Consider the following 52,730-nt stretch of genomic DNA (forward strand, 5'->3'; position numbering starts at 1 on the left):
ACCGGTGTCGCCGGTGGCCGCGAAAGCCCCCTGCGCCCCCACGCCGATGAGTGCTCCAGCCGCCACGATCGAGGCGGCGCCGATCACGACGCGACGAGCGCCGAACGCGGTGCGAGTGGTTCCGGAGGTGTTCTGGATGGTGTTCTTCACGTGGATCCTTTCCGTCGCCCACGACGAGGCCGGCAGGGTGCCGGCCTGACTCGATCGAGGGCATTCGGCGACGTTACGAGACCCGTCTGGACCTCCCGTCCGTACCCTCTGCGAGGTCGCGAAGAGCACTTGAAGCCGTCCGGGCATCGCGGTAGCGGGCGAGCATACCGACCGGTATGGACTGGCGTACGGGGCTACCGCGACCGGCCTCCGCGGGTGCACCATGAGGGCAGCGGCGGGCCAGGCCGTCCGGCCGAGCCGCGGACAAGAGCGGGAGCACCGGGTTTCAGGCGGCCCACCCCACGGGCAGCGCCAAGCAGACAGCGGCTGGTCCCACCCGCCGCCGGACGGCCGCGATCGCCGAGAGGGGAACGAAGATGGACGACCTGGAGGGGACGGCGGCCGAGCGCCTCGACCGGCTCGCCGCACTGGACGCCGCCGAGCTGACCCACGACTGGACGCGCCGCCAGCTCGAACGCGCCCTGCGGGACTGGTCGGAGGACCAGGACACGCTGTCCGTGCTCGGCGAGGGGCGCGAGGACTACTAGCGGTCAGGCGCATGACGTTTCATTTCACACCGACCGAAAGGCTCTAGACACGCGCGGTTCCGCAGCGCTACCGTCCGAGCATGTCCAGCACTCAACCATCCGGGTTCGCGTCGTTCTCGCTCAACGGGCAGGACCTGACCAAGTCGGCCATCAACAGCGTCCGCGTCGCGCTCGGCGTCAGCGGCGCCGTCGCGCTCATCATCGGCGTGATCATCGTGTTCTGGCCGAAGACCGCGGCGGTCGGCCTCACCGTCCTGATCGCCATCTCGCTGCTCGTCTCGGGCATCGCCTACCTCGGCATCGGCATTTTCGCGCGCGGGATCGGCGGAGGCGCGCGGGCGCTCGACATCGTCTTCGGCATCCTGCTGATCATCGGCGCCGTCATCGCGTTCGCGAACCTGTCCGGCACCACGGCCTTCCTCGCGGCGTTCATCGGCATCCTTGTCGGCATCGCGTGGATCGTCGAGGGGGCGGTCGCTCTGGCGCAGGTCGGCGACTCGCCGTCGCGCGGCTGGTCGATCTTCTTCGGCATCCTGAGCATCGTCGCGGGCATCGTGCTGCTGTTCAGCCCACTGTGGGGGATCGTGGTGCTCTTCATCCTCGCCGGGATCAGCCTCATCGTGCTCGGGATCGTGCAGATCGTGCGGGCGATCACGTTCGGGCGCGGGATCGCGACGCCGGCGGGCTGAGCCGGCGTCGGCGGCCGGTGGCACACTGGCCTTGTGCTCCTCGACACGATCGTCACCACGCTGGAGACCGTCGCGGGAACGCGCTCGCGACTGGCCAAGGTCGACGCGCTCGCGGGACTGCTCGGCGACCTGCAGCCTGACGAGATCGCCCCGGCGGTCGGCTTCCTGGTCGGCAAGCCGCGCCAGGGCCGGGTCGGCGTCGGGTGGCGCAGCGTCAGGGGGATGCTGGGCGGGCGCAGCGCAGACGTGCCCACGCTGACCGTTCTCGACCTGGACGCCCTGCTCGGAGAGCTCGCCGCGCTCGGCGGGGAGGGCTCCGCGCGCGAGCGCAGTGCCGCGCTGAGCGACTTCGCGGCCCGCGCGACCGCGGGCGAGCAGGACCTCCTGGCCCGCGTCCTGCTCGGCGAGATGCGCACCGGCGCGCTGGAGGGCGTCCTCCTCGACGCCATCGCCCGGACCGCCGACCGGCCGGGCCCGGACGTCCGGAGGGCCGCCATGCTGACGGGCGACCTCGGCGCGACGGCCGTGCTGGCGCTGACCAGCACGGCCGAGGAGCTCGCCGCGGTCGGCCTGGTGGTCGGCCGCCCGGTGCTGCCGATGCTCGCGGCCACCGCGCCCTCCGCCGCGGCCGCGCTGGAGACGACCGGCCGCGCGTCGGTCGAGTACAAGCTCGACGGCGCGCGCATCCAGGTGCACCGCTCGGGGGACAGCGTACGCGTCTTCACCCGGACGCTCGCCGACATCACCCACCGCGTCCCGGAGGTCGTGGAGATCGTGCGCCGGCTACCTGCGCGCGACCTCGTCCTCGACGGCGAGACGCTGGCCCTCGACGAGGACGGCGGCCCGCGGCCGTTCCAGGAGACGATGTCGCGCTTCGGCGCCGACGGGCGCGAGACCCTGCTGCACCCGTGGTTCTTCGACATCCTCCACGTGGACGGGCGCGACCTGCTGGACGAGCCGCTGTCGGTGCGGCTCGCGGAGCTGGAGCGCGTCGCCGGCGAGCACCGCATCCCGGGCGAGGTCACCGACGACCCGGACGCCGCCGAGCGTGTCTCCCGCGATGCTCTCGCCGCCGGGCAGGAGGGCGTCGTCGTCAAGGCGATCGACTCGCCGTACGCCGCGGGGCGCCGCGGGGCGAGCTGGATCAAGGTCAAGCCGGTGCTCACCTACGACCTGGTCGTGCTGGCGTGCGAGTGGGGCTCCGGGCGGCGCGTCGGGATGCTCTCCAACCTCCACCTCGGCGCGCGCGACCCGGACGGCGCGTTCGGGGAGCCGGGCGGCTTCGTGATGGTCGGCAAGACGTTCAAGGGCCTCACCGACGAGCTGCTGCGCTGGCAGACCGAGGAGTTCCAGCGGATCGAGGTGCGCCGCACGCCGGGGACGGTGTGGGTGGCGCCGACGACCGTGGTCGAGATCGCGATCGACGGCGTCCAGCGCTCGTCGCGCTACCCCGGCGGAATCGCCCTGCGTTTCGCCCGCGTCAAGCGCTACCGCGACGACAAGCCCGCCGCCGAGGCCGACACCATCACCACCCTCCGCACCCTCCTCCGTGAGTAACCGCCCTTCCATCCCTCCCGCATGCCGCCGAGGGGCACGTTGTTGTCACTTTTCGCGCCCGAAAGTGACAACAACGTGCCCCTCGCTGGTGGGCGAGCGAGCGTAGGATGCGGGCATCGCCCGAGGGACGGAGGATCGACGTGACGAACAAGACGCCTCGCGAAGAGGAGATCCAGAAGGAGCAGGAGGCGAAGGACGCCGAGAAGGAGCGCCTCGAACGCGAAGAGGAGGAGCGCCTGCGCTGACTCCGTCACCGAAGGGCACGTCGTTGTCACTTTCGGGCGCGAAAAGTGACAACAACGTGCCCCTCGGCGGGTGGGGAGGGGTGGCCGCGGGGAGCGTCAGCGGCGGGCGGTCGCCCGGGCTCCGGCGTCGTGCGGGAGCTGGAACGCTCCGGCAAGCGGCACCAGCAGCAGCGCCGCCGCGAGCGCGAACGCCCAGTGGTAGCCCGGCAGCGGTGAGCCGGTGACACCCTCCGCCACCGCAGTGGACGCGCGCACGAACACCGCCACCACCGCGAGGCCCAGAGCGGTCGCGACCTGCTGCAGCGCGGACGCGAGGGTGTTGGCGTTGTTGGTGTCCCCGGCCTCCACGTCGGCGAACTGGAGGGTGTTGTAGGCGCTGAACCCGATCGACCGGAACACGCCGCTCGCCACCAGCAGCAGGAGCAGCACCGGCAGCGGCGCGGCGGGGCCGATGCCGACGAACGCGGCGAGCACCAGCATCCCGAGCAGGTTCGACCAGATCAGCACGGTGCGGAAGCCGAAGCGGCGGATGAGCGGGGTCGTGAACGGCTTGATCGCCAGGTTCCCGACGAAGATCGCGATCACGGTCAGCCCGGCGAGGGTGGCGCTCCACCCGTAGGCGAGCTGGAACAGCAGCGTGAACAGGAACGGCGCGCCCGTGATGATCATGCGGTAGACGCCGCCGCTGATGTTCCCGGCGCGGAACGAGTGCAGCCGCAGCACGCTCCAGTCGAACAGCGCGTGCTCCCGGCCGCGCGACCGGGTGATGGCGGCCCAGCCGACCGCGATGGCCACGAGGACGGCCGCGCCGCCGGCGAGCTGCAGCCGGCCGTCCTCCGCGCTCAGCCCCTCCGCCCCGGCCGTCAGCAGCACCAGCGCGAGCGCGATCGCCGTGTAGCCGCGCCCGTCGAACGGGAGGTCGCGCTGCCGTTCCGTGTGCGGCACGAGCACCAGCCCGGCCACGATCGCGGCGACGCCGAACGGGAGGTTGATCAGGAAGATCCAGCGCCAGCCGATCGTGTCCGAGAGGATGCCGCCGAGCGCCGGCGCGATCACCGGCGCGATGAGCGCGGGCCAGGTGAGGTAGGCGATGGCGTCGAGGAGGTCGACGGGGTCGATGTCGCGCAGCACCGCCAGCCTCCCGACCGGCACCATGAGCGCGCCGCCGATGCCCTGCAGCACGCGCGCGATCGTCAGCAGGGTCAGCGACGGCGCGAACGCGCACAGCAGCGACGCGAGCGTGAACACGACGATCGCGGTCAGCAGCACCGGCCGGATCCCGAGCCGGCGGGACAGCCAGCCGGTCGCCGGGATACCCGCGGCCACGGCGAGCAGGTAGGCGACCATCGCGACACTCACGTCGGCCGGCGCGACGCCGAACTCGCGGGCCATCGTGGGGGCGGCGGTCTGGATGATCGTGCCGTCCAGGTTCTCCATGAAGAACGTGGCTGCGACGAGGAGTGCGAGGCCGCGGCTGAACGACACGGCCGTTCGCGTCACGGGCGCGGGTCCTCGCCCGGGTTCGGCGCGGCCGCCGGCTCCACCGCGCGCCCGCGGTTGCGGCGCCGGACGTCCCGCGGCGCCCGGCCGGCGAGGAACGAGCGGCCCGGGTCGACCACGAAGCCCTGGCGGAGGGCCTCCCGGCCCACGAGCATCCGGAAGCCCATCTGGTCGCGGTTGCTCAGCGTGGTCTCGGCGAGGACGGTCCGCCCGCCGAGCACGAGCTCCAGCAGCACGACGATCCGGTCCTCGGCGTGGCCCGACGAGCTGCGCACGACGCGGCGGTCGTGGATGGGCATCTCGACCACCGAGGCGTCGGTGTCGGCGTCCTGCCAGGGGTGCACCGTGAACCGCACCCGGTCACCGGGGAGCTCCTCCAGATCGAAGGCGTGCAGCGCGGAGCTGCGGGCGCCGGTGTCGATCTTGACTTTGGTCCACGGAATGCCGATAGTGGGCAGGCTCGCCCATTCACGCCACCCCACGACGAGGGTGTTTGAATGGAGCTCACCGGCCATCCCCCTATCTTTGCAGGATCCATCGATGAAGCTCGCCATCCTCTCCCGCGCTCCGCACGCGTACTCGACCCAGCGGCTGCGTGCGGCCGCGCGCGACCGCGGCCACACCGTGAAGGTGCTCAACACCCTCCGCTTCGCGATCGACCTCTCCGGCCCCGAGCCCGACCTGCAGTACCGCGGCCGGCTGCTGTCCGACTACGACGCCGTCCTGCCGCGCATCGGCAACTCGATCACCTACTACGGCACGGCCGTCGTGCGGCAGTTCGAGCAGATGGACGTCTACACGCCCAACACGGCGAACGGGATCACCAACTCGCGCGACAAGCTGCGGGCCAACCAGATCCTGTCGCGGCACAACATCGGGATGCCGGCGACCACCTTCGTGAACAGCCGCGCCGATGTGCGCATGGCCATCGAGCAGGTCGGCGGCGCGCCCGTCGTCATCAAGCTGCTGGAGGGCACCCAGGGCATCGGCGTCATCCTGGCCCCGGAGGCGAAGATCGCCGAGTCGATCGTGGAGACGCTGCACTCCACCAAGCAGAACGTGCTCATCCAGAGCTTCATCTCGGAGAGCCGCGGCCGCGACATCCGCGCGCTCGTCGTCGGCGACCGGGTGGTCGCGGCGATGCGGCGGGTGGCGAGCGGCGACGAGTTCCGCTCCAACGTGCACCGCGGCGGCACGGTCGAGAAGGTCGAGCTGACTCCGGAGTACGAGGAGGCCGCGGTGCGGTCGGCACAGATCATGGGCCTCCGCGTGGCCGGCGTCGACATGCTGGAGGGCCACGAGGGTCCGCTGGTCATGGAGGTCAACTCCTCGCCCGGCCTGGAGGGCATCGAGCGCGCGACCGGGCTCGACGTCGCCGGAGCGATCATCGACTTCATCTCCAACCAGGTGGCGTTCCCGGAGATCGACGTGCGCCAGCGGCTGACCGTCTCGCGCGGTTACGGCGTGGCCGAGCTGCTCGTGCACGGCGACGCGGACCTGATCGGCAAGACGATCAAGGAGTCCGGGCTGTGGGATCGCGACATCACGGTGCTCACGCTGCACCGCGGCGCCACCGTCGTCCCGAACCCGCGCAGCGGAGTGGAGCTGCAGGCGGGCGACCGGCTGCTGTGCTTCGGCAAGCTGGAGGAGATGCGGTCGATGATCCCGGACCGGCGGAAGCGCCGCACCAAGGTGCGCCGGCTGCCGAAGGACCACATGGCGGAGGCCGCGTCGGCGTAGCGCCTACGCCGGCGCCTCGGCGTCCCACCAGCGCAGCACCCGCAGCGCCCGCAGGGTGATCCAGCGGCTCGGCATCCCCTCGTTGTCGCCGAAGTCGAACCAGGCCGGGCCCTCGTGCCGGTTCTCCAGGTTCCAGAGGCCGTCGGCGTCCGCTTTGCCGCGCAGCAGCTCCACCGCGTCCGCGAGGCGCGGGTCGCGGCGGTCGACGGCGCGGAAATGCTCCAGGCCGCGCAGGATGTCGTGGAACCAGCGCACCGGGTTGCTGAGCAGCGTCATCCGCGGGTCGGCGACCTCCCCGGTGCTCAGCCGGCGGAACAGCCCGCGCGCCAGGAGGTACTCCTCGCCCGTGCTCTGCGCGTCGGCCGTCGCCGCGTCGCCGCGGCCGGTCGCGTTCCAGGCGGCGAGGCCCTCCACCGCGCAGATGGTGGAGTGGAACGACGAGACCCGCGCGCCGTACTCGGCCCAGCAGTTCCAGGCGCCGTCGTCGAGCCGGCCGCCGGCGAGCGTGGCGGCGGCGTTCGACCCGTCCTGGCCGAAGTAGGCGGCGAGCGAAAGCACGACGCCGTTGATGCACGGCTCGGTCTCGCCCTCGAAGTAGGGCTCGCCTGCGTGGTCCCACCGGACGTGGTCGCGCACGTGGGAGACGGCCTCCAGCGCGCGCGGGTGCGCCGGGTCGACGCCGAAGTCGGCGAGCTGCTGCAGCGTGAAGTGCGTGGCGGTCCAGGCGTCGAAGAACGGGCGGTCCTCCTGCGCCCACCCCGGCCGGTAGACGCCGCCGTCCCAGCGGCCGTCCGGCCCCTGGGCGTCGAGGAGCCGCGCGCCCCAGCCCTCAGTCGCGACGCGGTCGCGCTCGGCGGCGACGGTCTCGTCGGACGCGCCCGCGAGGTCGCGGAGCACCTGCCAGCGGATGCTCGGGTCGGAGTCGAGGAGCCACTCGATCGTGTCCATGCCCCGCATGCTACTCAGGCCCCCGGACAGCCGGCGTCACCGCCGCGAGCGCTCGGCCACCAGCACGAGGACGACGATCGCCAGCAGCGCCCCGATGAGCGCGATGCCGGGCAGCTCGCCCGCCCGCAGGGGCAGCATCCACGCCGCGAGGAGGCCGGCCACGAGGGCTCCGGCCGCTCCGATCAGCCGGTACGCCCACGGACCGAGCCGCAGCTCGCGACGGTACTCCGCGTCCCCGACGAGGTAGACGGCGACGCCGCCGGAGAGCAGCCAGGCCGCGGCCGGCGTGACGGGCGCGAAGGCGTCCTCCAGCGAGAGGTGCAGCCCGGCGGCGACGCCGACGAGACCGAGCAGCATCACGAAGTGCGCGACGTAGTAGGCGGTGAGGGCGAGCGTCGTGCCGCGCCGCCCGGAGACCCTCCCGAACGACCGCTCGGCCCGCTCGTCGTCGCCGGAGAAGTAGCACCACCACAGCGCCGCGACCATCGCGACCGTGGCCACCGCGCCGAGGACCACCTGCGGGCGGAGACCCGACGCCGTCAATCCGGCGCCGACCGACACGATCGACTCGCCGAACGCGATGATCATCAGCAGGCCGTGCCGCTCCACGAAGTGCGAGGCGCCGAGCGCGAACGGGCTCGACCGCGCCAGCAGCCCGCCCACCAGGAACAGCGCGAGCGGCGCGAGGAACAGCACCCACTCCAGCCAGCCGGTCGCGAACCCGGACGCGATCAGCAGCAGCGCCGCGAGGGCGTTCAGCGGCCCGACGCGCAGCATCACGCGCACCGAGCCGCGTCCTCCCCGGGCGATGAACAGCCCCGCGTGGATGATCACGACCGTCAGGTAGGCCAGCCCGAACAGCACGCCCGACCCGGTGAACACGTCCGGGATGGCGAGCGACAGCACCAGGAACGCGGCCATCGCCGCGATCAGCAGCAGCCGGACCGGGACGGTGTCGGGCACGGCCTGGTTGGTGAGCCAGGCGAACGCGTCGTACATCCACCACACCACGGCGAGGATGGCGGCGGCACGCAGCACCGACTCGACGCCGGGATGCTGCACGATGACCGCGGTGAGCTGGCCGATCGTGAACACGAACACGAGGTCGAAGAGCAGCTCGATCGTGGACACGCGCGACGCCACCCGCGCGATCCGGCCTCCGGTCACCCCGCTCACAGGGCAACGGTAGCGGTGGGTGCGCCCTCTAGGCTGGCCCCATGCCCACTCCTTTCGTCGCCGATCCCGCCCGCTACGACTCGATGCCCTACCGCCGCGCCGGACGCAGCGGCCTCCGGCTCCCGCCGCTCTCGCTCGGACTGTGGCAGAACTTCGGGACGGCCCGGTCGTTCGACACCCAGCGCGACATCGTGCTGCGGGCCTTCGACCTGGGCGTGACGCACTTCGACCTCGCCAACAACTACGGGCCGCCTCCCGGCGCCGCCGAGGAGTTCTTCGGCCGCATCCTCGCCACCGACCTGCGCGCCTACCGGGACGAGATCGTGGTGTCGACCAAGGCCGGCTACCTGATGTGGCCGGGGCCGTACGGCGACTTCGGCTCGCGCAAGTACCTGCTGTCGTCGCTCGACCAGAGCCTCGGCCGGCTCGGGCTGGAGTACGTGGACGTGTTCTATCACCACCGCCCCGACCCGGAGACCCCGCTCGAGGAGACGATGGGCGCGCTGACGACGGCCGTCGCCCAGGGCAAGGCGCTCTACACCGGCGTCTCGAACTACGACCCGGAGCAGACCACCGCGGCTGCGGCGCTGCTCGCCGACGCCGGGACGCCGCTGCTGCTGCACCAGCCGCGGTACTCGATGTTCGACCGGCACGTGGAGGACGGCGTCCTGAACGCGGTGGAGGCCGCGGGCGCCGCCGCGATCGTGTTCTCGCCGCTGGCGCAGGGGATGCTGACCGACCGCTACCTGAACGGCGTACCGGAGGGCTCGCGCGCCGTCACGAGCGTGTTCCTGCACGAGTCGGACCTGACCGAGGACGTGCTGACGAGGGTGCGCGCGCTCAACGACATCGCGGCCGGACGGGGGCAGAGCCTGGCGCAGCTCGCGCTGCAGTGGGTGCTGCGGAACCCGGTGGTGGTGTCCGCGATCATCGGGGCGAGCAGTGTGGCCCAGTTGGAGCAGAACCTCGGCGCGGTGCACGCGCCGGCGCTGGAAGGCCGGCGAGCTGGCCGCGATCGACGCCGTGCTCGCCTGAGGCCTGCAGCGGGGTCGCGACACGCCGCTATCCGCGACGCGTGGCGGCGTGTTGCGTCCCCTGTCGGCCGCTAGGCGAGCGTCGGGAGGGTCGCGAGGGCCTCGTCGACGTGGGAGGTCAGCGTCGCGTCGGCCGGGCCGGCGATCCACTGGGCGAAGCCCACGTGGAACGCGCCCACCGCGGCCTGCCCCGCGAGGCTGGCCGCGGGCTCTGGGACGCCGCGAGCGCGCAGAGCCTCCCCCGACGCGGTGGCGAGCGAGGCCAGTTTGAGCAGTTCGCGCTCCTGCAGGCTCGGGTTCGCCGCGATGACCGCCGAGCGGCGGCGCGGGAAGTCTGCGCCGCGGCTGTCGATCAGCGCGGCGGCCGCGCGCATCCCGGCGGCGGCCACCGCGAAGGGCGGCGCGTCGGAGGGCGCGGCGGCGATGGCGGCGAGCACGGCCTCCTGCATCACGGTCGATCCGGCGAAGAGCACCTCGCGCTTGTCGGCGTAGTGGCGGAAGAAGGTGCGCTCGGTGACGCCAGCACGCTCGGCGATGTCGGCGACGGTGGTCCCCTCGAAGCCGCGCTCGGCGTACAGCTCGATCGCCGCCCTCTCCAGGCGGCCGCGCGCGTCCGGTGTCCAGCGTCCCACGGGATGAGTGTAGCCGGTTTCCGGGACGTGATGACAGTTGCTGACATCGGTGCTATCGTGATGTCAGTCACTGACGACAGTCACTGACATCATCACGATCCCATGACTCGGGAGGTCATCCCCATGCGCGTCTTCGTCACTGGAGCATCCGGCTGGATCGGCTCCGCCGTCGTCCCCGAACTGCTCGCCGCCGGTCACGAGGTGACCGGCCTCGCCCGCTCCGAGGCGTCCGCCGAGCGCATCCGCGCCACCGGAGCGACCGCCATCCCCGGGTCGCTCGACGACCTGGAGAGCATCCGCTCCGGCGCCGCGGCGTCCGACGCGGTCATCCACCTCGGCTTCAAGCACGACTTCTCCGACTACGCCGGCGCCGGCCGCACCGAGCGCGCCGTCGTGGCCACGATCGGCGACGAGCTGGCCGGCTCCGACCGGCCCTTCCTGTTCGCCTCGGGCATTGTCGCGCGGCCCGGCGAGGTGCTGACGGAGGAGGTGCCGTCGCCCTACGTCGGGCCCGACGCCCCGCGCGGCGGCGGCGAGGCGTTCGCGTTCGAGTACGCCGACCGCGGCGTGCGGCCGGTCGCGCTGCGGTTCTCGCCGACCGTCCACGGCCGCGGCGACCACGGCTTCAGCGCCGAGCTGGTGCGCATCGCCCGCGAGAAGGGCGTCGCCGGCTACGTGGGCGACGGCTCCAACCGCTGGCCGGCCGTCCACCGGCTCGACGCCGGGCGGCTGGTCCGGCTCGCGCTGGAGCAGGCCACCCCGGCGGCGCGCGTGCACGCGGTCGGCGAGGAGGGCATCCCGGCCCGCGACATCGCGGCGGCGATCGGCGAAGGGCTCGGACTGCCCGTCGAGTCCATCGCACCGGAGGACGTGGACGCGCACTTCGGCTGGATCGGCCGGTTCTTCGGAATGGACATCCCGGCCTCCAGCGCGATCACCCGCGAGCGCTACGGCTGGACGCCGACGGGGCCGACCCTGCTGGACGACTTCGCGTCCGGCGCCTACTTCGAGGCCGTCGCCGCTCGCTGAATCCAGCTGACAGGACATGCCGCTTCGACACCGCGCGAGGCGGCGTGTCCTGTCACTTCGTTCGCAGGGCTATCGGGCGTGGGGCCGGCAGCAGACCGAGGAGCGCAGCGACGAGGAAGCAGACGGCGCCGCCGACCGTGCCGACGCCGGTCCAGAACGGGCTGAGGAGGGTGTCGGTCCCCGGCAGCTCGAAGGCGCCGACCGCCGCGAAGCCGAACAGCACGGAGCCGATCAGGTTGAGCACGGCGCCGGTGCCGTCCCGGCGCGACCCGTGCTGCCGGGCGACCGCGGCCACGGCGATCAGGCTGGACACGAGGAAGCAGATCGACCCGTAGGCGTCCGGCCGCCACCCCGTTCCCCCGGCCGCGCCCGCGGGGACCGCCGCGGCGAGCGCGATCGTCGTGCTCCCGTTGAAGAACAGCGTCCCGACGAACTGGATGATGGACGAGCTCCGGTTCGGGACGCCGAGCGCCAACCCCGCGCCGAGCGTGAAGAACACCGAGCCGACCACGAACACCACGTTGGTGACGATCGCGCCCAGCGCGGCCGCGACCGACGGCAGCGCCGCGACCGCGAAGCACACCGAGCCGACAGCGAAGGAGGCGTCGGAGAGCAGGAGCCTCCTCCGCTCCCCGGCGCCTCCTCCGTCGCTCACGCCGGCCCGCTAGTGCGCGAAGTGCGTCCGCGTGCGCGCGGACTCGGTGGCCTTCGCCGCGACCGGGGTCGCGCCGGCCTTCACGGCCTGCTCCCCCAGCTCGGCGCACACCGCGCGGACGTCGTTCACCAGGTCCTCCGCGAGGTCGGCGTTGAAGCCGTCGCGCACCACGATCCGCAGCACGGCGACGTCGGTCGCGTCGTCCGGCATCGTGTACGCGGGCACCTGCCAACCCCGGGCGCGCAGCTCGTGCGACACCTGGAAGACCGTGTACGGCGTGCCGTCCTTCAGCGCGAACGCGATGACCGGGATGGCGGAGCCGTCCGTGATGACGTCGATCGCCGGGTCCTCGGCGAGGCCCTTCGAGATGAGCAGCGCGGTGTCGCGCAGCGCCTCCATGATCGCGGTGAACCCGGCGCGGCCGAGCCGCACGAAGTTGTAGTACTGGCCGACGATCTGGTTGCCGGGGCGGGAGAAGTTCAGCGTGAACGTGGGCATGTCGCCGCCGAGGTAGTTCACCCGGAACACCAGGTCGTCCGGCAGGTACTCCGGCGAGCGCCACACCACGAACCCGATCCCCGGATAGGTGAGCCCGTACTTGTGCCCGCTGACGTTGATCGACACCACGCGCGGGAGGCGGAAGTCCCACTCCAGGTGCGGGTGCAGGAACGGGACGACGAAGCCTCCGCTCGCGGCGTCCACGTGCACGGGCACGTCCGGTCCGCCCGAGGCGGCGAGGGCGTCGAGCGCGTCGCAGATCGCGGCGATCGGCTCCAGCTCGCCGGTGTAGGTGGTGCCGAGGATGCCGACGACGCCGATGGTGTTCTCGTCGACCGCCGCGGTGACCTGCTCCGGGGTGATCACATACCGGCCCTTGGCGACCGGCAGGTAGCGCGGCTCCACCTCGAAGTAGCGGCAGAACTTCTCCCAGACGACCTGCACGTTCGAGCCGAGGACCAGGTTGGGCACGCCTCCCGGTTCCGAACCTCCCGAGACCCCGGCCCGCTTGGCCCGCCAGCGCCACTTGAGCGCCAGGCCCGCGAGCATGACGGCCTCGCTCGACCCGATCGTCGCGGCTCCGGTCGGCTCACCCGGATCGGCGTGGAACAGGTCGGCGACGATGGACACGCAGCGGCGCTCCATCGCCGCGGTCGCCGGGTACTCGTCCTTGTCGATCATGTTCTTGTCGAACGCCTCGGCCATCAGGATCTCGGCCTCCGGGTCCATCCACGTCGTGACGAAGGTGGCGAGGTTCAGGCGCGAGCTGCCGTCGAGGAGCAGCTCGTCGTGGAGCAGCCGGTACGTGCTGGCCGGGTCGGTGGCGTCGTCCGGCAGGATGGCCGGAGGGCTCTTCCGCGACAGGCGACCGGTGTAGGCGGGGGCGAGCCGGGTGTCTCCGCTCGCCGTCTGGATGTCTGACTCGAGCCGCGCCATGCGCCGCCCCTCTCTGCCTCGGCTCCGCCACGGGTCGGCGGCGCCTGCCTATCGGCAGCGGATCACTTCGACTTGTCGAGCTTTCCGATCTCGTTGCCGCTGATGTCATAGACGACGAGGGTGCTGCCCTTCGCCGTCCCGCTGGACGCCTTCGCCAGCCACTCGTCGACCCCCTGGCACGCCATCATGGTGCTGGCGATGGGGCCGAAGGTGATGGTGTCGCCGTCGACGGAGCCCTTGCCGGACAGGCGGTTGCAGCCGTCCGTGCCGGAGAAGGCGCCGTCGTTCTCGATCGTGAGGTTCGGCTGCGACGCGGCCGTCGAGCCCCAGGTGCCGACGAGCGCCGCGCCGCTCGGGGTGCCGGCGCAGCCGGCGAGGAGGGCGAGAGCCGCCGCGGCGGCGACCAGTCCGCCGGTGAGACGAGCCGGCGCCCGACCGATCGTTCGCGTCATGTCGTCCTCCCCCTGGGGTCCGCCGGGTGCTGCGGACCGCGTCACGAGGCCGAGGATAGCGGCGCGCGACGAACGCGCACCAGGGTCGTAATCCGGGATTTCATCCGCTCGTGAGCTCGTCCACGAGCGCCAGGACGGCCGGGCTGCCGAGGATGCGGAAGTGGCCGCCGACCGGCATCCGGAGGTTGCGCGCGCCCGGCAGCGCGCAGCCTCCCGGGATGTGCGGGTCGTACCAGCCCCAGATCGACACGACCCGGCCGACATCCGCGCCGTCGCCAGCCAGCCGCACGAGTTCGGGATGGCCGGGCCGCAGCGCGCGCACGGCGGGGAACGGCACCAGCACGGCGAGGGGCGACCCGGAGAACGGCGTGGCGATCGCGACGACGCGGCGGATGCGCGCCGACGCGTCGGGCCTCCCGAGCAGGAGGCGGGCGACGAGGCCGCCCTTGCTGTGCGCGACGATCGTCACCCCGCTCAGGTGCTGCTCGCGGAGGTAGTGCTCCACCTGGTCGGCCGCCTCCGCAAGCGACATGCCCAGATGCCCCAGGGACGTGACCACGTGCACGGGATGCCCTGCGGCGTGGAGGCGGCGCGCCAGCGGGTGCAGGAAGCGCCAGGTCTCGTAGATGCCGGGCAGCAGCACGATGGGCGCGCCCTCCCCGGCCTCGTCGGCGAGCGCCTCGGGAGGGTCGCGGTCGAAGTTCGCCCGGAGCTGATGCCGGAGGACGTACTCGTAGTCGGCGAGGAGCACGCCGGCCTTGCGGACGAAGCGCAGCGCAGCGCGGACCGGGCCGGGGCGCGCGTTCTCTTCCACGTCGCCAGCATCGCGCCGCAGGATCGGTCTTGCCAACCTCCTGCTCTTGTCGACCTCCCGCTCTTGCCAACGTTCCGGGCCGGGTGGATAGTTGCGGCATGGGCGATGTGATCGCATTCATCCTGTGCTTCGTGCTCTTCCTGGTGGGCCTCTTCCTGCTGGGCCTCGCGGACACGCTCCCCGCCTGGCAGGGGCTGGTGTTCTTCGCCGGGATCGTCTGCGTCGCGCTGTCGTTCGGCATCCCGGTGCATCTGCTGGGGCACTCGGAGCTGTAGCTCTCCCATCGAGGGGCACGTATTCAGCAAAATCTCTGTGCGCCTTCGAATACAGTCGGTCCATGTCAGCAGCTGGTGACCGACGGTGGAAACTTCTTGATCGTGCAGAGCCGTTGCTCACGGCTCAATTCGGATCGCGTGGTGTGATCGCTACAAGGTTCGTTGGAGCGTTCCCTGAGTTCCCTGGCGCGGGTGTATGGCTGTGCACGACCACCGATCAGGAACGAGATGATCTGCGCGCCGACACCGCACTCCTCAAGGCCACTCGTGACGTGCTGCGCGAAGCTGGCCTTTCCCCGCTCGACGTGGCCGAAAGTGGTGTCGTCGTGCAGTCCCAGCAGACGGTGGACCGCGACTATCGGGGCAGCTGGTTCTACGCCATGCGCTGAGGTCCGCCGGGTCGTATGAACGAGTTGTCCCCTGAGGGCGTTTACGTGCCCTTCGACTACATGTCGGGAGGCGTGTGGACCCCGGCGTCCGCGCGGAAGCCGGCGGTGGCCTCCTCGTAGGTGGTGTGCTTGCGTGCGGGGTGGGACTCGGCGGGCGGCGGGACGTCGGCGCGGCTGAGCGCGTGCAGCACGAGCTGCTCGACGAGGCCGGCGGCGGTCGTCTCTCTGTGGCGGGCGATGCGGACCAGGGCGGCGAACTCGCGCTCACCGAGGCGGATCGTCAGGGGGATTCCTGCAGGCGCACGACCGGGGCCGTGAGCGCTCGCGGGCTCAGCGACATCAATAGCGTGAGAATCCTTCATGAATCGATCGTCTCATGGGCACGCTCTCTTTTGAAGAACCCAAATCCACGAACGATACGCGCAATCCGGATCGTGTCCAGTGGGACAGGCGTTCTGCGGGAGGGCGTCGACGGGCCGACCACCCCCGTTCGGGGCCGTCGCCGTGACGGTCTGGTGAACAGCGGATGAAGCATCCCCGGGGACGCACAGGCGCCTCCTAGGCTCGCTCCTGTCCACTCCTCAGGAGGCTCATCGTCCATGTCCCAGCGCGCCCGGCTCACGGCGCTCGTCGGCGTACTGGCGGCCCTCGTCGTGGTGGCCGTGATCGTCGCCGTGGCGGCGCGGCCGGCCGCGGTGCGCGCTGCGCCGTCTTCCGAGGTCGAAGTCAGCGCGGGCACCGACGACTGCGGTCACGGCTGGGCCGACGACGGCCGCGCCCTCGGCGGCACGATCTCCTTCGACGTCTCCAACACCACCATCGCCGGTGTCGAGGTGTACCTCCAGGCGGTCGACACCACGAAGGTCTACCTCGACCTGGAGAGCATCGGCGCCGGAGCCCACGCCCACGCGCGCGTGGCGCTCGGCTCGGGACGGTACCGGTTCGTCTGCCTCCCCGCGGACGCCGACCCGGCGAACGGGCCGACGGTCAGGGTCGGCCCCGCTCCACCGGGCACGGCGCTCACGCCGGGCATGGTGCCGGTGACCCGTGCCGACCTCATCCCGCCGGCCAAGGCGTACGGCGCCTGGGTCGGCTCGCGCCTGCCCGCCCTGCGCCAGCAGGTCGTCGCCGTCGCGGCCGACGCCGAGGAGGGCGACTTACCGGCGGCGAAGCGCGACTGGCTGACCGCCCACACCACCTATGAGACGCTCGGCGCCGCTTACGGTGCGTTCGGCGCGGCCGGCGAGGCGATCGACGGGCTGCCCGGCCACGGGCTGACCGGCTTCCACGCGGTCGAGTCGCCCCTCTTCTCCGGTGCGGCAGCCGCGGACGTAGTCGGGCCGGCGCAGCAGCTCATCGCCGACGTCGACACGCTCCTCGCGCAGTTCCCGAAGGCGCAGATCGACCCGGGCGACGTAGGGCTGCGCGCGCACGAGATCGTGGAGGACGCGATCCGGGACGTGCTCGCCGGCGCGGCCGACGCCGGTTCGGGCACCGAGCTGGCCACGATCGACGCCGACCTGAGCGGGGCGGCCCAGGCGCTGGCGCCGCTGCACGACCTCCTCGCGTCGCGGTATCCGGAGCTCGCCGCGACGCAGCAGTCGATCGCGTCCACGCAGCAGCTCGTGGAGGGCTTCCGCGCCGCCGACGGGACCTGGACCCGGCTGGCGGCGCTGACCACGGCCCAGCGCGAGCACGTCGACGCGGCCCTCAGCGAGACGGCCGAGCTCCTCGCGCCGGTGGCGGCGATCTGCGACCCGAGGAGGACACCGTGACGGGACTGGGGCGGAGGGACTTCCTCACCGCGGGCGCCGGCGTCGCGGCAGGGGCCGCCGTGGCGGGAGGTGCGGGCGCGGTGCTGGCGCCGGTCGCGGCCAGCGCGCACCAGGCGCCCCCGGGCGTCCGGGCGGCCGCTGCCCCGTTCCACGGCGAGCACCAGCAGGGCATCCTGACGCCGGTGCAGCGCTCGGCCGCCTTCGTCGCGCTCGACGTGACCGCGGCCTCCCGCGCCGAGCTCGCCGACCTGCTCAAGACGATCACCGAGCGCGCACGCTTCCTGACCACCGGAGGCACCCCTCCCGACCCCGGGCTGACCGCGCCGCCCCGCGACTCCGGCGTCCTCGGCCCCACGGTCGTGCCGGACGGGCTCACCGTCACACTCTCGGCGGGAGCCTCCCTGTTCGACGGCCGCTACGGTCTCGCCTCCGCCAGGCCGGCGCGGTTGCGGACGATGGACGCGTTCCCCGACGACTCCCTGCGCCGCGAGGTCTGCGACGGCGACCTCCTGCTGCAGGTCTGCGCCGACGACCGGGACGCGGTCACGCACGCGGTCCGCGAGATCGCCCGGGCGACCCGCGGCGGGATGGGCGTGCGCTGGCGGCAGGACGGTTTCGTCTCCCCGCCGCGGCCCAGCGGAACCCCGCGCAACCTGATGGGGTTCAAGGACGGCACGAGCAACCCGGACGTCCACGACGCTGCGCTGATGAAGCGGCTCGTCTGGGCGCAGGGGACGGGACGCGAGCCCTCCTGGACCGGCGGCGGCAGCTACCACGTGGTCCGCGTCATCCGGATGCTGGTCGAGTTCTGGGACCGGGTGAACCTGCACGAGCAGGAGAACATGATCGGCCGCCGCCGCGACAGCGGGGCGCCGCTCACCGCGTCGGCCGAGCACGACGACCCGCACTACGAGAACGACCCGACCGGCGACGTCATCCAGCTCGACGCCCACATCCGCCTCGCCAACCCGCGCACGACGGCGAGCGCCGACCAGCGGATGCTGCGCCGCGCCTACAACTACGACGGCGGCGTCGACGCCAACGGGACGCTCGACATGGGACTCGTCTTCGTCGCCTTCAACCAGGATCTCGACCGGCAGTTCGTGGCCGTGCAGAAGCGGCTCGCCGGCGAGCCGCTGACGGACTACGTCCAGCCGTTCGGCGGCGGCTACTACTTCGCGCTCCCCGGAGCCCGCGACTCCTCCGACTGGCTCGGGCGCAGCATGCTCGCGTGAGCCGGAGGCATCAGGTAACACCCACCGACAGAAGGAAGCAGAAATCGTGTCCAGACTCTCTCGTCTGCGCCGCCGCCCGGTCGCCTCGGCCGGGCTGGCGCTGCTCGGCGCGGCGACCCTCGTGGGAGCCGGCGTCCTCGCCATCGCTCCCGCGTCGGCGTTCCCGGCCCACGGGACCCCCGACCACTCCAACCAGACCCAGACCCCGATCAAGCACCTCGTCGTGATCTTCGGCGAGAACATCTCCTTCGACCACTACTTCGGCACGTACCCGAAGGCGGCCAACACCGACGGCACGACATTCACCGCCGCGCCCGGAACCCCCGCGACCAACACCCTCGCCAGCAGCGGGACCCTCACCGACAACCCGAACCTGTACGCCCCGCAGCGGCTGACCCCCGCGCAGGCCCTCACCTGCGACCAGAACCACGGCTACGCCGCCGAGCAGGCCGCGGTGGACAACGGCAAGATGGACATGTTCGTCCAGAAGACCGAGACCGACACCTGCACCGGCGCGTTCGGCCGGCCGGGCCTGGTCATGGACTACTACGACGGCAACACGGTCACCGGTCTGTGGAACTACGCGCAGAACTACTCGATGAGCGACAACATGTGGGACACCACGTTCGGCCCGTCGACCCCCGGCGCGCTCAACCTGATCTCGGGCCAGACCCACGGCGGCACCGCCTACGACCCGAAGACCGGGGCGGTCCTCCCGGCCTCCACGTCAGTGCAGTCGAAGAACGCCGCGGGCGTCGGAACGGTGATCGGCGACCCCGACCCCGTGTACGACGACTGCTCGGGCAGCGACCACACCTCCACCTCGGCGCTGGTCGGCATGGCCGGCAAGAACGTCGGTGACCTGCTCAACTCGCGCGGCGTCAGCTGGGGCTGGTTCCAGGGCGGCTTCACGCCGACCACCGCGTGGAACGGCCAGGCCGGCAGCTACGCGAAGTGCGACGCGACCACCGCGAACATCGGTGGCGCGACGCCGAAGGACTACTCGCCGCACCACAACCCGTTCTCGTACTACAAGTCCACGTCGAACCCGCACCACCTGCCGCCGACGTCGACCCAGGCCATCGGCCACACCGACCAGGCCAACCACCAGTACGACCTGACCTCGTTCGACAAGGCGCTCGCGGCGAACAACCTGCCCGCCGTCTCGTTCCTCAAGGCCCCGGAGGCCCAGGACGGCCACGCCGCCTACTCCGACCCGCTGGACGAGCAGAAGTTCCTCGTCAACGAGATCAACGCCCTCCAGAAGTCGAAGGACTGGAAGAGCACCGCTGTCGTCGTGACCTACGACGACTCGGACGGCTGGTACGACCACGTCGCGCCGACCGTGGCCAACGGCTCGAACGACTCGGCCGTCGACTCCGCGGTCTGCACCAGCCGGACGCGGATCGCCGGCGGCTACGCCGACCGCTGCGGCCCGAGCCAGCGCCTGCCGTTCCTCGTGGTCTCGCCGTGGGCCGCGCAGAACAAGGTCGACCACACCGCGATCGAGCAGACCAGCCCGCTGAAGTTCATCGAGGACAACTGGGGCACGGGTCGGATCGGCGACGCGTCGTTCGACGCGCGCGCCGGCTCGCTGAACGGCCTGTTCGACTGGAAGCACCCGCAGCAGCGCGAGGTACTGCTCGACCCCGCCTCCGGCGCCGTCACGCAGGTCGTGCCGACCCACGGCCGCAGCGGTGTCGCCGACGACCAGTAACCCGTAACGCGAGGGGCACGTCGTTGTCACTTCTCCGCCAGAAAAGTGACGACGACGTGCCCCTCGTCATCAGGCGAAGTGGGACGCGGCGAACGCGAGCTGGGCGGGCGCCTGACGCCGCCAGTAGTCGAGGTCGTGGCCTCCCGGGGTGAAGCCGCCGGCCGGGCGGGGGTGGAGGCCGGCGACGTAGTCCTGGACGTTCGGGCAGAACCCGTCCCCCGTGCCGCACTCGACGCGGAGCGGGATCCCGGCGAGCGACGCCTCCCGGCCGAACGGCGTGTTTGCGGCGAAGTCCGCCGCGCCGTCGAACGCGCCGTGGGCGGCCTCCTTCGCGGTGTGCCAGATCGCCGGACTCTCCGCCACCACCGACGCGACCCGCGCGGCGCCCAGCACGCCGGCGAGGTGGAGGGCGCCATAGCCGCCCATCGACCAGCCGAGGAAGGCGACCTTCGCCGTGTCCAGCCCAGCCTTCGCGAGGAGCGGGACGAACTCGTCGGTCAGCATCGCGCCCGCGTCCTCCCCGGTGACGCGGCGATGCCAGTAGGTGTTGCCGCCGTCCGCGGACGCGATCGCGAACGGCCGCGCGCCGTGCTGCACCGCCTGGGCGAGGAAGCGGTCGAGTCCGAGCCCGGAGCCGAACGCCGAGCGATGGTCGCCGCCGAAGCCGTGCAGGGCGATGAGGACCGGGAGGGCGTCGCCCGGCTTCGAGCCGCGCGGGTAGCTCACGGTCCAGCCGACGGTCGCGCCGAGCCGCGCGGCGGAGACGAGCGAACCGCTGACGGCCGGGCCCGGAGCGACGTCGGGGATGCGGCCGGGCGTGCCGTTCAGGCCCAGGAGCCGGTGCAGCTCCGAGCGGCCGGGGAGGAGCCGCTCCTCCACGGCGAACGCCGCTCCCCCGCCGAGGACGCCGAGGGCGGCCACGCCGATCCCGGCCCCGATCAGTGTGCGACGCGCGACGCTCATGCGCTCACCCTAACGGCGCTTGACCCTCACACCGTGTCAGGCTGGATCGTGGCCTCCATCATGTACACCATCGGAGAGTTCGCCGCGATCGGGCGCGTCAGCGTCCGGATGCTGCGCCACTACGACGCCATCGGCCTGCTGCCGCCGGCGCGCGTGGACGAGCACAGCGGCTACCGCTGGTACTCGGACGCGCAGCTGGGGAGCCTGCTGCTGATCGTCGAGCTGCGACAGCTCGGGATCGGCCTCGACGCGATCGCCGCCGTGCTCGCGTCCGACGACTCGCGACCCGCCCTCACGGCGGTGCTGCGGCAGCGCCGGGCCGAGCTCGCGGCCGGCATCGCCGACGACCGGAACCGGCTCGACCGCCTGGAGCGGCGCCTCCGCCTACTGGAAGGAACAGAGATCATGACCACACCCGTCGAATACCGCGCGCTGGAGCCGGTCACCGTCTACGCCGTCAGCGGCACCGCGCCCGGGATGGGCCCGGAGCTGGTCGGTCCGATGGTCGGCCCGCTCATCGGCGCGCTCGATCAGGCGCTGGAGGCCTCAGGGCGCCCGCTGCTCGCGCCGTCCGTGTTCTGGTACGAGGCCAGGGACGACGAGCGGCTGGAGGTGCACATCTCGTACCCGGCAGAGACGCCGCCGCGGCCCGGCGACGGCTACGAGGTGGTCGACCTCCCCGCGGTCCCGCTCGCGGCGACGCTGCTGCACCGCGGCGACATGACCGGCATCGGCGACTCGTGGATGGCGCTGATGGAGCGCATCGCCGCCGACGGCTACCACGTGACCGGCCCCACCCGCGAGGTCTACCTCAAGGCCACCGGCCACACCCCCGGCCCCGACTGGCTCACCGAACTCCAAGCCCCCGTAACCCCCACACCCCCACCTCCTGACCCCCTCCATCAATTCCGGAGTTGTGTACGTCGTGGCACGGCGTGTCGCGTACACAACTCCGGAAGAGATTGCGTGGGAGGGAGGTGGGACCCGGCCGCCGACGCCGATGACATGCCGGCGGCCGGGGGTCTGTACGGCGCGGCTAGAGGCCGCGGGCCAGGCGGTAGTAGGCGGCGTTCCAGTCGAGCTCGCGGGAGAAGGCGCGAAGCGTCGTGTCCTCGTCGATGATGAGGAGTTCGGTGCGGGACATGCGGGCGTAGTCCTCGAACGCCTGGATGCCGACGGCGGTGCTCATCACGGTGTGGTGCGCGGCGCCGGCCTCCAGCCAGGCGGTCGCGGACGTGGTGAAGTCGGGGGCGGGCTTCCACACGGCGCGGCCGACCGGGAGCTTCGGCAGCGGGGCCGTCGGCTCCACGACCTCCACGACGTTCGCCACGAGCCGGAAGCGGTCGCGCATGTCCGACAGCGCCACGACCACCGCGGGGCCCGGGTCGGCCGTGAAGACCAGGCGCACCGGGTCGTCCTTGCCGCCGATGCCGAGCGGGTGGACCTCCAGGGTCGGCTTCGCGCTGGTGAGCGACGGCGAGACCTCCAGCATGTGCGCGCCGAGGATGCGCTCGTCGCCGGGCGTGAGGTCGTAGGTGTAGTCCTCCATGAGCGACGCGCCGCCGGGGAGGCCCGCGCCCATGACGTTCGCGGCGCGGACCAGGATGGCCGTCTTCCAGTCGCCCTCGGCGCCGAAGCCGTAGCCCTCCGCCATCAGGCGCTGCACGGCCAGGCCCGGGAGCTGCTTCAGCGCGCCGAGGTCCTCGAAGCTGGTGGTGAAGGCGCCGAAACCGCCCTCCTCCAGGAACGACCGCAGCCCGACCTCGATCGCGGCGCCGTCGCGCAGCGACTGGTGCCGGTCGCCGCCGCGACGCAGCTCGGGAGCCACGTCGTAGCGGTCCTCGTACTCGGCGACCAGCGCGTCCACGGCGGAGTCGGAGGCGGCGGCGACCGCGTCGGCCAGCTCGTTCACGCCCCAGGTGTTGACCTGCACGCCGAACCGCAGCTCGGCCTCGGTCTTGTCGCCCTCCGTCACCGCCACGAAGCGCATGTTGTCGCCGAAGCGCGCGAGCTTCAGGGAGCGGGTGGCCGCGTGACCGGCGGCGGCCCGCGTCCAGGTGCCGATCCGCTGCGTCACGGCCGGGTCGCTGACGTGGCCGACGACCGTCGTCCGCGGCACCCCGAGCCGGGTCTGGATGTAGCCGAACTCGCGGTCGCCGTGCGCGGCCTGGTTGAGGTTCATGAAGTCGAAGTCGATCTCGCCCCACGGCAGCTCGACGTTCGCCTGCGTGTGGAAGTGCAGCAGCGGCTTCTGGAGGGCGTCGAGGCCGGCGATCCACATCTTGGCCGGGCTGAAGGTGTGCATCCACGCCACCAGTCCGATCACGGCATCGTCGGCGTTGGCCTCCAGCGCGATGCGGCGGATGGCGTCGGAGTCGGTCAGCACGGGCTTCCAGACGATGCGGACCGGCACGTCGGCGGACGCGCCCAGCCGGTCGGCGATCCCCCGGGACTGCTCGGCGACCTGCGCGAGCGTCTCCGGTCCGTAGAGGTGCTGGCTGCCGGTGAGGAACCAGACCTCGTAGCGGTCGAGGGAGGTCGTGAGCGTCGGCATCAGGCGAGTGATCCTTCCGGGTTCTGTCCGTAGACGTTCTGGTAGCGGTCGAAGAGGCTGTCAATGGCCTCCTGCGGGATCGGGACGAGCGGGCCGCCCTGCCGGGCGATGTGCACGGTGCGGGCGACGTCCTCCGTCATGACCGCGGCCTTGACGGCGTCGCGCGCGTCGCGGCCGATCGTGAAGACGCCGTGGTTCTGCATGAGCACGGCGCGGCTGCGGTGCCCGTCGAGGGTGGCGACGATGCCGCGGCCGATGGAGTCGTCCCCGATGATCGCGAACGGCCCTACCGGGATGGGGCCGCCGAACTCGTCGGCCATCGCGGTGATGACGCACGGGATGGGCTCGGCGCGCGCGGCCCACGCGGTGGCGTAGGTGGAGTGGGTGTGCACCACGCCGCCGACCCCGGGCATGTTCCGGTAGACGTAGGCGTGCGCGGCCGTGTCGGAGGACGGTGACCGGTCACATCCGGCCGAGCCGGGGACGACCTCGCCGTCGAGGGTGCAGAGGATCATGTTGTCCGGCGTGAGGTCGTCGTAGTCGACGCCGCTCGGCTTGATGACGAAGAAGTCCTCGCCCGGGACGCGGCCGGAGATGTTCCCGCCGGTCCAGACGACGAGACCGTAGCGGACCAGTTCGGCGTGGAGGGCGGCGACCTGCTCGCGGCTGCGGCGGGTGGCGGGGGACTCGGGGGTGGTCATCGGGCGGCTCCCTTCAGAGCGATCGACGCGACGGCGGCGCGCTCGGAGGCCAGTCCATCGGCGTATCGGGCGAGGTACGCAGCGAAGCCAGCCACGTCGCCCGCGTCCGGCTCCACGGTCTCGACGGTGAAGCCTCCGAACACGTCGCGGTCGAGGTAGACGTCGAGCGGGACCCCCGACCGGGCGGCGCGGAGGTACGCGGCGAGCACGGCGACGCCCCACGCCCCACCCTCCGACGCGGTGTCGGCGACGGAGACCGGCGCATCCAGCGCTCCGGCCAGGAAGCGCTGCGCGACGCCGGCCGTCCGGAACATCCCGCCGTGCGCGAACATCCGGTCGAGGGCCGCTCCCTCCGCGTGCAGCACGCGCATCCCGAGGGCGAGCGTCCCGAAGACGCCGTAGAGCTGGGCCCGGGCGAAGTTGGCGAGGGTCAATCGGCTGTCCGGCGTACGGACGACCAGCGGGCGGCCCTCCTCCAGGCCGGTGATCGGCTCGCCGGCCAGGTAGTTGTACGCGAGGAGGCCTCCCGCGTCCGGCTCGCCGTCGAGCGCCTCGCGGAACAGCGTCTCGAAGACCGCATCGGGTGCGACCGGTGCGCCGGCGACCTCCGCGAACCTCCCGAACAGCCCGGCCCACGCCGAGAGCTCGCTCGCTCCGTTGTTGCAGTGCACCATCGCGACGGCGTCGCCGGCGGGCGTCGTCACCAGGTCGAGCTCGTGGTGCGCTTCGGCGAGCGGGCGCTCCAGTACCACCATCGCGAAGATGCTCGTGCCCGCGCTGACGTTGCCGGTGCGCGGGGCGACCGAGGCCGTGGCGACCATCCCGGTGCCGGCGTCGCCCTCCGGCGGGCAGAGCGGGATGCCCGGCTGCAGCTCTCCCGACGGGTCGAGGAGGAGGGCGCCGGCGGGGGTGAGGTCCCCGGCGGGCTCACCGGCGACGAGGACCTCGGGAAGGAGGTCCCGCAGGCCCGGCAGCGCTCGGTCCCGCACGAGGCCGTCGTACCGGGCGACCAGCTCGGCGTCGTAGGTCTTCGTGGCCGAGTCGATCGGGAACATCCCCGACGCGTCCCCGACACCGAGCACGCGGAGGCCGGTGAGGCGCTCGTGCACGTGGCCGGCGAGCGTGGTGATCGAGTGCAGGCGGGACAGGTGCGGCTCGGCGTCGAGGACGGCCTGGTGGAGGTGCGCGATCGACCAGCGCAGCGGGATGTTGACGCCGAACAGCGCGCTCAGCTCGGCGCTCGCGGGGCCGGTGGTCGTGTTGCGCCAGGTGCGGAACGGCGCCAGCAGCTCCCCCGCGGCGTCGAAGGCGAGGTAACCGTGCATCATCGCCGAGACGCCGATGGCGCCGAAGGTCCGCGGCCGGACGCCGTGGCGCGCCTCCGCGTCGGCGACGAGCGCGGCGTACGCGGCCTGGAGGCCGGACCAGACGGCGTCGAGCGAGTAGGTCCAGACGCGGTCGGCGAACTCGTTCTCCCAGTCGTGGGAGCCGACGGCCAGGACGGTCGCCGGATCGTCGGCGTCGACCAGGCAGGCCTTGATGCGCGTGGAGCCGAGCTCGATGCCGAGGGCGGTGCGTCCGGCGACGAGGGCGTCGCGCTGGTGGTTCATGGTTCTCACTCCGTTGTGACCGGTCACATCTGATTCAACGAGTGTAGACGATCCCCTGCGGGAGGTGTCAAGCCGAGTCGCGCACCACCAGCACCGGCGCCACCGGCGCGTCGAACGCCAGCTCGCGTCCCTCGATCAGCGCCACCAGGCGCGCGACGCCGCGGCGGCCGAGCTCGGCGAAGTCCTGCCGCACGGTCGTCAGCGGCGGCGCGAAGAAGGCGGCCTCCGGGATGTCGTCGAAGCCGACGACCGCGAGGTCCTCTGGCACCCGGCGACCCCGCTCGCGCGCGGCGTGCAGCAGCCCGAGCGCCATCTGGTCGTTGGACGAGAACACCGCTGTCAGCGCCGGGTCGGCGAGGAGTTCTGCGCCGATCGCCGCGCCGGACGCGGCCGTCCAGTCGCCCTCCCGCGAGACCACAGGCTCCCGCCCGGCCGTGGCCAGTTCGGCCAGGTAGCCGTCGCGGCGCGCCCGCGCCTCCGACCAGTCGCCCGGGCCACTGAGGTGCGCGATCCGGGTGTGGCCGCCCGCGAGCAGGTGGCGGGTGGCCAGCCGGGCGCCCTCCACCTGGTCCACGAAGACGCCCTCGTCGCCCGCGACCCCGGCCCCGTGCAGGGCGACGGACGGGACCGCCAGCGAGAGCGCGGTCATGGCCTCCTGCACAGCGCGCTGCGGGGCGATGACGATGACGCCCTCCACCGACTGCGCCCCGAGATGGTCGACCGCGGCGCCGAGGTCAGCCGGGTCGAGGGAGGCCGCGTGCGCGACGGTCACGAAGTATCCCGCGTCGCGCGCCGCCTGCTCGACGGCGTCGATGCTGGAGGCCGGCCCGAACAGCGAGGACGCCGACGACGCCAGCACGCCGATGGTGCGCGAGCGCGCGGTGGTGAGCATGCGCGCGGCACGGTTCGGGCGGAAGTTGAGGTCGGCCATCGCCGCCAGCACCCGCTCGCGCGTGGCCGGCCGAATGCTCGGGTGGTCGTTGAGGACGCGGGAGACGGTCTGCCGCGAGACCCCCGCTGCGGCCGCGACCTCCCGCACGCCCGGCGCGCGCCCGCTCTCACTCACATCCACACCCTAGTGGGAGGGAGGAGTGCGACCGGGCGAACGGCGCGGGCCCGCGGGAGGCCGACAGCGGGGGCTCACGCGACCACCGCGAAGCCTCCGGTCCAGGAGACGCGCTCGGCCGCGGCGAGGGTGATCTGCAGGAAGCCGAGGGCCTCCAGCTCACGGGCGCGGCTGAGCGCTCCGGCGTCGACCGTGTTGAGGCCGCCGGCGCGGACGAGCGCGGCGAGCTCCGCCTTGGCGTCGTCGTCGTCACCGGCGATGAGCACGGTCGTCGTGTGCGATCCGTTCACGCCGGAGGACAGGGTCGCGGCGAAGGTCGTGTTGAAGGCCTTGAGCACGCGCGCCTGGGGCAGCGCGGCGGCGATGGTCGCGGCGGCGGACGAGTCGGCCGGGACGGTCAGCCCGTCGAAGGTCGCGAAGTCGACCGGGTTGGTGATGTCGACCACGGTCTTCCCGGTGAGCTGGTCGCCGTAGGTGGCGAGCACCGCGTCGATTTCCGGGTACGGAACCGCCAGCACGACGATCGAGCCGTCGACCGAGCCGCCTGCGCGGCCGAGGTACTCCACCGTGCTGCCGCCCGCGGCGAAGACGCCGCCGATCGCGTTCGCCATGTTGCCGTTCCCGATGATGCTGACCGTGGTCATGTGTCTGTTCTCCTTGTCGAGTTCGCGTCTACTTTTGTTGACGCTTCAACTAAATGGTAACCCCGGTTAGTTGAAGCGTCAAGTATCGGCTAGAATGGCTGTCATGACGACGAACGACGAGCTCGCAGGCCGCGAACGCGACGCCTGGCTGGGCCTCGTCGCGCTCACGCAACTCCTGCCTCCCGTGCTCGACGGCCAGCTCGCCCGCGACGCGGCGGCGACGCACTACGAGTACTTCGTCCTCTCCCGGCTCGCCGAGGAACCCAACGGGCGGATGCGCCTCAGCGCGCTCGCGACCGCGACGAACGCCTCGGTCTCACGCCTCAGTCACGTGATCACCCGGCTGGAGGCCCGCGACCTGGTCCAGCGGATGCCGTGCGAAGAGGACGGCCGCGCGACGAACGCTGTCCTCACCGACGCGGGCATCGCGATGGTGGCCGACGCCGCGCCGGGGCACCTGGAAACCGTGCGGGATCGCATCCTCGGCGCGCTCCGTCCCGAGCAGGTGGAGCAGCTCGCGGACATCTCCGCAGCGCTCGTCGGCGCGATCGACCCGGCTCGCCGGCCGTCCGACGCCTGCGCGGTCATCGTCGAGGCCGCAGAGGACTCAGAGGACGCACGCGCGAGCGCCTAACGCGTCGAAGGGTCGCCGAGGGGCACGTTGTCGCCCCAAAAGCGACGTTTTAGGGGCGTTTACGTGCCCCTCGGCGGGAGCGGGCTCAGTCGATGAGGTCGAGCGCGGCCAGCCGCTCCAGCACCGCATGCCCCGCCGGCGGGCACCGCTCCGCGTCCGCCGTCGTCACCCAGTGCACCGCGTCCACCTCGCCGGACGGCGACGGCTCGGCGTCCGTCTCCGCCCGGAACACGCGCATGTGCACCTGCCGCCCGTCCGGCTCCCCGTGGGCCTGCGTCCGCACCTCGAACAGCTCGGCCAGCGCGGCGGCGTCGAGCGCGAGCGCGACCTCCTCCTCGGCCTCCCGAGCCGCCGCTTCGGCCGCGGTCTCTCCCGGGTCCACCTTGCCGCCGGGCATGTAGTAGACGTCGCGACCGCGGGAGGTCACCATCAGCACGCGCCGGTCGCGTACCACCGCGACGGCCGACACCAGCAGCGGGGCCAGCGTCATGACTCGACCAGCATTTTGAGCCGGCGGAGTCCCTTCTCGAAGTCGGGGCCGATCAGCTTGTCCAGGTTGAAGAAGCGGCTGAAGAACGTCCGCGCGCTCTCCATCCGCCAGATCACGCGTGTGCGGTCGCCCTCCCGGGTCAGCAGGAAGCGGACGTGGCTGCTGGATTTGAACGGCCGCGTGAAGTCGAGCGCGACGCCCACACCGTCGGGCTGCACGGACTCGATCCGCATCTTCCCGGCGCCGGCCTTTCGGTTGCCGCTCCACTCGTAGGTCGAGCCGACCGCGCCGGGCTCGCCGGTGTACTCGCGCTTCAGGGCGGGGTCCATGCCCTCCCACGGCGACCAGTCCACCCAGCGTGGCAGCTCCGCGATGTAGGGCAGCAGCGCCTCGGGCGTGGTCTGGATGGTGTCGGTGCGTTCCACGACGATGGTTCCGGCCATGCGGACACCCTAGCGGCATGGCATGATCGGGCTGTGACCGGGCGAACGATGCTCCTCGACAGCGCATCCCTCTACTTCCGCGGGTTCTACGGCGTCCCCGACACGGTGCGCGCGCCGGACGGGACCCCGGTGAACGCGATCCGCGGCTTCCTCGACATCATCGCGAAGCTCGTGACCGACTACGGACCGGAGTCGCTGGTGGCGTGCTGGGACGACGACTGGCGGCCGCGCTGGCGGGTCGACCTCATCCCGAGCTACAAGGCGCACCGGGTGGCCGAGGAGGTCCCGGGTGGCGTCGATGTGGAGGAGGTGCCCGCCGAGCTCGTGGTGCAGGTGCCGGTGATCCGGGAGGTGCTGGGAGCGCTGGGCATCGCGATCGTCGGCGCGGCGCAGCACGAGGCGGACGACGTGATCGGGACGCTCGCCACGGTCACTCCGGGGCCGGTGGATGTCGTGACCGGCGACCGCGACCTGTTCCAGCTGGTCGACGACAACCGGGACGTGCGGGTGGTCTACACAGCGCGCGGGATGAGCAACCTGGAGGTGCTGACGGACGCGACGGTCGTGGCCAAGTACGGCATCCACGCGCACCAGTACGCGGACTTCGCGGTCATGCGCGGGGACTCGTCGGACGGCCTGCCCGGCGTCGCCGGTGTCGGCGAGAAGACGGCGGGCACGCTGCTCGCCGAGTACGGCGACCTGCCCGGGATCGAGGCGGCCGCGGCCGACCCGGCGAGCGCGATGAAGCCCGCCCTGCGAGCCAGGTTCGCCGCCGCCGTCGACTACCTCTCCGTCGCGCCCACTGTCGTGGAGGTCGTCCGCGACCTCCCGCTCGGCGACGTCGACGCCCGCCTGCGCACGCCCGGCGAGGAGCAGCGCGCGGCCCTGAACGCCCTCACCGACCGCTGGGCCCTCGGCGGCTCCCTCGACCGCTGCCTCACCGCCCTGACCGCTGCCGCATCCTCCGCCTCCTGAGCGCCGCCACCAACAGTTCCGGACTTATGCACGCCCCAGCCCGGCGTGTCGCGTGCATAAGTCCGGAACTGTTGGGGGCGGGTCAGGGGGAGGCGGGGTTGAAGCGCCAGAGCTCGCGCTGGGCGAGGAGGGCCAGCTCGCGGAGCACGTCGAGGTCGCTGTCCGACTCGGCCGGCTCGCGTGCCGTGCGGCCGAAGACGCACATCGCGCCGATGCGGGTGCCGTCCGGCGCCTCCACCGGGTACCCGGCGTAGAAGCGGAGGTGGGCGGGGCCGGTGACGAGCTCGCTCGTGGCGAACCTGGCGTCGTGCTCGGCGTCGGGCACGACCATCCCGTCCGGCGACTGGAGGGTGTGCAGGCACGCCGACTGCTCGATGGGGATCTCGCGCGGCGACGCCCCGACGATCGCGAGCGGCCACTCCGCGCGGTCGTCGAGCACGGTGAACATCGCGATCTCGGCGCCGAGCGTGCGCTGCGCGGTGCCGACCAGCCCCTCCAGCCGGGCGTCCTGCTTGTGCTCGCCGAGCCGCAGCCTGGCGATCGCGGCCACCCGGTCCTCCGCCGGGGAGGTGTGATGCGCGGCCTCGACGGGATGGCCGATCAGGGCCGGGGCGAGCTCGTCGGTGATCCAGCGCGCCCAGAACAGGTAGTCGGCCGGGGTCCGGTGCCGGCCGCCCTCGGGCTTCGGCGACTCGGGCAAGGGGAGGAAGATCGCGCCCGTGTCGGCACACGCCTGCTCGGCCACGCGGTTCAGCCGCACGGCGTGCTGCCGCACGAAGTCCCGGAAGTCGTCGTCGAACGGAGGCAGCGACCGGATCGGCTGCGCGCCGAGCCAGGCGACCAGTCCCGCACCGCTGCCGCGCACCTCCCGCAGCAGCTCCGCGACGTGCGCGCCCCACCGCCGGGGCTCCGCCATGCGGACGGTGTCGGCTACGGTGGCGCTCAGGATGACGAGGTCGTACCGGCCGGCGCCCGCGCCGCGGACCATCCCGGCCACTTTGCGAACGCCCGCGGTCTCGTGCGTCACGACATCCACGACGACGCCGTGTCCGGTGGTCGCCGCGATCGCCCGCGCGAGTGCGCCGGGCAGTGCGAGGTCGTGGCTGCCGACGCCCCAGCCGGAGACCGGGCCGGAGCCCGCCAGCAGCACGCGGAGGCTCTGCCGGCCGGCGACGAACGCCTGCGGGGAGTCCGTCGGGCGCACCAGAGTCTGCCGGACCCCGCCGACGCGCAGGAGCCTCAGTCTCGCGGCGAGCCGCCGCGAGGCGCCGAGCCGGACATCTTCCACTCGGATGACGGTATCCCGCCCGCGCGCTCCGCGGCACCCACGGCTCGCCGGACGCGCCCGCGAGCCCACGGATGCGCACGCGGCCCCGCGGCCCGCGAGACGGCGGATTATCCGCCCACTCGGCGGTTTCGGGCGGACTTTGCGCCCACTCGGCGGGCGCGGCGGGCTACGGGAGGATGTGGCCGGCCAGGCGGAAGAGGCGGTACCACTCCTCGCGGGTCAGCGGCAGGTCGGAGCCGGCGGCGGCCTCCTGCACCCGGCCCGGGTTGGTGGTGCCCAGGACGACCTGCATGTTCGCGGGGTGCCGGGTGATCCACGCGGTCGCGACGCCGGTGGGCGTGACGCCGTACTTCGCCGCGAGCTCGTCGAGCGCGTCGTTGAGCTCCGCGTACTCCTCGCGGTCGCCGAGGAAGACGCCGTCGAAGAAGCCCTTCTGGAACGGCGACCACGCCTGCAGCGTGATGTCGTTCAGCCGGGCGTAGTCGAGGATGCCGAGGTCGCGGACGATGGACTGGTCCAGCGCCGCCATGTTGGCGGCGACCCCCTGCGCGATGATCGGCGAGTGGGTGATGCTGAGCTGGAGCTGGTTCACCTTCAGCGGCTGCTTCACCCAGCGGCGAAGCAGCTCGATCTGGCCGGGCGTGTGGTTGGACACGCCGAACGCGCGCACCTTGCCGGAGGCCTCCAGCTCGTCGAACGCGGCCGCGACCTCCTCCGGCTCCACCAGGGTGTCGGGGCGGTGCAGCAGCAGCAGGTCGAGGTAGTCGGTGCGCAGCGCGGCGAGCGACTCGTCCACGGTGGTGAGGATGTGCTCGCGCGAGAAGTCGAAGTAGCCCTTGCGGATGCCGACCTTCGATTGGATGACGACCTGGTCGCGCTCGGCGGCCGGGATGGCGCCCGCCTCGCCGAACCGTCGCTCGCAGCCGTGCTCGCCGCCGTAGATGTCGGCGTGGTCGAACACGGTGACGCCCGCGTCCCGCGCGGTGCGGACCAGGGTGCGGATCTGCTCGTCCGAGAGCTCGCTGATCCGCATGAGGCCGAGGATGACGTTGGAGGCGGGCACAGCGATGTTCGGAAGGCTCAGGGTTCTCATGCTTCCATCTAACCCCCCGTCAACCCCCTGGCCAGATTCGCCCGACACACTTACGGTCGAGAGTGCGGGGGTCGGGGCTCCGCTGAGCGGAGGAGGGGACCGATGACGATGACGCCAGCGGCGAGGACGGCGGTCGAGGGGTTCCGACAGGAGACGCGGCTCGAGTCCCTCCCGTCCCACGGTCCCGGCCACCACGGTCCCGGGTACATCGTGCACGCGCTCGGACGCGACTTCCACGTCAGCGACGAGATGGCGCGCATCTTCCTCAACCAGGTGGAGCGGGTCGCGGAGTCCGACGCGTCCGCCCTCGTGATCCTGCGCCACGCGCAGGGCGTCGAGCTGCTGATGGTCACGGACGCGACCTCCTTCTCGATCCGCCCGAGCACAGCGGCCGACCGGACAACCGCCCGGGCGGCCTATCCTCGGATGCGTGGATGAGCTGAGCGACCAGGACTCCCGCGACCGGGAGGCCGTCGCCCGCATCCGCGACGCGCTCGCGGAGGCCGTCGGGCAGCTGACCGAGGCGGGCGCCCGGGACGAAGCGCTCGCGGTCCTGGTGCCGCGGCGCCGCACATTCGGCATCCCGCGGGAGCCGGTGCTGCGGCCGGAGGGGCGGGTCTGGCGGCTGGGCGTGCTCCTGCTCGGCCGCGACGGCACGCTGTTCGCGACCGGGCAGCTCGTGCGGGCGACCCCGCCCGGGCGGACCCAGTACGTGTCGGTGTCCGCCGAGACCCGCCGTGCGTACCGCGCGGCGGCCGAGCGGGGGCATTTCCGCGACGGCGAGACGGTGGACTTCGACGCGCCGGAGATCGAGCTGACGGTGCAGGCGCTGCGGGCCTCCACCGGTCCGCTGCTGCTGCGGGACGGCGTGGCCCTCGTGAGGTGGAGCGCGTCGTCGGAGCAGACCGTCGGCTTCCCCGCCTACCTGGCGGAGCGCGTCGACCTGCTCGCCAACCCGCCCCAGGGCGCCTGAGGCTGGTCCGGGGGCCTGAGGCGGGCCGGCGCTCACGCCTCCGTCGGGGTGCTGTCCGCCTTCTTGCCGGTGACCTCGTCGAGCTTGTCCGACGCCTTGCCGACGGCTTCGGTGACCTTGTCGCTGAGGTCGGAGGCGGCCTGGCCCGCGAAGTCGCGGACACCGTCCTTCACCTGCTGCACCTGGTCCGAGCCGGAGAAGCCCTGCCATTTGTTCCGCATGTTCTCGTACGCTCCACGGCCCGCGCGGGTGCCGATCACGAAGCCGACTGCGACGCCTGCGATAAAGATGATGACCTTCATGGGCTGCACCGTACGCGCGCCGCGGCGACGGCACCAGGAGCAGAATGGGCCGGGTGACGGGACCCATGCTCGACGGAGCCGCGGCGGTGGTGCAGTTCGAGCGCGCCGCGGCGGTGTGGTCCGAGCGGGCCGGCGCCGTTCCCGTCCCCGTGCCGCCCGAGCTCGCCGGCGCGCTGCTCGTGGAGGGCGCGAGCGACCGAGCGGCCTGCCGGGAGGCCTCCCGGCTGCTCGGGGTCGACCCGGCCGCCGCGGGAGTGGCCATCCTGCCGATGGGCGGCGCGATGAGCGTGCGCCGGTTCGTCGGGATGCTTCGCCCGGCGCACGTCCGGCTGCACGGCCTGTGCGACGCCGGCGAGGCGGGCTACTTCGAGCGGGCGGGCCTGGACGAGGCGGCCGTGTCGGTGTGCCGGCCCGATCTGGAGGGCGAGCTGCTGCGGGCGCTCGGCGCCGAGCGGGCGGAGGCAGCGCTCGCACGCGAGGGCGACCTGGGCCTGTTCCGCACGTTCCAGCGGCAGCCGGCGCAGCGCGAGCGGCCGGTGCTCGCCCAGCTGCACCGATTCCTCGGCACGACCTCCGGCCGCAAGGAGCAGTACGGGCGCGTCCTCACCGAGGAGCTGGGGCCGTCGGAGCTGCCCGCGCCGCTGCGGGAGGCCGTCGAGAGCGTGCTGCGCGCCTAGGCTGGTGCGCATGCCCGCCACCTCCCCCGAACTGCTCGACCGCCTCGCCCGGCTGTTCGCCGCGCGCGACCGCGAGAACATGGCGCCGACCATCGAGGCGTTCCTGGCCGTGCTCGCCGAGCATCCCGACGACGCGCACGTCCTCTACGAAGTGGGCGGCTCCTACGACACCGCCGGCGAGGAGCAGACCGCGGCCTTCTACTATGAGCGCGCGCTCGAAGCGGGGCTGGAGGGCGACACCCGTCGCAAGTGCCTGCTGCAGTACGGCAGCACCCTGCGCAACCTGGAGCGCTTCGACGAGTCGCTCGCGGTGCTCGACCGCGCGCGCGAGGCGTTCCCGGAGTCCGAGTCGGTGCGGGTCTGGCACGCGCTCTCGCTGCACGCCGCCGGGCGCAGCGACGGGGCGGTCGCGGAGCTGATGGAGCTCGCGGCCGACCGCATCCGCACCCCCGACCTGCTTCGCTACGAGGCGGGCCTGCGCGGCAACGCCGAGTACCTGCGCGAGCTCGACGAATCGCGCCTCTGACATTCGTGACGAATCGCGCCTCTGACCGCGTCACAGGCGACATTCGGCACGAATCCTCGCAGGGTCAGGCCAACAGCGCCGCGACGATCAGGAGCACCGGCACGGCGAGGAGCGTGGTCAGCAGCACGATGTCGCGTGCCACCGGCATCCCGCGCTCGTAGCGGGCGGCGAAGTTGTAGACGTTCTGCGCGGTCGGGAGGGCGGCGAGCGCGACCGCCGCGAACAGCGAGTGGCCGTCGAGGCCGAACGCGAACCGCGCCACGGCGAACGCGACGAGCGGCATCCCGACCGACTTGAGGAGCACGGCGGTCGCGATCTCCGCCCGCCCGTGCCCCGCCTGCAGCGGCCGCGACCCGTGCAGCGACATCCCGAACGCCATCAGGACGAGCGGCACCGCGGCGCCGCCGAGCAGCGCGAACGGCTGGTAGACCGCGGCCGGGATCGGGATGTGGAGCACGTCCACGAGGATGCCGAGCACGGAGGCGATGATCATCGGGTTGCGCACCGGCTGCGTCAGGATCGACCGCAGCGACACCCTCCCGCGGCTGGTGATGTCGAGCACCGTGAGCGCGATCGGCGCGAACACGATGAGCTGGAGCAGCAGCACCGGCGCCACGAACGACGCGCTGCCGAGGACGTACACCGCGACCGGGAGGCCGATGTTGTTGGCGTTGACGTAGCCGGCGCCGAGCGTCCCGATCGTCGTCTCCGCCGCCGGACGCCGGAAGAACAGCCTCGACAGCAGCAGGAAGAGGCCGGCTGCGGCGAGCGCGGCGATGGCCGCGACGACGAGCTGGGTCGAGAACACGACCTTCAGGTCGGCGTGCGCGAGCGTCACGAACAGCAGCGCCGGGTTGGTGACGAAGAACGCGATCCGGTTGAGCACGTACGGCGCGGTGGGGCCGCCGATCCGGAACCGTCCGGCGACGTAGCCGACCAGGATGACGAACGCGATGATCCCGAATCCGGTCAGCACTCCAGCCATCGCGTCGGCGTCTCCTCTCGTCTCCCCTGGACGATCGTGTCAGGAAGTTCGCGGATCACGTGCATCCGCGCGCCGCCACGCCACCACCAGCACCCCGATCCCCGTGCCGATCAGCGCCCCGAGGGTGTTCGCGATCACGTCGTTCACGGTGCCGAAGCGGGAGGGCAGCACGAAGTGCTGGGTGAGCTCGATCGCCACGCTGCAGAGCAGGCCGGCGAGCGGGGCCATCCACCAGCGGCGGAGGCCGGCGATCAGCACGATGAGCAGAGCGGGCGGGACGAAGAACGCCACGTTGGCCGTGAACTCGACCAGGTCGTAGGCGTCGACCGGCTCGATCCCCACGACCGCCACCGCGCGGAGGATCCGGAACAGCAGCGGATCGAACGGCCGGTCGACGGGCGTCGGCCACAGCCCGACCGCGGCGACGATCGCGGTGTACGCCAGGAGTCCGGCGGTCGCGCGGCGGCGGGTGGGGCGGGCGGGCATCCACTCAGCGTAGGCGCCGGGCTTCGGGGAATCCTGTGTGTCAGACCTCAGGTTCCACTGCGGTCAGCTGCGCCGCACCCGCCCGCCGCGTGCCACCCGCACCGCCACGGCCACCATGATCACGAGGATCCCCGCGGCGAGCGCGGTGACCGCGACGACCGCGCTCGGGAGGCCTCCCACCACACGCGAGACCGCGATCCACACGAGCCCCCACGCCGACGCGAGCGCGGGCGCCAGCCGGCCGCGATCCCACACCGCGAGCGCGCAGGCCACCACGGCGAGCGCCGCGAGGACCGCCATCGCCCAGACCTCCGGCTCGATCCCGAACCCGGTGAAGCCGGCCGCGTGCAGCCACGCCGCCAGGTCGGCGGCCGTCGCCACCATCACCCAGCCCAGGTAGAGGCCGACCGTCCCGTCGAGGAGGACGGCGTCGGCGGTCGTCCCGCCCGGCTCGTGGCGCAGCCGCGCGAACGCGACGACGAGGACGACGAGCAGGAGCACGATGACCGGCACGCTCAGCGCGAGCAGCCCCGCCTGCACCGCGAGGATCCAGGCGGCGTTGAGGAGGAGGGAGGCGATGAGCCAGTAGCCCACGGCGCGCTGCCGGTGGCGGGCGGCCTGCGACGGCAGCGCCTGCCAGATCGCGTAGCCGGCCAGTCCCAGGTAGATCACGGACCAGATGGCGAACGCCGGGCCGGCCGGCGCGAGGAGCGTGGCGTCGGGTCCGAGCGCGCCGCCCGCGACCCTCGGGATGGGCCGGCCTCCCACGAGCCCGGAGCCGTACACCGCGCCGCAGAGAGCGACGACGGTCGCGGCGATCACTCCGCTCTGCCGGATGCGGTCGAAGACGGTCGGGTGGGTCACACCGAGCGGCAGCCTTCGGGTAAGGCTGGTCATGGGGAGGAATTTAGACCGAAAACAGGAAAAGCGGTATCCCTTGCGCCGCCGCGGGTTCTAGGGCCGTGGAGGCTGCCGGGACGCGATCACGACCGTCCCGTCGAGGTCGTCGTCGGTCACCACGCGCGCCGCGAGCCCCTCCGCCTCGAACAGACCCGCGGTGCGCGCCGCCTGTTCGTCGCTGGTCTCGATGACGATGGAGCCTCCCGGCACCAGCCACTCCGGGCCCTCTGCGGCGATCCGGCGGTGGAGGTCGAGGCCGTCCGTGCCGCCGTCCAGCGCCACCGCCGGCTCGTAGAGGCGCGCCTCCGGCGGCATCAACCCGATGGCGTCCGTCGGGACGTACGGCGCGTTCACCGCGATCACGGCGAGCGCCCCGCGGAGGTCGGGCGGGAGCGGGGCGAACAGGTCGCCCTCGAACACGCGGGCCGGGTCGAGGTTCGCCCGGGCCGCACGCACGGCGGCCGGCTCGATGTCGGCCGCGAACACCGCAGCGCCGGGCACACGCGCCGCGATGACGGCGCCGATCGCGCCCGCACCGCAACACAGGTCGAGCACCGCGTCGCCCGGCCGGGTCAGCGCCGCCGCCTCGCGCGCCAGCAGCTCGGTGCGGCGCCGCGGGACGAAGACGCCCGCGTCCACGTGGATGCGCAGGCCGCCGAACTCGGCGAAGCCCAGCAGGGGCTCCAGCGGCTCGCCGGCCACTCGACGGGCGACGAGGGCCTCCCGTTCGTCCGGCGAGGCGGCCGCCTCGACCAGCAGCGCGGCCTCCTCCTCGGCGAAGACGCAGCCCGCGGCGCGCAGCCGGCGGACGATGTCCTCCTCCTCGCGCGCGCTCACCGGCCCATGCTAGCGGGGCGAGGTCAACCCCTCTCCCGAGCCTTGACCGCTTGCCGTTCCGCACGTATGGATGGGTCATGAAGCGGATCCACTACGCAAGCGGCTCCCTGCTCACCGGCGACGCGATCGCGGACGTGCTGGTGAAGTACGCGGCCGCGCTCGCGGTCAACACGGCTGCCGCCGAAGTGCGCGCCCCGGCGATCCTGGAGAACGGCGAGGTGGGCGAGATCATGATGCTGCTCGGGCCGGCCAGCCAGATCCTCGCGGAGACGGAGCGGTTCGACGGACCCGAGCTGCGCGACGACGACTTCGTCGAAGGGCTCAAGGATCGGGTCGCCGCGCTCGGCCCGAGCAGAGCGACGTTCGTCAGGCTTGGCACAGAGGGCGAGGACGACCTCGACGTCGACATGCTGTGAGCGACGGATCCGACGAACCGACCGGGGGCCGAGCGACGCTCGATACAGTCCCGCACTGGTAGAAAGGGGATGGGCGCGTACTATCTGGCGGGAAAGGCAACTTCGGGGAGTAGGGCATGCAGGTGTTCCACGTCTACATCGACGAGCTGAGGTTCACGTTCGTCGATCGCGAGCCCGTCGAAGAGTTGAAGCGGCGGGTGATTCAGGCGAGCCGCAGCGACGGCGACTTCGTGGCCATCACGCAGTCGAGCCGCCCCCCGAGCGAGATCTTCGTGACCAGCCAGACCCGCGTGCGCATCGAGACGGCCAGCATCCCCCGCGAGCCGGCCACGGCCAGCGACCACGAGGAGGACGACTCGTTCTGGTTCGACTTCGACTCGCTGAGCTGACGGCCGCTGGGCCACGCACGACGCGACCGCCCGCCTGACGAGATGCGAGGCACGCGCGCAGACTGTAGCCGGAATTCCGGTATTCCAGTATCGTCGCGAGCATGACCATTCCTGAGGACGAGAACAAGCCGCAGCCTCCCGAGGGCGGTAACCCTGCCGGCGCCGTCCCGCCGGTCCCTGAGCCCACCGAGCCGACGGCGCCGGCCGAGCCTGCGGCCCCCGCCTCCGACGTGCCTCCCGCTCCGCCGGTGGCGCCGCCCGCTGCGCCGGCCGCTCCTGCCGGCGGTTACCCGCCCGCGCCTCCCGCGCCGCAGGCCGGAGCCGTCCCGCCGCCTCCCGGCGCCTTCCCGTCGTACGCTGCCGCTGCCCCGGCGCCCGTCGCCGCGCCGACCGGCATCCCGACGACCGTCAACACGGCGTTCTGGCTGTACATCGCGAGCGCTGTGCTCAGCGTGATCGGCGGCATCGTCACCATCGCGACGGCGAGCGGCGACCGGGCGCAGATCATCCGCCAGATCCAGAACTCCGGCACGAACCTGCACGGCCAGAACATCGACACGCTGGCCTCCGCCGCGGTCGCGGTCGCGATCGGCTCGTCGATCGTCACGCTGATCTTCTGGGCCATCGTGTTCGTGCTGTTCGCGTTCTTCATGCGCCGGGGTGCCAACTGGGCACGGATCGTCCTCACGGTGCTGACCGTGGTGTCGCTGCTGAACATCATCCCGGGCTTCCCGTTCGGCCTCATCCAGGTGATCGCCTCGATCGTCGCCGTCATCCTGATCTGGCTGCGGCCGTCGTCCGCGTGGTTCGCCGCGATCAAGGCGTCGAAGGCTCCGCGCGCGTAGTCCCCATCGCTGAAGGGGTCCGCGGCCGTCCGGTCGCGGACCCCTTCGCCGTTTCTCAACCCCCTGGCGCCGGCCTCCCAGCGGCGTACCGTGCGCGCCGAACGAGGAGAGGAGCGCATCATGCCGGGACGGGAGAACTCGCTGAAGGACCAGGAACTCTACGAGAAGCTGCGCGACGAGGGCAACTCGAAGGAGAAGTCGGCGCGCATCTCCAACGCCGCCGCCGCGCGCGGCCGGAAGTCCGTGGGACGTAAGGGCGGCGAGTCCGGCTCCTACGACGACTGGACGGTGCCGGAGCTGAAGAAGCGCGCCAAGGAGCTCGGCCTCAGCGGCTACTCGAAGAAGACCAAGTCCGAGCTCGTGAAGGAGCTGCGCGACCACTGACCCACGTCACGCGTACACTCGCGCCATGAACCTGCGCGACGTGGCCGCGGACCTGTACGGGGTCGAGCCCGCGGAGTTCGTCGCCGCGCGAGCGTCGGCCGCCGCGGGTGCCGACCGTGAGCTCGCGAAGACCATCAAGGCGCTGCGGAAGCCGACGGCGTCCGCCGCGGCCGTCAACGCGCTGACCCGCCGCGACCCCGAACTGGTCGACCGCATCCTCCAGCTCGGCGACCGGATGCGGGACGCGTTCGCCGCGCGCGACCGGGACGCCATCCGCGACCTGACCCGGGAGCGGCAGCGGCTGCTGCAGCGCGCGCTCCGCGACCTGGGGACGAGCGCGGCGGTCGGACGCGAAGTCGAGGAGACCCTCCAGGCCGCGGTCGTTGACCCGGTCGCGGCTGCCGCGGTGCGCAGCGGGATGCTGGTGCGCGCACTCGAGTCGACGGGGGTGGAGTCCGTGGACGTGGCCGACGCGGTCGCGCTGCCCCTGGACGAGGAGGCGCTGGCCGCGGCCGCGGAGCGGAGTGCCGAGCCGCTGGTGGCCCCCGAGCCCCGAAAGACCCGGATGGCGGCCGCGCCGCAGGCGGGCGGCGAGCGCGCACCCGACGCCGGGGCCGAGTCCGCCAGCGAACGGCGCGAGCGCGAGCGCACGGTCCGCGCGGCCGAGCGCGCCCTCGAACGCGCCAGGGCCGACGCCGAGTCCCTCGACGACGAACTGGACGCGGAGGTCGACCGCCGCTCCGACCTGCAGGCCGAGCGGGACGCGCTCGAACGCCGCCTGCAGCGCACCGAGGCCGAGCTCGCCGAGTCGAAGGCCGCCGAGCGCGCGCTCAGGCGGCGCATCCCGGAGCTGCAGCGCGCCGTGCGGGACGCCGAACGCGCCCTGGACGAGGCCCGCGGCGACTGAGCGGTGGGGTCAGTCCGGAAGGTGCTGGTCGACGTCGTCCTCGGCCATCACGACCATGCCGCCGGTGCGCTGGGAGGTGTGCATCAGCGCCTCCAGCCAGTGCGGGTTGATCGCCGGGGGCCGGCTGCCGGCGAACTGGAACGCGAGCGGGATCTCGCGGCTGATCCAGATGGACACGCGCCCAGAACCCTGGTCGACGGGCACGTCCCAGTTGAGGAGGAAGCTCTCGTGGCGGCGGAGCTTGGCGACGATCGCGAGCTTGACGTGGCTCAAGACCCGGTCGTCGAGGTCGTATTCCTGACCCGCACCGTAGAGCAGTTTTCCCATAGTTGCCATAGTGCCTCAGAACGAGCCCGAACTGCTGTGCGAATAAAGGGGATTGACACGCCCCTGATATCCCGTTAGGCGGGGAACTACTCCCCTTCGACCCGTCCAGCCTGTCAGCGCGGCGCGTCGAGGAACGTCAGCAGGTGCGGCAGGAAGGCGCGCAGCGCACGGTCGTCGCCCGCCGCTGCCAGCACCTCCCCCAGATAGTCGCCGTGCGTGCCGGGCACGATCAGCAGGCGGGCGTCGGGCAGCAGGGCCGCGACCTCCATGAAGTGGCCGGTACGGACCACGTCGCGATCGGCGCCGACGACCAGGGTCGGCGCGGTGACCGAGGCCACCAGCTCGTCCGGGACGTCCTCGAAGCCGAGCATGAGCGCGCGGTCGAGCTCGAACATCCGCCTGGCGTGCTCCGGGTCGCGGCTCACGGCCAGGTCGGCCTCCGCGTACACGGCGGGAAGGTCCTCGAAGCGGCCCGCCTCCAGGCCGGCCCAGAAGCCGTCGACCATCGCGTCCCGCCGCAGCGGGGCGGACGCCAGGACCAGCTTGCGGACCAGCGCGGGATGCCGCGCGGCGAGCTGGAACGCGACCTGGCCGCCGTTGCTGAAGCCGAGCACGTCGACCGGGCCGACGCCCAGCTCGGCGAGCACGGCGGCGACATCGTCGGCCGACTCCTCGAACGACGGCTCGCGGTCGCCTGCCGCTGTTCGGCCGTGACCCTGCAACTCGACGGCGAGCACCGAGCGGCTGCGCTCCAGCAGCGGGAGCAGCATCCCCCAGTTCGACTCGATCGTGGAGCCGCCGCCGTGCAGGAGCAGCAGCGGCGGGTGCGGCGAGTCCTCGTCGCCGTGCCATTCGCGATGCAGAGGGATGCGCGTCACAGTGCCCGACGCTACCGCCCGCGCGCGCTGCGCACTACTTCTGCTGTCAATCCGGCAAAAGACGTGCGGCGGACGAGGAGAAGTGGTTAGGCTAGTCGGGTTCGCGCGCATCGAATACCAGGCAAGGAGGCCTTCACAGGCATGTCCCATCCACTCGCTGTCGCTGCGCTCGGCTTCTGGCACGTCCACGGCAAGGATTACGCCCGCGACGCCCAGGAGCATCCCGGCACCACACTCGTCGCCATCTGGGACGACGACCCCGAACGCGGCCGGGAGGCCGCCGAGAAGTTCGGCGTCGAGTTCGTCGCCGACCTGGACGAGCTGCTCGCCCGTGACACCCTCGACGGCGTCACGGTCACCACCTCCACCGACCAGCACGTCGACGTGATCTCCCGCGCCATCGCCGCGGGCAAGCACGTCTTCACCGAGAAGGTGCTGGCCCCGACCGTCGCGGAGGCCGACGCGCTGGTCGCCGCCGCCGACGCCGCGGGCGTCTCGCTCGTGGTCTCGCTCCCCCGGCTCCACCACGGCTACACCGCCGCGATCGAGGACGTCATTGACGCCGGCACGCTCGGCGAGCTGGCCTACAGCCGGGTGCGGCTCGCGCACGACGGCTGGATCGCCGGCTGGCTCCCCGACCGGTTCGGGAACCCGGCGGAGGCCTACGGCGGCGCGCTCACCGACCTCGGCTGCCACCCGGTGTACCTGACGCGCCTGTTCCACCGGAGCGAGCCGCAGCGGATCACCGCGACCTACGCGAGCCTCACCGGCCGGGAGGTCGACGACAACGCCGTGGTCACGGCCGAGTTCGCCGGCGGCCGCATCGGCGTCATCGAGGCGAGCCTCGTGCAGACCCCCGGCGACTTCACCATCGAGCTGCGCGGCACCCGTGGCGCGCTCTCGTACGGCGGGGCCGCCGGCGGGCTCTTCGTGGACACGGGCGACGGCTGGCAGGAGCTGCCGGTGCCGGACAACGGCGCAGGCGCGTTCGACGAGTGGGTGCGGCGCATCCACGACGGCAGCAGGGCCGACGCGAACCTCGACCACGCGCTCGCGCTCACCCGCGTCGTGGTCGCCGCGAACGCCTCTGCCGCCGAGGGCCGCCCCGTGGCGCCCGCGGTGCCCCAAGCGACGCCCACGCGCTAACCCACTCCCGCGCCGCACCATCATCCGCCGAGGGGCACGTAAACGCCCCTCAACGGCACTTTTAGGGGCGTCAACGTGCCCCTCGACCACTTGGAGTTTCTTTTATGTCCAGCAACACCGTTCGGATCGGACTCATCGGGGCGGGCGGCATCGCCGGCGCGCACGTGGAGGGCTACCTCCGCAACCCCGACGTCATCACCTTCGCGGCCGTGGCCGACCCGGTACGCGACAGCGCGGAGAAGCGCGCGGCCGCGTCCGGCGCAGCGATCTACGCCGACTACCGCGTCATGCTCGCCGAGGCGGACATCGACGCCGTCGACATCTGCCTCCCGCACCACCTGCACAAGGACGCGATCGTCGCCGCCGCCCGCGCGGGCAAGCACATCCTGTGCGAGAAGCCGCTGTGCCTGACCCCGGAGGAGGCCGCCGAGGTTTCCGCCGCCGTCGAGGAGGCCGGCGTCACCCTGATGTGCGCGCACAACCAGCTCTTCCTGCCGGCCGTCGCCCGGGCGAAGGAGCTGATCGAGTCCGGCGCGATCGGGCGCGTCTACGAGGTGCGCACGACGGACTCCTTCTTCAACGACTTCGACCCGGCGAACATGGGCTGGCGCGCGCACGCGTCGACCTCGGGCGGCGGCGAGCTGATCGACACCGGCTATCACCCCACCTACCTGCTGCTGCACCTGGCCGGGGGCGCCCCGGTGGAGGTCACGGCGATGCTGGCCACGCACCGCCTGTCGTTCATGGAGGGCGAGGACTCCGCGACCGTGCTGGTCCGCTTCGACAACGGCGTGATCGGCACCGTCGTCACGAGCTGGGCCTACGAGGCGGCGCCGGGCACCGAGAAGTTCTCGGCGGTCGGAGAGCTCGGCAGCCTCACCTCCGACGGCACGACGCTCACCCTCAAGAAGCGCGGCGAGGCCGAGCCGACCGTGATCGAGCTGGAGCCGGTGCACCAGTTCGGCGAGGAGCTGAACCACTTCGCCCGCAGCATCCTCGACGGCACCCGCCCCCTGCACACGCAGAAGGAGGGCATCGAGGTGCTCGGCATCATCCTCGGCGCCTACGAGTCGGTCCGCACCCGCGCCGTCGCCACCATCCCCGCCCTCTCCCCCACCCGCTGACCGGCCGAAAACAGCCGAGTACGCAGACTATTCGCGTACTCGGCTGTTTGCGCGTGGGTAGGGTCGGGGGCATGGATGCGTTCCCGGTGCGGATAGAGCTCGCGGGGCATGACGGGGTCGTGCTGCGGCGGCTGGAGGAGGACGACTGGGGCGTCGAGCTGATGCTCGCGCGGGTCGAGGACATCCCGACCTGGACGATGTACCCGGCCGACCTGGACGAGGACGGCGCCCGCCTCCGCGCCGCGCGCAACGTGCGCGCGGCCGACGCGGCCCACGGCATCCGGTACGTCATCGACGAGGGCGGCGACGCGCTCGGGACGGTCGGCTTCGGGAGGTCGGAGGACGGCTTCGAGGTCTTCTACGCGCTCCGCCCGGACGCGCGCGGCCGCGGGCTCGTCACCAGCGCGGTCGCCGCGCTCTCCGCGTGGCTCGCTGCTCAGGGCGAGCGCGTCGTGTGGCTCAGCACGCTGGACGGGAACGCTGCCAGCGAGGCTGTCGCGCTGCGCTGCGGCTTCACGCGGTTCCGCTCGGGGACGCACGTCGACGGGCGCCCGCTCACGGTCTGGACCCGCCGTATCCACAGCGGATCCATAGACAATTGACACTCAATCTATTTCATTTCAACAGCCTCGAAACTGTTCCCAAATCGCGTCGGTTGGGGTTAAAGTGACGCATGAGCACTCCGAGGATGGGGCGCACTACTGGTGGTCCCGAACATCCGCGACACGATGACTTCGTCGCGGTGCCCTACCTGCGTCAAGGGCAGCTCATCTCCCTGATCCGCTGGAGCCAGGTCAACGGCGAGTGGCGGTACACGACCATGCTCGCCCAGTACCTCCATCGCGACGAGGAGAGCTGGTACCTCGTGATCAACGGCCAGCGCGCCAAGATCAGCCGCTCGGAGTGGGCCATCTTCAACTGATTCCGCCGCACGGCGCCGCGGCGTACTGTCCGTCGGGTGAACGACCACGACGACGACAGCCGCGCCCGCGCGGTCGCCCCCGAGCACCGCTGGCCCGCCGTGATCGGCACGCTGGTCGCGCTCGTGGCCTACGCCCTCCTGCCGAGCGTCGTCCCGCCGATCGCGCGCTGGTCCGTAGTCGGCGTCTGCGTGCTGATGCTGGTCGCGCTCATCATCTACAACCCGCACCGGCTGACCCGCGAGTCGAAGTGGTCCCGGCGCGCGGAGATCGCGCTGGCCGTGCTCATCCTGGCGGCGAACCAGATCGCGTTCGCGGAGACGGTCGTCCGGCTGCTCAACAAGCACGGCAACGGGCAGGAGATCCTGCTCGCCTCCCTGCAGGTCTGGGTCACGAACGTCATCGCGTTCGCACTGGTCTACTGGACGATGGACCGCGGCGGCCCGGTCGCCCGCATCTCCCTGCCGCGGAAGAAGCTGCCGCTGGCCGACTTCCGGTTCCCGCAGGACGAGGACAAGGACGACGTGGTCGAGGTCGCGCGCGGTTCGAGCCAGGTGATGGACTGGGTGCCGAACTACATCGACTACTTCTACTTCTCGCTGTCCAACTCGATGGCGTTCAGCCCGACCGACACGATGCCGCTGACCCACCGGGCCAAGCTGCTGATGGCGCTGGAGTCGTTCGCGGGGTTCGTCCTGCTGGCGCTGGTGATCGCGCGGGCGGTGTCGCTGATCGGGTGAGAGAGGCGTCGTCTCAGTTGCACCGCCAGTCGTCGGAGCGCAGGTGCGAGCCGGCCTGCGGGCCCATCTGCAGCATCCCGCCGTCGACGGTCCACGACGCGCCTGTCACGTAGGACGCGGCGGGCGAGGCCAGGAAGGCGATCACCGCGGCGACCTCCTCCGGAGCGCCGGGCCGGCCGAGCGGGACGCCCGGCCGGTGCACCTGGCGCGGGTCGACGTCCTCCGCGTCGTTCATCGGGGTGGCGATCTCGCCGGGCGCGACGGCGTTGCAGGTGATGCCGTACTCGCCGAGCTCCAGGGCGAGGGTCTTGAGGAGGCCGCCCAGGCCGTGCTTGGCGGCGTCGTAGGCGGCGGAGCCGACCCGCGGCTGGTGCTCGTGCACGCTGGTGACGCCGATGATCCGGCCGCCGCGGCCGGCGTCGACCATGCGGCGGGCGATCCGCTGGATGCAGGCGAACGGGCCGTCGAGGTCGGCCAGCAGTGTCGTCCGCCAGGTGTCCCAGTCGGTGTCGAAGAAGGGCGGCCCGCCGTTCACCCCGGCGTTGTTCACGAACACGTCGCAGCCGCCGAGCTGGTCGGCGAGCGCGTCCACGACGTCCGCGCACGCAGGCGCGTCGGTGGTGTCGAGCCGCGTCACCTCGGCCCTGCTGCCCTCGGCACGGACCAGGCGCGCCGTCTCGGCGGCGCCCTCCTCGTCGGAGTGCCAGGTCACGCCGACAGCCATCCCGGCGCGGGCGAGCGCGACGGCGGTCGCCCTCCCGATGCCGGAGTCGGAGCCGGTCACGATGGCGGTGCGCGGGTCGGTCAGTTCGGGAGAGGTCATCCCCGCACCCTGCCCCCGGCTCCCGCGATCGGCAAGGGGGTGAGCTCCCGCGCCGAGGGGTGTACGACGTGGAGGCATGACCATCCGTACCGTGCTCTTCGACGTCGACGGCACCCTCGTCGACTCGAACTACCTCCACATCGACGCCTGGCAGCGCGCGTTCGCCGAGCTGGGCGTGCCCGTCGACTCGTGGCGCATCCACCGCGCGCTCGGGCGGGACTCCGGGCAGCTCCTGCGCGCGGTCGCGGGCGAGCACGACGACGAGTGGGACGACAGGGCGCGGGCGCTGCACGCGAAGCACTTCCGCGAGCTCGCGCCGCGGCTGCGGGCGTTCGACGGAGCGGCGGACCTGCTGCGCGCCGTCGCCGGCCGCGGCGTCCGGGTGGTGCTCGCCACCTCCGCCGCCGAGGACGAGCTGACGATGCTGCGGAGCGCGATCGGCGCCGACGACGCCGTCCCCGCGGCCACCTCCGCCGACGATGTGGACGAGGCCAAGCCGGACCCGGGCATCCTGGAGGTCGCCCTGCGCCGTGCGGACGCTCCCGCTGCCGAGGCGCTCGTCGTCGGCGACTCGGTCTGGGACATGACCGCCGCGGCACGGGCGCACATCCGCTCGGTGGGCGTGCTCTGCGGCGGGGTCGGGGCGGCCGAGCTCACGGACGCGGGAGCGCGGGAGGTCTTCGAGGGGCCCGCCGCGCTACTGGAGGCGCTCGACCGGCTGCTGTGACCCGACGCCTGCTGCGAGCGCCGCTCAGTCCGGCAGCTCCTGCAGCGCGCTCGTGCGCTCCCCGGCTGGTCGCCGGTGTTCACGGTGCCCTTCGGCTCGAACATCACGACCAGCGCCTCCTCCTCCGCGAACGGGCAGTGCTCCGCGCCCTTCGGGACCACGAACACGTCGTGCGGTCCCAGCTCCACCGCGCGATCGCGGAGCTGGATGACGAGCCGCCCGGCGATCACGAGGAACAGCTCGTCGGTCTCCGGGTGCGAATGCCAGATGAACGAGCCCTGGAGCCGGGCGACCTTCACGTCGTAGTCGTTCACGCTGGTCAGCCGGTGCGGCTGCCAGGGCTCGGGGACGAGCGCGAACGCCGCGTCGATGTTGTGGACGTCAGGAGTGCTCATGCGGCCCAGCGTAGGCAGCGCATCTTGCCAAAGACAGCCCCCTGGCGTTGGATGCTCCCAAGGAGCGTCCACCGACGGAAGGATGGCCATGTCCGCCAGCGAACTGGAGATGTCGAGCGTGCGCTACCCGTATCGGGAGCGCATCTTCCACGTGGAGAAGAAGGCGCCGGGCGAGTGGGTCGTGCTGGACGAGTCGCACGCCGAGCTGGGGCGGCTGATCCGGGTGTCCGCGGAGGGCGAGGAGCACGAGCCGGTCTTCGGCGCGATCCCCGTCGGGTATCTGGAGACGCTGCACGAGGGGTCGGACTGGAAGTTCCTGGTGGCCGCGCTGATCAACGAGGCGCTGGACGAGCCGCCCACACCGTCGGTCGTCCACCCGGGCCCGGCCTGACGCTCGGGTCGGACACGGGCCGGGGCGCGCGGATGCCCCGATAATTTCCCGTTGGGGGCGTTCGCGGAGAGGCGGCGGCTACGATACCCGCAATGAACGCAGCGCTGCGCACGACGCTCGGCTGGGTGGCCGCGGTGCTGCTCAACCTCGGCGCTGTGCTGTTCGTGGTCGGCCTGATCGTGCCCCGCTCCGGCGGCGTGTCGATCCTGGAGGTCGGGATCGGGATGCTCGTGGCCGGCGTGATCGTCGGCGCGGTGTGGCTGTACGCGAGCCGGCGACCGAAGCGCTGAGATGCAGAGCGGCCCCGCCCGGGATGACGGTGGGCGGGGCCGCGGTCTCTGCGGTGCGGTCATCGGACCGCGCGGCCGGTCACTGATCCGGGGGCTCCGGGTTGTTGACGAGGTCCGGGTTGGACGGCTGCTCGGTCGGGTCGAAGTCCGCGGGCGGCGGCTGTGCGCCGTCGTCACCCTGACCCCGCTCGTCCCCGGCCGGCTCGGCGGCGTGCCTGCCTCGGCCGCCTCCCCTGCCTCCACCCTCGAAGCGCTCAGGCTCGTCCTCGACGGGTACGCCGAGGTCGTCCGTGTTCGGAAGTCCACTCGTGTCGCTCATGCGGCCCACCAAACGCCGCACCCCCTGCGTCCGCAAGGGGGTTCAGCGTCGCCGAAAGGGGCGTACCCTACCCGTTCGCCGCGGCCACCAGCTGGTCCAGCTGCTCGGCGGTGACCGGGCTGCCCGGGAACGAAGCCGCACGCACCAGAGGGATGGACTCCGCCATCCGCCGCAGGCCCGGGTCGTTGAGCATGGCGCCCATGCCCTGCGCCTCCGGGCTCTGGGCGAGCGCCGCCATCAGGATGGGGCCGCCGACCGGGTGGCTGAGCCACTCGCCGAGGGTGGAGTCGACGGTGAGCGGCGCCGCGCGCCCGTCGCCCGCGAGCGTCACGACGGCCGAGCCGCGCAGGTCGCGGGACGACGCCCCGACCTCCACGACGTAGTCGCCGCCCTCCACGGTCCACGCGCCGAGCTCGGTGTCGAAGTAGGCGAGGTCCTCGGCGGCCAGGTCGATCACGGCCGTCGCGGTGGCGCCCGCGGCCACGGCCACGTTGGCGAAGCCCTTCAGCTCGCGCACCGGGCGCTGCACACGGGAGGCCGGGACGGACACGTAGACCTGGACAACCTCCCGGCCGTCGCGGTCGCCGGTGTTGGTGACGTCCACCGTCACGCGGATGCCCTCCGCCGTCGCGGACGCGGTGGGCGCCCCGAAGGCGAACGTCGTGTACGAGAGGCCGTGACCGAAGGGGAAGGAGACCGCCGCGTCGCGCGCGTCGAAGTCGCGGTAGCCGACGAAGAGGCCCTCGCCGTAGCGCACATGGCCCTTCTCGCCGGGGAAGTTGAGGTACGAGGCCGTGTCCTCCAGGCGCACCGGGATGGTCTCCGCCAGCCGGCCGGACGGGTTGACCACGCCGAACAGCACGTCCGCGACCGCCCCGCCGCCGGCCTGGCCGAGCAGCCAGCCCTCCACGATCGCGGGCACGCGGTCGGCCCACCCGGAGACGCGCACGACGCCGCCGTTGGAGAGGACGACCGTCACGCGCGGGTTGGCGGCGATGACGGCCTCCAGCAGGGCGGTCTGCGCGGCGGGCAGCTCGAGGTGCTCGCGGTCGAAACCCTCCGACTCGTCCTCGCCCGGGAGGCCGAGGAAGACCACGACGTCGTCGGCGCCGGACGCGACCCCGACGGCCTCGGCGGTCAGCGCCACCTCGTCGGGGTCCGCGCCGAGCGCGTAGCCCGGGGCGAAGACGACGGTCGCGTCGCCCGACAGCGCCTGCAGCTCGTCCAGTGCGTTGTCCAGGCGCGTCGGGACGATCTGGGAGGAGCCGGCGCCCTGGTAGCGCGGGGTGCGGGCGAACTCGCCGACGACCGCGATCGTGCGTCCCGCGTCGGTCGCGAGCGGGAGAACGCCCTCGTTCTTGAGCAGCACGATGCTGCGGCCGGCGACCTCCCTGGCCAGGGCGTGGTGCGCCTCCGCGTCGTAGGTCGCGCCCGCGTCGGCCCCGGCTAGGGCCTTGCCGACCAGGTCGATCACGCGGTCCGCCGCGGTGTCGAGCACGGACTCCTCCAGCGAGCCGTCGCGCACGGCGGCCACGAGCTGCGCGTCGGTGACGCCGCCGCTGGACGGCATCTCCAGGTCGAGCCCGGCGACGAGCGCGCTCACCCGGTCGTTGACCGCACCCCAGTCGGAGACGACGAGCCCCTCGAAGCCCCACTCGTCGCGGAGGACGGAGGTGAGCAGCCAGGGGTCCTCGCTCGCGTAGACGCCGTTGATCCGGTTGTACGAGCACATGACCGTCCACGGCTGGGCGTGCGTCACGACGTGCTGGAAGCCGCGCAGGTAGATCTCGCGCAGCGGGCGCTCGTCGACGTCGGCGCTCACGCGCAGCCGGTCGGTCTCCTGGTTGTTGGCGGCGAAGTGCTTGAGCGAGGCTCCGACGCCCTGCGACTGGAGGCCGCGGACCAGGGCGGCGCCGAGCCTGCCGGAGACGATCGGGTCCTCGGAGAGGTACTCGAAGTTGCGCCCGCACAGCGGCGAGCGCTTGATGTTGATGCCCGGCCCGAGCAGCACGCCGACCCCTTCGGCCTTGGCCTCCTCGCCGAGCGCCGCGCCGACCCGCTCCAGCAGCTCGGCGTCCCAGGAGGAGCCGAGCGCGACCGCGGGCGGGAAGCAGGTGGCCGGCACGCTGTCCCCGATGCCGAGGTGGTCGCCGCCCTGCGCCCGCTTGCGCACGCCGTGCGGCCCGTCGGTCAGGTAGATGGAGGGGATGCCGGCGCGGTCGACGCCCTCGGTCTCCCAGAAGCTGCGGCCGCTGGTGAGCGACGCCTTCTCCTCGACGGTGAGCTCGGCTGCGCGAGCGAGGCTGTCGACCATGATTCTCCTTCGGATGCGGTCGTGGGTGGGCAATACCTTACACCACTCGGTTTTAAGACGGTGGGCCTCTCCTGGATTTGTACCGAATGGTCGCTATCGGCGTCTGTAAGCCGCCATTCGGCACGAATGTACGCCGGGTCAGAGCCGGCGCATGAGGTCGCGGAGGGCGGTCATGTACTGGGTGGAGGCTTGGTAGTTGGGGTGGGTTGCCACTTTCACCAGGTACAGCGGCGGCCCGAACTCGTCCGCCCCGCGGTCGATCTCGTTGTCCTTGAAGGACGCGTCGGGGAAGCCGAGGTAGTCGGTGCGGCGCCACAGGTTCACCCACGCCACCGCGCCGTCCGGCTGGGTCAGCAGCTCGCGCAGCGCTCGGCTTGTCGCGTTCGGCGGGGTCGCGGCCTCCCGAGCCCTGGGCGTTGTGGTCCTCCACGACCTGTCTCAGCCAGGGGTCGGCCTTCCACAGCGACGGCGCCCGGCTCGGGAGGGTGCCGAGCGCGCCAGGGCCGAACAGTTCGGGGAAGAAGCGGCCGAAGTAGGCGCGGAGCTGGGTGCCGTAGGTGAGGAGGCCGACGTTCTTGAGGCCGTCGGTGGTGTCGGCACCGAGGGTGAAGATCGTGGAGACGGCGAGGACCGCGCCGAGGCTGTGCGCGCTGACCACGACCTTGCGGCGCTGGCGGGTCGTCAGCGCCCGCAGCTCGTCCCGGGCGCGCTCCTCTACGGTGCGGCGGTCCCCCACCGTCCCCGCGCCCGCGGCGATGTCCGCCTCCAGCCACGCGACGATGCGGTCGCGCAGCTCCGGGATGACACGCTCGGCGTAGCAGGGCGGCCCGAACAGGTGGCCGGCGCGCGGGAGGAAGCACATCAGGTCCCACATCACGCCGATCGGGCGCTCCTTCGTCGTGAGCGCGTTCTCCGCGATCGTCACCACGGCGGCGACCGAGATCAGGCCGAGCGCCGGGAGGGCGAGGTCCAGCAGGGCAGGACGCAGCGGCTGCGGGAGGGCGATCGCGACGATGACGCCGAGCGCGAGCAGCGCGGCGAGGAGGCCGAGCACCGGCTCCCCGCGGTGGAACAGGGCGGCCGAGCGGCGGGCGTTGAGCATCCGGAAGTCCAGCTTCCCCGCCGACTTCACCTGCGGCACCCGGCCGTCGCGGTAGCTGCGCAGCGGCTCGCGGATCGCCCGGCCTCCGACCGTCTCCGGCGTCGTCAGGCGCGGCGTCGTGCGCATCCGCAGCAGCGCGACGACGAGCACGA

The 52,730-nt window shown here is 72.3% G+C and carries 63 protein-coding genes and 1 pseudogene (2 of these 64 running past the window's edge); 31 read left to right on the forward strand and 33 right to left on the reverse strand.

Annotated features, from left to right (window positions below; genetic code table 11):
- Positions 1 to 150, reverse strand: the start of a protein-coding gene (locus ACQ86L_RS11620; RefSeq protein ID WP_434315541.1) for a hypothetical protein. It extends 726 nt beyond the left edge of the window; the window shows 150 of its 876 coding nt (coding positions 1-150); its start codon is at positions 148 to 150; its stop codon lies off the left edge, out of view.
- A gap of 377 nt (positions 151 to 527) precedes the next feature.
- On the opposite strand from ACQ86L_RS11620, the gene ACQ86L_RS11625 reads away from it, so the two are divergent.
- The 3 genes from ACQ86L_RS11625 to ACQ86L_RS11635 all read left to right on the forward strand — a co-directional run bounded on the left by ACQ86L_RS11625 (position 528) and on the right by ACQ86L_RS11635 (position 2,944).
- Complete coding sequence (locus ACQ86L_RS11625; RefSeq protein ID WP_345838926.1) at positions 528 to 698, forward strand: hypothetical protein; 171 nt, start codon at positions 528 to 530, stop codon at positions 696 to 698.
- Between the two features lie 80 nt (positions 699 to 778).
- A complete protein-coding gene (locus ACQ86L_RS11630) occupies positions 779 to 1,387 on the forward strand; it encodes an HdeD family acid-resistance protein (RefSeq protein ID WP_434315542.1) in 609 nt (202 codons plus the stop codon).
- 33 nt (positions 1,388 to 1,420) lie between these two features.
- Complete coding sequence (locus ACQ86L_RS11635; protein WP_434315543.1) at positions 1,421 to 2,944, forward strand: ATP-dependent DNA ligase; 1,524 nt, start codon at positions 1,421 to 1,423, stop codon at positions 2,942 to 2,944.
- A 341-nt stretch (positions 2,945 to 3,285) separates the two neighbouring features.
- Here the strand turns inward: ACQ86L_RS11635 and ACQ86L_RS11640 are convergent, their stop codons facing one another.
- Together ACQ86L_RS11640 and ACQ86L_RS11645 are read right to left on the reverse strand one after the other, a co-directional pair.
- Positions 3,286 to 4,689, reverse strand: coding sequence for an MFS transporter (locus ACQ86L_RS11640; protein ID WP_434315544.1), 1,404 nt, complete (start codon positions 4,687 to 4,689; stop codon positions 3,286 to 3,288).
- Positions 4,686 to 5,204, reverse strand: a complete 519-nt coding sequence (locus ACQ86L_RS11645; protein WP_434315545.1) for an ATP-dependent zinc protease family protein — start codon at positions 5,202 to 5,204, stop codon at positions 4,686 to 4,688. Before ACQ86L_RS11645 ends, ACQ86L_RS11640 begins: the two co-directional genes overlap by 4 nt.
- Positions 5,205 to 5,229: 25 nt before the next feature.
- Here ACQ86L_RS11645 and rimK point away from each other — a divergent pair, with 25 nt between their 5' ends.
- Positions 5,230 to 6,429 carry a 30S ribosomal protein S6--L-glutamate ligase gene (gene rimK / locus ACQ86L_RS11650; RefSeq protein ID WP_434315546.1) on the forward strand — a complete coding sequence of 400 codons (1,200 nt, stop codon included), beginning with the start codon at positions 5,230 to 5,232 and terminating at the stop codon, positions 6,427 to 6,429.
- Positions 6,430 to 6,432: 3 nt separating this feature from the next.
- On the opposite strand, the gene ACQ86L_RS11655 is transcribed toward rimK, so the two are convergent.
- Complete coding sequence (locus tag ACQ86L_RS11655; RefSeq protein WP_434315547.1) at positions 6,433 to 7,377, reverse strand: hypothetical protein; 945 nt, start codon at positions 7,375 to 7,377, stop codon at positions 6,433 to 6,435.
- A gap of 36 nt (positions 7,378 to 7,413) precedes the next feature.
- Positions 7,414 to 8,553 (reverse strand): low temperature requirement protein A, encoded by a 1,140-nt coding sequence (locus tag ACQ86L_RS11660; RefSeq protein WP_434315548.1) that lies wholly within the window; start codon positions 8,551 to 8,553, stop codon positions 7,414 to 7,416.
- A 41-nt stretch (positions 8,554 to 8,594) separates the two neighbouring features.
- Here ACQ86L_RS11660 and ACQ86L_RS11665 point away from each other — a divergent pair, with 41 nt between their 5' ends.
- Positions 8,595 to 9,662: an aldo/keto reductase gene (locus ACQ86L_RS11665; protein ID WP_434315549.1), complete on the forward strand. Its 1,068-nt coding sequence runs from the start codon at positions 8,595 to 8,597 to the stop codon at positions 9,660 to 9,662.
- On the opposite strand, the gene ACQ86L_RS11670 is transcribed toward ACQ86L_RS11665, so the two are convergent.
- Entirely contained in the window at positions 9,659 to 10,219 is a 561-nt protein-coding gene (locus ACQ86L_RS11670; protein ID WP_434315550.1) for a TetR family transcriptional regulator, read from the reverse strand. The two genes, ACQ86L_RS11665 and ACQ86L_RS11670, sit on opposite strands and share 4 nt — an antisense overlap.
- A 102-nt stretch (positions 10,220 to 10,321) precedes the next feature.
- On the opposite strand from ACQ86L_RS11670, the gene ACQ86L_RS11675 reads away from it, so the two are divergent.
- Complete coding sequence (locus ACQ86L_RS11675; protein WP_434315551.1) at positions 10,322 to 11,248, forward strand: SDR family oxidoreductase; 927 nt, start codon at positions 10,322 to 10,324, stop codon at positions 11,246 to 11,248.
- A gap of 52 nt (positions 11,249 to 11,300) precedes the next feature.
- Here ACQ86L_RS11675 and ACQ86L_RS11680 read toward each other — a convergent pair whose 3' ends face one another.
- From ACQ86L_RS11680 to ACQ86L_RS11695, 4 genes are all read right to left on the reverse strand, one after another.
- Positions 11,301 to 11,903 (reverse strand): hypothetical protein, encoded by a 603-nt coding sequence (locus ACQ86L_RS11680; protein WP_434315552.1) that lies wholly within the window; start codon positions 11,901 to 11,903, stop codon positions 11,301 to 11,303.
- 9 nt (positions 11,904 to 11,912) lie between these two features.
- Positions 11,913 to 13,337: a glutamate decarboxylase gene (locus ACQ86L_RS11685; protein WP_434315553.1), complete on the reverse strand. Its 1,425-nt coding sequence runs from the start codon at positions 13,335 to 13,337 to the stop codon at positions 11,913 to 11,915.
- 62 nt (positions 13,338 to 13,399) lie between these two features.
- A complete protein-coding gene (locus tag ACQ86L_RS11690) occupies positions 13,400 to 13,789 on the reverse strand; it encodes an META domain-containing protein (protein ID WP_434315554.1) in 390 nt (129 codons plus the stop codon).
- Positions 13,790 to 13,889: 100 nt separating this feature from the next.
- Positions 13,890 to 14,603, reverse strand: a complete 714-nt coding sequence (locus ACQ86L_RS11695) for an esterase/lipase family protein (RefSeq protein ID WP_434315555.1) — start codon at positions 14,601 to 14,603, stop codon at positions 13,890 to 13,892.
- A gap of 98 nt (positions 14,604 to 14,701) precedes the next feature.
- Here ACQ86L_RS11695 and ACQ86L_RS11700 point away from each other — a divergent pair, with 98 nt between their 5' ends.
- Together ACQ86L_RS11700 and ACQ86L_RS11705 are read left to right on the forward strand one after the other, a co-directional pair.
- Positions 14,702 to 14,878 carry a hypothetical protein gene (locus tag ACQ86L_RS11700; protein WP_345838911.1) on the forward strand — a complete coding sequence of 59 codons (177 nt, stop codon included), beginning with the start codon at positions 14,702 to 14,704 and terminating at the stop codon, positions 14,876 to 14,878.
- A 62-nt stretch (positions 14,879 to 14,940) separates the two neighbouring features.
- Positions 14,941 to 15,267 (forward strand): hypothetical protein, encoded by a 327-nt coding sequence (locus ACQ86L_RS11705; protein ID WP_434315556.1) that lies wholly within the window; start codon positions 14,941 to 14,943, stop codon positions 15,265 to 15,267.
- Between the two features lie 56 nt (positions 15,268 to 15,323).
- Here the strand turns inward: ACQ86L_RS11705 and ACQ86L_RS11710 are convergent, their stop codons facing one another.
- Complete coding sequence (locus ACQ86L_RS11710) at positions 15,324 to 15,629, reverse strand: hypothetical protein (RefSeq protein WP_345838910.1); 306 nt, start codon at positions 15,627 to 15,629, stop codon at positions 15,324 to 15,326.
- Between the two features lie 237 nt (positions 15,630 to 15,866).
- On the opposite strand from ACQ86L_RS11710, the gene ACQ86L_RS11715 reads away from it, so the two are divergent.
- The 3 genes from ACQ86L_RS11715 to ACQ86L_RS11725 are packed head-to-tail and all read left to right on the forward strand — an operon-like array spanning position 15,867 to position 19,994.
- A complete protein-coding gene (locus tag ACQ86L_RS11715; protein ID WP_434315557.1) occupies positions 15,867 to 17,042 on the forward strand; it encodes an imelysin family protein in 1,176 nt (391 codons plus the stop codon).
- A complete protein-coding gene (efeB, locus tag ACQ86L_RS11720) occupies positions 17,039 to 18,277 on the forward strand; it encodes an iron uptake transporter deferrochelatase/peroxidase subunit (RefSeq protein ID WP_434315558.1) in 1,239 nt (412 codons plus the stop codon). The genes ACQ86L_RS11715 and efeB overlap by 4 nt, the downstream gene beginning before the upstream one ends.
- Positions 18,278 to 18,323: 46 nt before the next feature.
- Positions 18,324 to 19,994 (forward strand): phospholipase C, encoded by a 1,671-nt coding sequence (locus ACQ86L_RS11725; RefSeq protein WP_434315559.1) that lies wholly within the window; start codon positions 18,324 to 18,326, stop codon positions 19,992 to 19,994.
- 69 nt (positions 19,995 to 20,063) lie between these two features.
- Here ACQ86L_RS11725 and ACQ86L_RS11730 read toward each other — a convergent pair whose 3' ends face one another.
- Entirely contained in the window at positions 20,064 to 20,957 is an 894-nt protein-coding gene (locus tag ACQ86L_RS11730; RefSeq protein ID WP_434315560.1) for an alpha/beta hydrolase, read from the reverse strand.
- A 33-nt stretch (positions 20,958 to 20,990) separates the two neighbouring features.
- On the opposite strand from ACQ86L_RS11730, the gene ACQ86L_RS11735 reads away from it, so the two are divergent.
- A complete protein-coding gene (locus tag ACQ86L_RS11735; protein ID WP_434315561.1) occupies positions 20,991 to 22,079 on the forward strand; it encodes a MerR family transcriptional regulator in 1,089 nt (362 codons plus the stop codon).
- On the opposite strand, the gene araA is transcribed toward ACQ86L_RS11735, so the two are convergent.
- The 5 genes from araA to ACQ86L_RS11760 all read right to left on the reverse strand — a co-directional run bounded on the left by araA (position 21,994) and on the right by ACQ86L_RS11760 (position 27,532).
- Positions 21,994 to 23,511, reverse strand: a complete 1,518-nt coding sequence (gene araA / locus ACQ86L_RS11740) for an L-arabinose isomerase (RefSeq protein WP_434315562.1) — start codon at positions 23,509 to 23,511, stop codon at positions 21,994 to 21,996. The genes ACQ86L_RS11735 and araA overlap by 86 nt on opposite strands.
- A complete protein-coding gene (locus ACQ86L_RS11745) occupies positions 23,511 to 24,212 on the reverse strand; it encodes an L-ribulose-5-phosphate 4-epimerase (protein WP_434315563.1) in 702 nt (233 codons plus the stop codon). Before ACQ86L_RS11745 ends, araA begins: the two co-directional genes overlap by 1 nt.
- Complete coding sequence (locus ACQ86L_RS11750; RefSeq protein WP_434315564.1) at positions 24,209 to 25,822, reverse strand: xylulokinase; 1,614 nt, start codon at positions 25,820 to 25,822, stop codon at positions 24,209 to 24,211. The genes ACQ86L_RS11745 and ACQ86L_RS11750 overlap by 4 nt, the downstream gene beginning before the upstream one ends.
- 67 nt (positions 25,823 to 25,889) lie before the next feature.
- The gene (locus tag ACQ86L_RS11755) at positions 25,890 to 26,888 is read right to left on the reverse strand and encodes a LacI family DNA-binding transcriptional regulator (RefSeq protein WP_434315565.1); all 999 of its coding nucleotides are present in this window, start codon (positions 26,886 to 26,888) and stop codon (positions 25,890 to 25,892) included.
- Positions 26,889 to 26,962: 74 nt separating this feature from the next.
- Complete coding sequence (locus ACQ86L_RS11760; RefSeq protein ID WP_434315566.1) at positions 26,963 to 27,532, reverse strand: NADPH-dependent F420 reductase; 570 nt, start codon at positions 27,530 to 27,532, stop codon at positions 26,963 to 26,965.
- Positions 27,533 to 27,635: 103 nt separating this feature from the next.
- On the opposite strand from ACQ86L_RS11760, the gene ACQ86L_RS11765 reads away from it, so the two are divergent.
- Entirely contained in the window at positions 27,636 to 28,166 is a 531-nt protein-coding gene (locus ACQ86L_RS11765; RefSeq protein ID WP_434315567.1) for a MarR family winged helix-turn-helix transcriptional regulator, read from the forward strand.
- Positions 28,167 to 28,251: 85 nt separating this feature from the next.
- On the opposite strand, the gene ACQ86L_RS11770 is transcribed toward ACQ86L_RS11765, so the two are convergent.
- Both ACQ86L_RS11770 and ACQ86L_RS11775 read right to left on the reverse strand, forming a co-directional pair.
- Positions 28,252 to 28,656, reverse strand: coding sequence for an NUDIX domain-containing protein (locus ACQ86L_RS11770; RefSeq protein ID WP_434315568.1), 405 nt, complete (start codon positions 28,654 to 28,656; stop codon positions 28,252 to 28,254).
- Entirely contained in the window at positions 28,653 to 29,099 is a 447-nt protein-coding gene (locus tag ACQ86L_RS11775; protein ID WP_434315569.1) for an SRPBCC family protein, read from the reverse strand. The genes ACQ86L_RS11770 and ACQ86L_RS11775 overlap by 4 nt, the downstream gene beginning before the upstream one ends.
- A 48-nt stretch (positions 29,100 to 29,147) precedes the next feature.
- On the opposite strand from ACQ86L_RS11775, the gene ACQ86L_RS11780 reads away from it, so the two are divergent.
- Positions 29,148 to 30,074 carry a 5'-3' exonuclease gene (locus ACQ86L_RS11780; RefSeq protein ID WP_434318885.1) on the forward strand — a complete coding sequence of 309 codons (927 nt, stop codon included), beginning with the start codon at positions 29,148 to 29,150 and terminating at the stop codon, positions 30,072 to 30,074.
- Positions 30,075 to 30,156: 82 nt separating this feature from the next.
- On the opposite strand, the gene ACQ86L_RS11785 is transcribed toward ACQ86L_RS11780, so the two are convergent.
- Both ACQ86L_RS11785 and ACQ86L_RS11790 read right to left on the reverse strand, forming a co-directional pair.
- Positions 30,157 to 31,362 carry a GDSL-type esterase/lipase family protein gene (locus ACQ86L_RS11785; protein ID WP_434315570.1) on the reverse strand — a complete coding sequence of 402 codons (1,206 nt, stop codon included), beginning with the start codon at positions 31,360 to 31,362 and terminating at the stop codon, positions 30,157 to 30,159.
- Between the two features lie 166 nt (positions 31,363 to 31,528).
- Positions 31,529 to 32,455, reverse strand: coding sequence for an aldo/keto reductase (locus tag ACQ86L_RS11790; RefSeq protein WP_434315571.1), 927 nt, complete (start codon positions 32,453 to 32,455; stop codon positions 31,529 to 31,531).
- 102 nt (positions 32,456 to 32,557) lie between these two features.
- Between ACQ86L_RS11790 and ACQ86L_RS11795 the strand changes: the two genes are divergently transcribed.
- Together ACQ86L_RS11795 and ACQ86L_RS11800 are read left to right on the forward strand one after the other, a co-directional pair.
- Positions 32,558 to 32,893 carry a TetR family transcriptional regulator gene (locus ACQ86L_RS11795; RefSeq protein ID WP_434315572.1) on the forward strand — a complete coding sequence of 112 codons (336 nt, stop codon included), beginning with the start codon at positions 32,558 to 32,560 and terminating at the stop codon, positions 32,891 to 32,893.
- Positions 32,886 to 33,428 (forward strand): hypothetical protein, encoded by a 543-nt coding sequence (locus ACQ86L_RS11800; RefSeq protein ID WP_434315573.1) that lies wholly within the window; start codon positions 32,886 to 32,888, stop codon positions 33,426 to 33,428. The genes ACQ86L_RS11795 and ACQ86L_RS11800 overlap by 8 nt, the downstream gene beginning before the upstream one ends.
- A 32-nt stretch (positions 33,429 to 33,460) precedes the next feature.
- Here ACQ86L_RS11800 and ACQ86L_RS11805 read toward each other — a convergent pair whose 3' ends face one another.
- Positions 33,461 to 33,730, reverse strand: a complete 270-nt coding sequence (locus ACQ86L_RS11805) for a hypothetical protein (RefSeq protein WP_434315574.1) — start codon at positions 33,728 to 33,730, stop codon at positions 33,461 to 33,463.
- A gap of 53 nt (positions 33,731 to 33,783) precedes the next feature.
- Between ACQ86L_RS11805 and ACQ86L_RS11810 the strand changes: the two genes are divergently transcribed.
- Together ACQ86L_RS11810 and ACQ86L_RS11815 are read left to right on the forward strand one after the other, a co-directional pair.
- Positions 33,784 to 34,407, forward strand: a complete 624-nt coding sequence (locus tag ACQ86L_RS11810; RefSeq protein WP_434315575.1) for a TOPRIM nucleotidyl transferase/hydrolase domain-containing protein — start codon at positions 33,784 to 33,786, stop codon at positions 34,405 to 34,407.
- A 10-nt stretch (positions 34,408 to 34,417) separates the two neighbouring features.
- Positions 34,418 to 34,933, forward strand: coding sequence for a tetratricopeptide repeat protein (locus ACQ86L_RS11815; RefSeq protein ID WP_434315576.1), 516 nt, complete (start codon positions 34,418 to 34,420; stop codon positions 34,931 to 34,933).
- Between the two features lie 64 nt (positions 34,934 to 34,997).
- Here the strand turns inward: ACQ86L_RS11815 and ACQ86L_RS11820 are convergent, their stop codons facing one another.
- The 4 genes from ACQ86L_RS11820 to ACQ86L_RS11835 all read right to left on the reverse strand — a co-directional run bounded on the left by ACQ86L_RS11820 (position 34,998) and on the right by ACQ86L_RS11835 (position 38,141).
- Positions 34,998 to 35,918 carry an AEC family transporter gene (locus tag ACQ86L_RS11820; RefSeq protein ID WP_434315577.1) on the reverse strand — a complete coding sequence of 307 codons (921 nt, stop codon included), beginning with the start codon at positions 35,916 to 35,918 and terminating at the stop codon, positions 34,998 to 35,000.
- Between the two features lie 39 nt (positions 35,919 to 35,957).
- The gene (locus tag ACQ86L_RS11825; RefSeq protein WP_434315578.1) at positions 35,958 to 36,404 is read right to left on the reverse strand and encodes a VanZ family protein; all 447 of its coding nucleotides are present in this window, start codon (positions 36,402 to 36,404) and stop codon (positions 35,958 to 35,960) included.
- A gap of 63 nt (positions 36,405 to 36,467) precedes the next feature.
- Positions 36,468 to 37,301: a tryptophan-rich sensory protein gene (locus ACQ86L_RS11830; protein WP_434315579.1), complete on the reverse strand. Its 834-nt coding sequence runs from the start codon at positions 37,299 to 37,301 to the stop codon at positions 36,468 to 36,470.
- A gap of 57 nt (positions 37,302 to 37,358) precedes the next feature.
- Positions 37,359 to 38,141: a putative protein N(5)-glutamine methyltransferase gene (locus tag ACQ86L_RS11835; protein WP_434315580.1), complete on the reverse strand. Its 783-nt coding sequence runs from the start codon at positions 38,139 to 38,141 to the stop codon at positions 37,359 to 37,361.
- Positions 38,142 to 38,218: 77 nt separating this feature from the next.
- Between ACQ86L_RS11835 and ACQ86L_RS11840 the strand changes: the two genes are divergently transcribed.
- The 5 genes from ACQ86L_RS11840 to ACQ86L_RS11860 all read left to right on the forward strand — a co-directional run bounded on the left by ACQ86L_RS11840 (position 38,219) and on the right by ACQ86L_RS11860 (position 41,082).
- Entirely contained in the window at positions 38,219 to 38,557 is a 339-nt protein-coding gene (locus ACQ86L_RS11840; RefSeq protein ID WP_434315581.1) for a hypothetical protein, read from the forward strand.
- Positions 38,558 to 38,673: 116 nt separating this feature from the next.
- A complete protein-coding gene (locus tag ACQ86L_RS11845; protein WP_345838886.1) occupies positions 38,674 to 38,946 on the forward strand; it encodes a hypothetical protein in 273 nt (90 codons plus the stop codon).
- 101 nt (positions 38,947 to 39,047) lie between these two features.
- On the forward strand, positions 39,048 to 39,791 hold the full coding sequence (locus ACQ86L_RS11850; RefSeq protein ID WP_434315582.1) for a hypothetical protein: 744 nt from the start codon (positions 39,048 to 39,050) through the stop codon (positions 39,789 to 39,791).
- 120 nt (positions 39,792 to 39,911) lie between these two features.
- Positions 39,912 to 40,175 carry a DUF7218 family protein gene (locus tag ACQ86L_RS11855; RefSeq protein WP_434315583.1) on the forward strand — a complete coding sequence of 88 codons (264 nt, stop codon included), beginning with the start codon at positions 39,912 to 39,914 and terminating at the stop codon, positions 40,173 to 40,175.
- A 25-nt stretch (positions 40,176 to 40,200) separates the two neighbouring features.
- The gene (locus ACQ86L_RS11860; protein WP_434315584.1) at positions 40,201 to 41,082 is read left to right on the forward strand and encodes a hypothetical protein; all 882 of its coding nucleotides are present in this window, start codon (positions 40,201 to 40,203) and stop codon (positions 41,080 to 41,082) included.
- A gap of 9 nt (positions 41,083 to 41,091) precedes the next feature.
- Here ACQ86L_RS11860 and ACQ86L_RS11865 read toward each other — a convergent pair whose 3' ends face one another.
- Positions 41,092 to 41,409, reverse strand: coding sequence for a hypothetical protein (locus ACQ86L_RS11865; protein ID WP_434315585.1), 318 nt, complete (start codon positions 41,407 to 41,409; stop codon positions 41,092 to 41,094).
- Between the two features lie 113 nt (positions 41,410 to 41,522).
- Positions 41,523 to 42,287 carry an alpha/beta fold hydrolase gene (locus ACQ86L_RS11870; RefSeq protein WP_434315586.1) on the reverse strand — a complete coding sequence of 255 codons (765 nt, stop codon included), beginning with the start codon at positions 42,285 to 42,287 and terminating at the stop codon, positions 41,523 to 41,525.
- A 141-nt stretch (positions 42,288 to 42,428) separates the two neighbouring features.
- Between ACQ86L_RS11870 and ACQ86L_RS11875 the strand changes: the two genes are divergently transcribed.
- The 5 genes from ACQ86L_RS11875 to ACQ86L_RS11895 all read left to right on the forward strand — a co-directional run bounded on the left by ACQ86L_RS11875 (position 42,429) and on the right by ACQ86L_RS11895 (position 46,217).
- Positions 42,429 to 43,433 (forward strand): Gfo/Idh/MocA family protein, encoded by a 1,005-nt coding sequence (locus ACQ86L_RS11875; protein ID WP_434315587.1) that lies wholly within the window; start codon positions 42,429 to 42,431, stop codon positions 43,431 to 43,433.
- A 104-nt stretch (positions 43,434 to 43,537) separates the two neighbouring features.
- On the forward strand, positions 43,538 to 44,557 hold the full coding sequence (locus ACQ86L_RS11880; protein WP_434315588.1) for a Gfo/Idh/MocA family protein: 1,020 nt from the start codon (positions 43,538 to 43,540) through the stop codon (positions 44,555 to 44,557).
- A 71-nt stretch (positions 44,558 to 44,628) separates the two neighbouring features.
- On the forward strand, positions 44,629 to 45,159 hold the full coding sequence (locus tag ACQ86L_RS11885; protein ID WP_434315589.1) for a GNAT family N-acetyltransferase: 531 nt from the start codon (positions 44,629 to 44,631) through the stop codon (positions 45,157 to 45,159).
- Positions 45,160 to 45,299: 140 nt separating this feature from the next.
- A complete protein-coding gene (locus ACQ86L_RS11890) occupies positions 45,300 to 45,479 on the forward strand; it encodes a hypothetical protein (RefSeq protein ID WP_434315590.1) in 180 nt (59 codons plus the stop codon).
- Between the two features lie 36 nt (positions 45,480 to 45,515).
- Positions 45,516 to 46,217 carry a hypothetical protein gene (locus ACQ86L_RS11895; protein ID WP_434315591.1) on the forward strand — a complete coding sequence of 234 codons (702 nt, stop codon included), beginning with the start codon at positions 45,516 to 45,518 and terminating at the stop codon, positions 46,215 to 46,217.
- Between the two features lie 13 nt (positions 46,218 to 46,230).
- Here the strand turns inward: ACQ86L_RS11895 and ACQ86L_RS11900 are convergent, their stop codons facing one another.
- Entirely contained in the window at positions 46,231 to 47,040 is an 810-nt protein-coding gene (locus ACQ86L_RS11900) for an SDR family oxidoreductase (protein WP_434315592.1), read from the reverse strand.
- Positions 47,041 to 47,116: 76 nt separating this feature from the next.
- Here ACQ86L_RS11900 and ACQ86L_RS11905 point away from each other — a divergent pair, with 76 nt between their 5' ends.
- Positions 47,117 to 47,767 (forward strand): HAD family hydrolase, encoded by a 651-nt coding sequence (locus ACQ86L_RS11905; protein WP_434315593.1) that lies wholly within the window; start codon positions 47,117 to 47,119, stop codon positions 47,765 to 47,767.
- Between the two features lie 170 nt (positions 47,768 to 47,937).
- Here ACQ86L_RS11905 and ACQ86L_RS11910 read toward each other — a convergent pair.
- Positions 47,938 to 48,252: pseudogene (locus ACQ86L_RS11910) on the reverse strand (cupin domain-containing protein); the annotation flags it as partial.
- On the opposite strand from ACQ86L_RS11910, the gene ACQ86L_RS11915 reads away from it, so the two are divergent.
- Both ACQ86L_RS11915 and ACQ86L_RS11920 read left to right on the forward strand, forming a co-directional pair.
- Entirely contained in the window at positions 48,251 to 48,553 is a 303-nt protein-coding gene (locus ACQ86L_RS11915) for a hypothetical protein (RefSeq protein ID WP_345838871.1), read from the forward strand. The pseudogene ACQ86L_RS11910 and the gene ACQ86L_RS11915 sit on opposite strands and share 2 nt — an antisense overlap.
- A 92-nt stretch (positions 48,554 to 48,645) precedes the next feature.
- On the forward strand, positions 48,646 to 48,843 hold the full coding sequence (locus ACQ86L_RS11920; RefSeq protein WP_434315594.1) for a hypothetical protein: 198 nt from the start codon (positions 48,646 to 48,648) through the stop codon (positions 48,841 to 48,843).
- Between the two features lie 79 nt (positions 48,844 to 48,922).
- On the opposite strand, the gene ACQ86L_RS11925 is transcribed toward ACQ86L_RS11920, so the two are convergent.
- The 3 genes from ACQ86L_RS11925 to ACQ86L_RS11935 form a co-directional block, all read right to left on the reverse strand.
- Positions 48,923 to 49,162 carry a hypothetical protein gene (locus ACQ86L_RS11925; RefSeq protein WP_434315595.1) on the reverse strand — a complete coding sequence of 80 codons (240 nt, stop codon included), beginning with the start codon at positions 49,160 to 49,162 and terminating at the stop codon, positions 48,923 to 48,925.
- A gap of 67 nt (positions 49,163 to 49,229) precedes the next feature.
- Positions 49,230 to 51,476: a glycoside hydrolase family 3 C-terminal domain-containing protein gene (locus ACQ86L_RS11930; RefSeq protein ID WP_434315596.1), complete on the reverse strand. Its 2,247-nt coding sequence runs from the start codon at positions 51,474 to 51,476 to the stop codon at positions 49,230 to 49,232.
- 52 nt (positions 51,477 to 51,528) lie between these two features.
- On the reverse strand, positions 51,529 to 52,730 hold the final stretch of the coding sequence (locus tag ACQ86L_RS11935) for a hypothetical protein (protein WP_434315597.1). The gene runs 1,720 nt beyond the window's last position; 1,202 of the gene's 2,922 nt are visible here — the last part of the coding sequence; its start codon lies off the right edge, out of view; its stop codon occupies positions 51,529 to 51,531.

It is taken from the genome of Leifsonia sp. P73 (assembly GCF_051059105.1).
Taxonomy (GTDB): domain Bacteria; phylum Actinomycetota; class Actinomycetes; order Actinomycetales; family Microbacteriaceae; genus Leifsonia.

Coding starts and splice junctions, on each gene's coding strand:
- ACQ86L_RS11875 (WP_434315587.1), top strand. CDS start 42,429: ATGTCCCATCCACTCGCTGTCGCTGCGCTCGGCTTCTGGCACGTCCAC.
- ACQ86L_RS11845 (WP_345838886.1), top strand. CDS start 38,674: ATGCAGGTGTTCCACGTCTACATCGACGAGCTGAGGTTCACGTTCGTC.
- ACQ86L_RS11860 (WP_434315584.1), top strand. CDS start 40,201: ATGAACCTGCGCGACGTGGCCGCGGACCTGTACGGGGTCGAGCCCGCG.
- ACQ86L_RS11760 (WP_434315566.1), bottom strand. CDS start 27,532: ATGACCACGGTCAGCATCATCGGGAACGGCAACATGGCGAACGCGATC.
- ACQ86L_RS11625 (WP_345838926.1), top strand. CDS start 528: ATGGACGACCTGGAGGGGACGGCGGCCGAGCGCCTCGACCGGCTCGCC.
- ACQ86L_RS11805 (WP_434315574.1), bottom strand. CDS start 33,730: ATGAAGGTCATCATCTTTATCGCAGGCGTCGCAGTCGGCTTCGTGATC.
- ACQ86L_RS11915 (WP_345838871.1), top strand. CDS start 48,251: ATGTCCGCCAGCGAACTGGAGATGTCGAGCGTGCGCTACCCGTATCGG.
- ACQ86L_RS11675 (WP_434315551.1), top strand. CDS start 10,322: ATGACTCGGGAGGTCATCCCCATGCGCGTCTTCGTCACTGGAGCATCC.
- ACQ86L_RS11840 (WP_434315581.1), top strand. CDS start 38,219: ATGAAGCGGATCCACTACGCAAGCGGCTCCCTGCTCACCGGCGACGCG.
- araA (WP_434315562.1), bottom strand. CDS start 23,511: ATGCCGACGCTCACGACCTCCCTCGACCGCTACGAGGTCTGGTTCCTC.
- ACQ86L_RS11665 (WP_434315549.1), top strand. CDS start 8,595: ATGCCCACTCCTTTCGTCGCCGATCCCGCCCGCTACGACTCGATGCCC.
- ACQ86L_RS11865 (WP_434315585.1), bottom strand. CDS start 41,409: ATGGGAAAACTGCTCTACGGTGCGGGTCAGGAATACGACCTCGACGAC.
- ACQ86L_RS11820 (WP_434315577.1), bottom strand. CDS start 35,918: ATGGCTGGAGTGCTGACCGGATTCGGGATCATCGCGTTCGTCATCCTG.
- ACQ86L_RS11825 (WP_434315578.1), bottom strand. CDS start 36,404: ATGCCCGCCCGCCCCACCCGCCGCCGCGCGACCGCCGGACTCCTGGCG.
- ACQ86L_RS11925 (WP_434315595.1), bottom strand. CDS start 49,162: ATGAGCGACACGAGTGGACTTCCGAACACGGACGACCTCGGCGTACCC.
- ACQ86L_RS11830 (WP_434315579.1), bottom strand. CDS start 37,301: ATGACCAGCCTTACCCGAAGGCTGCCGCTCGGTGTGACCCACCCGACC.
- ACQ86L_RS11880 (WP_434315588.1), top strand. CDS start 43,538: ATGTCCAGCAACACCGTTCGGATCGGACTCATCGGGGCGGGCGGCATC.
- ACQ86L_RS11690 (WP_434315554.1), bottom strand. CDS start 13,789: ATGACGCGAACGATCGGTCGGGCGCCGGCTCGTCTCACCGGCGGACTG.
- ACQ86L_RS11750 (WP_434315564.1), bottom strand. CDS start 25,822: ATGAACCACCAGCGCGACGCCCTCGTCGCCGGACGCACCGCCCTCGGC.
- ACQ86L_RS11795 (WP_434315572.1), top strand. CDS start 32,558: ATGACGATGACGCCAGCGGCGAGGACGGCGGTCGAGGGGTTCCGACAG.
- ACQ86L_RS11885 (WP_434315589.1), top strand. CDS start 44,629: ATGGATGCGTTCCCGGTGCGGATAGAGCTCGCGGGGCATGACGGGGTC.
- ACQ86L_RS11770 (WP_434315568.1), bottom strand. CDS start 28,656: ATGACGCTGGCCCCGCTGCTGGTGTCGGCCGTCGCGGTGGTACGCGAC.
- ACQ86L_RS11850 (WP_434315582.1), top strand. CDS start 39,048: ATGACCATTCCTGAGGACGAGAACAAGCCGCAGCCTCCCGAGGGCGGT.
- ACQ86L_RS11745 (WP_434315563.1), bottom strand. CDS start 24,212: ATGACCACCCCCGAGTCCCCCGCCACCCGCCGCAGCCGCGAGCAGGTC.
- rimK (WP_434315546.1), top strand. CDS start 5,230: ATGAAGCTCGCCATCCTCTCCCGCGCTCCGCACGCGTACTCGACCCAG.
- ACQ86L_RS11630 (WP_434315542.1), top strand. CDS start 779: ATGTCCAGCACTCAACCATCCGGGTTCGCGTCGTTCTCGCTCAACGGG.
- ACQ86L_RS11920 (WP_434315594.1), top strand. CDS start 48,646: ATGAACGCAGCGCTGCGCACGACGCTCGGCTGGGTGGCCGCGGTGCTG.
- ACQ86L_RS11700 (WP_345838911.1), top strand. CDS start 14,702: ATGGGCGATGTGATCGCATTCATCCTGTGCTTCGTGCTCTTCCTGGTG.
- ACQ86L_RS11775 (WP_434315569.1), bottom strand. CDS start 29,099: ATGGCCGGAACCATCGTCGTGGAACGCACCGACACCATCCAGACCACG.
- ACQ86L_RS11715 (WP_434315557.1), top strand. CDS start 15,867: ATGTCCCAGCGCGCCCGGCTCACGGCGCTCGTCGGCGTACTGGCGGCC.
- ACQ86L_RS11730 (WP_434315560.1), bottom strand. CDS start 20,957: ATGAGCGTCGCGCGTCGCACACTGATCGGGGCCGGGATCGGCGTGGCC.
- ACQ86L_RS11930 (WP_434315596.1), bottom strand. CDS start 51,476: ATGGTCGACAGCCTCGCTCGCGCAGCCGAGCTCACCGTCGAGGAGAAG.
- ACQ86L_RS11780 (WP_434318885.1), top strand. CDS start 29,148: ATGCTCCTCGACAGCGCATCCCTCTACTTCCGCGGGTTCTACGGCGTC.
- ACQ86L_RS11655 (WP_434315547.1), bottom strand. CDS start 7,377: ATGGACACGATCGAGTGGCTCCTCGACTCCGACCCGAGCATCCGCTGG.
- ACQ86L_RS11765 (WP_434315567.1), top strand. CDS start 27,636: ATGACGACGAACGACGAGCTCGCAGGCCGCGAACGCGACGCCTGGCTG.
- ACQ86L_RS11645 (WP_434315545.1), bottom strand. CDS start 5,204: ATGGCCGGTGAGCTCCATTCAAACACCCTCGTCGTGGGGTGGCGTGAA.
- ACQ86L_RS11815 (WP_434315576.1), top strand. CDS start 34,418: ATGCCCGCCACCTCCCCCGAACTGCTCGACCGCCTCGCCCGGCTGTTC.
- ACQ86L_RS11705 (WP_434315556.1), top strand. CDS start 14,941: ATGTCAGCAGCTGGTGACCGACGGTGGAAACTTCTTGATCGTGCAGAG.
- ACQ86L_RS11855 (WP_434315583.1), top strand. CDS start 39,912: ATGCCGGGACGGGAGAACTCGCTGAAGGACCAGGAACTCTACGAGAAG.
- ACQ86L_RS11685 (WP_434315553.1), bottom strand. CDS start 13,337: ATGGCGCGGCTCGAGTCAGACATCCAGACGGCGAGCGGAGACACCCGG.
- ACQ86L_RS11905 (WP_434315593.1), top strand. CDS start 47,117: ATGACCATCCGTACCGTGCTCTTCGACGTCGACGGCACCCTCGTCGAC.
- ACQ86L_RS11900 (WP_434315592.1), bottom strand. CDS start 47,040: ATGACCTCTCCCGAACTGACCGACCCGCGCACCGCCATCGTGACCGGC.
- ACQ86L_RS11790 (WP_434315571.1), bottom strand. CDS start 32,455: ATGAGAACCCTGAGCCTTCCGAACATCGCTGTGCCCGCCTCCAACGTC.
- ACQ86L_RS11710 (WP_345838910.1), bottom strand. CDS start 15,629: ATGAAGGATTCTCACGCTATTGATGTCGCTGAGCCCGCGAGCGCTCAC.